Genomic DNA, 55653 nt, shown 5'->3' on the forward strand with positions numbered 1-55653 from the left:
CGCGCCGGCTGGTGCTGGAGCGGGCGGCCGCGCTCGGCTACCGGCCCAATCCCTTCGCCCAGAGCCTGATTACCAAGAAGACCCAGATTGTCGGCATGGTGGTCTCCGACCTGACCAACCCGTTCTATCCCGAAGTCATGACCGAGATGACGGCGATGCTGCAGGAGGCGGGCATGAATGTGATGCTCTCCGCCGCCAACCAGCCGGAGAAGATCGACGATGCGGTCGATCTGCTGCTGACCTATCAGCCGGACCTCGTCATCGTGCTGGCCGCCAACATGGCCTCGCACGCCCGCGAGAAATGCGAGGGCGCCGGCGCGCCATGCATCTTCTTCAACCGCCTCTCCGCCGATGGCCTCGGTTTCGGCGTGACCTGCGACAATGAGGCGGGCGGCCGGCGGGTGGCGGATCATCTCATCGACAGCTGCCACCGGCATCTCGCCTATGTCTCGGCCTTTCCCGGCGCCTCCACCAATGTGGAGCGCGGCAAGGGATTCTGCAGCCGGGTGGTGGAACGCGGCTTCGCCCCGCCCGTCGTGATCGAGGCCGGCCGGTTCAGCTACGAGGCCGGCTATGCCGCCGGGCTCGCGGCGGCGAAGGCGGAGCGCCCGCTCGACGGGGTGTTCTGCGCCAATGACATCGTCGCCATCGGCTTCATCGCCGGTGTGCAGGAAAGTGGCCGGTTTCGCGTGCCGGACGACATCTCGGTCGTCGGCTTCGACGACATCACCATGGCCGGCTGGCCCTCGCATCTGCTGACGACCGTGGCCCAGCCGCTGGATGGGATGATGGCGGCGACCGTCAGCCTTGCCCGCGAGCTCGCCGTCGACCGCGGGCAGGAGCCGCACATTCTGCGCCTGCCGCCCGGCGAGCTGATCGAGAGAAACACGACGCGAAAGCGTGAGGGAGGGACCCGATGACGGTGCAGCGACGCGCTCTTTTCGACCGCCTCACGAGCGTGCACCGCCCGGACTGCGCCCTCTTTGCCGACGGGCCGCTCCCGATGCCCGTCGCCGGGCCGGACGATCTTGCGCCGCTGCTCGGCTCGGATCAGGCGGCCCGTTATGCCGATGCGTGCCGTCCGGTGTTCGAGGATCTGCGCCGGGTCGTCGGCCAGCTGGCCGGGTTGATGATCCTGGCACAACTCACCGACTCGTCGGAGGTGGCCGGTCTTGGTGAACTCGCCAGCTGCCGGCGGCGCTTCGATGAGGCGGGCGAGCGCATCCGGCAGCTCGTCGCCCCCGACGCCCTTGAGCCGCACCGCGAGCAGCTCGTTGCCGCGCATGCTTTTTCCGGCCTTGCGCTGGGAACGTTCTCCGAGCTTCGCCCGCGCGGCGACAACGAGGCCGCCTTCGACACCATCTCCCGCCATGTGCGCCGCGCCTATGCGCATCTCAGCGCGGCGACCGCCGAAAAGGCCGGGCTCGCCATGGTGGACCTGTCCCATGCCTGTTGCTCCTGCGGGCGCTGAACCGCCAGCCGGAAGAAGACAAAAGAACCAAAGGAAGGAAACAAGCCATGTCCGACTATTCGATCTGGGTGTGCGAATATTCCTATGTAAAGAACTACCACAAGAGCGGTGTGCTCTACGGTGCGCACAACCAGGGTTTCGTGAAGCTTCCCTACTGCTACGTCGTCATCAAGGGGCGCGATCATGTGGCGATGGTCGATGTCGGCTATAACGACAAGGACTATGGCAAGGTTCTGGGCGATCGCTTCGGCGTGGAGAACTGGCGCAGCCCCGCGACGGTTCTGGCCGAAATCGGCGTGAAGCCGGAAGAGGTGGACACCTGCTTCATCACCCACGCGCATTTCGACCATTTCGGCAATGTCGAGGACTTCCCGAATGCTAAGTTCTACATTCAGGAGCGCGAGATCGCGAAATGGGTGTGGGCGATGTCGCTGCCCGATCGCCTGCGCTGGATGATGGTGGCGGTCGACCCCGGCGACATCGTGCGCGGCGCCGATCTTGCCCGGCAGAAGCGTCTGGTGACGGTCAACGGCGCTTTGAGCGATGTGCTGCCGGGCATCGATCTGCACGCGGCGGATGACAGCCACACCTGGGGTTCGATGTGGGTCACCGTGCGCAATGACGGACAGGCGCAGTCGCAGGACACATGGGTGCTTGCCGGCGACCTCGTCTATGTCTTCGAGAACATCCACGGCCCCGGTGCGGCCGTCGACGAGAAGGAAGTCTACACGCCGGTGGGCCTCGCGGTCGGCAGCCAGGCCAATCTGGTGCTCGCCACCGAGGCGATGATGAAGCAGGTCGGCTACGATTCCCACCGCGTCATCCCGGTGCATGAGGAGCGGCTGCGCGATACCTTCCCCTCGCGCATCACCCGGGAAGGGCTGCGGATCACCGAAATCTGCCTCGCCGATGGCGAAACCTCGAAGGTGTCGGCATGACGCGGCCGACACCTCTCGCAGCCCCTCTTGCGGCGCATGTCGTCGCCATCGTCGGCGCCGGCCTGGTCGGTTCCGGCTGGGCGCTGGTGTTCGCCCGCGCCGGCGTGCGGGTGCAGGTCTACGATCCCGTCGCCGAGGTTCGCGCGCGCATCCTGCCCTGGGCGCGGGAGAGCGCGGCCGCGCTGGCCGAGGCCGGCTTGATCGAGGATATCGAGGCGGTGATCGGCCGGCTGCACGTGTTCGACACGCTCGCGGAGGCGCTCGACGGCGCCACCTATGTGCAGGAATCGGTCTTCGAGCGCGTGGAGGTGAAGACCGACATCTGCCGCGCCATCGATGCCCTCATGGCGCCGGACACGATCGTCGGCTCGTCCTCATCGGGCATTCCCGCCTCGCGCTTCACCGAAGGCTGCGTCCATCGCGGACGCTTCCTGATCGCCCATCCGGTCAACCCGCCGCATCTCGCCCCGGTGGTCGAACTGGTGCCGGCGCCCTGGACCGACGCCGATGCGCTGGAAGGCGCCCGCGAACTGATGCAGGCGGCCGGGCAGGTGCCGGTGACGCTCACCCGCGAGATCGACGGGTTCATCCTGAACCGCCTTCAGGGGGCGCTGCTGAACGAGGCCTGGGCCCTCTATGACGAGGGCTATGCCAGCCTCGCCGATATCGACGCCACCATTTCGCACGGGCTCGGGCTGCGCTGGGCCTTTATGGGTCCGTTCGAGACGATCGACCTGAACGCCCCCGGCGGCATCGTCGACTACGCTGCCCGGCTCGGCGGCATGTACCACGCCATGGCGCAGAGCCGCACGCCGCGCGCCTGGCCGCAGGAGACCATCCGCCGCGCCGGCGAGGAGCGCCGCGCCGCGCTTCCGGAAGCCGAACTCGCCGCCCGCCGCGCCTGGCGCGACAAGGCGCTCACCGGCCTCGCCGCTTTCAAGAAGGCCAGTGGGCTCGCTCCCTAGCCCCCGGCGCCTCTTCCCGCTTTCGCGACACATGTAAACGTAAGGACCCGTACCATGGCCGTAACCTATCTGAAGCGCGGCAAGCCCGCCGATGAGCGCTCGCAGGACGACCGCAAGGTCCGTGAGACGGTCGAAACCATTCTGGCCGATATCGAGGCGCGCGGCGATGCGGCGGTGCGCGAATTGTCGGAGAAGTTCGATCGCTATTCGCCGCCGGCCTTCCGGCTGACCCTGAGCGAGATCGAGGCGCTGATGGCGCGGGTGTCTGCGCGGGACATGGACGACATTCGGTTCGCGCAGGAGCAGGTGCGCAATTTCGCCCAGGCCCAGCGCAACTCGATGACGGATATCGAGATCGAGACGCTGCCCGGCGTCATTCTCGGCCACAAGAACATTCCGGTGCAGTCGGTCGGCTGCTATGTGCCGGGCGGCAAATTCCCGATGGTCGCCTCGGCGCACATGTCGGTGCTGACTGCCGCGGTGGCCGGCGTGCCGCGCATCGCCGCCGCCACCCCGCCCTTCAAGGGCGAGCCGAACCCGGCGGTGATCGCCGCCATGCATCTGGGCGGCGCGCATGAGATCTATGTGATGGGCGGCATCCAGGCCGTCGGCGCGCTGGCGATCGGCACGCAGACCATCGCCCCGGTCGACATGCTGGTGGGCCCCGGCAATGCCTATGTCGCCGAAGCCAAGCGCCAACTCTATGGCCGCGTCGGCATCGACCTTTTCGCCGGCCCGACCGAGACCATGGTGATCGCCGACGATACGGTGGATGGCGAGATCTGCGCCACCGATCTGCTCGGGCAGGCCGAGCACGGCTATAATTCGCCGGCCATTCTGGTCACCAACAGCCGCCGGCTGGCCGAAGACACGCTGGCGGAGATCGACCGCCTGCTCGGGCTCCTGCCGACCACCGAGACCGCGACCAAGTCGTGGGCCGATTATGGCGAGGTGATCCTGTGCGACACCCATGAGGAGATGCTGGAGGTCGCCAACGACATCGCCTCCGAGCATGTCCAGGTCATGACCGATCGCGACGACTGGTATCTCGCCAACATGCACTCCTATGGCGCGCTGTTCCTCGGCCCGCGCACCAATGTCGCCAATGGCGACAAGGTGATCGGCACCAACCACACGCTGCCCACCCACAAGGCCGGGCGCTATACGGGCGGTCTCTGGGTCGGAAAGTTCCTGAAGACGCACAGCTACCAGAAGATCACCACCGACGAGGCGGCGGCGATGATCGGGGCCTATGGTTCGCGGCTGTGCCTGCTGGAAGGCTTCGTCGGTCACGCCGAGCAGTGCAATGTCCGTGTGCGCCGCTACGGGCGCAAGAACGTGCCCTATGGCGAGGCGGCGGAATGAGCGCTGCTCTGCCGTCGTTCCGGCTGGACGGACGCCGCGTGCTGGTGACGGGCGCGGGGCGAGGCATCGGCCTCGCCATCGCGCAGGCCTGTGCCGCCTCTGGCGCGGAGGTGACGCTCTGCGCCCGCTCGGCGGGCGAGATCGGCGCGGCGGCTGACGAATTGCGGGCGCAGGGCCTGAAGGCCGAGGCGTTGCCGGCCGATGTCACCGATGTGGAAGCGTTTGCCGCGCTCATCGCGGCACGCCCGGCGTTCGATGTCTTCGTCAATAATGCCGGCATGAACCGGCCCAAGCCGCTCGCCGACATCTCGGTGGAGGATTACGACGCCGTGCTGGGGCTGAACCTGCGCAGCGCGGTGTTCGCCGCCAAGGCTGTGACCGCCGGGATGATCGCGGCGGGGCGGGGCGGATCGGTGATCAACATGTCCTCGCAGATGGGGCATGTCGGGGCTGCCAACCGCACGATCTACTGCGCCTCGAAATGGGGCCTGGAAGGCTTCACCAAGGCGCTGGCGGTGGAACTGGCGCCCCATCGCATCCGCGTCAACACCATCTGCCCGACCTTTGTCGAGACCCCGATGACGGAGCCTTTCTTCCGCGATCCGGCCTTTCGAGCCGACGTGTTGCGGAAAATCCCGCTCGGACGCCCAGGGCGCGTCGACGAAGTGGCGGCGGCGGCGGTGTTCCTCGCTTCGGAGGCCGCGTCGCTGATGACCGGCAGCGCGCTGATGTTGGATGGTGGCTGGACGGCGCTGTGAGCGTGGCCGCGCTAAGGCGCTGGCCGTGGCGTCGATGACCCAGAAAGGACAGGTGGTGGCGTCGGCTTGCGCTCCGCCTTGCCTTCAGGGCTTTCGAGGCGCTGCCGGAGACGCTGCGCATGTGCGGCTGGCGCTCCTTCGCCGACACCAGCCCCATACTCGCCGGGCTGCGATAGGGCCATCGGCGAGAATGTGTGGATCCACAAGTCGGCGCGACCTTTCCGCTGCGCCAGCGGTACAAATCAATGTCGAGTCGCGGCGGAAGGATGCGCGCGGCGTGTCCTCGCTTGTGTGGCGGTACCGGATTGTGGAAAGCTCTGCGTTTGCGTGGGGACGTCGATAGCGGCGCGTCTTCATCGCGCCTAAGGAAGCGACCCGCCCCTCGGAACCCACCGGCGATGAAGATCATCTGCATCACGCAGCTTCGGAACGAGGAGCGCTTCCTCTCAGGCTTTCTCTGTCACATCGCGCCGCATGTGGACGGCATTGTCGCGCTTGACGAGGGCTCGACCGATGCCACGCCCGATCTTCTTCGCGCCGAGCCGAAGGTGGTTTCGGTTCTGCACGAGCGTCGTCCCGCGCCACCCCATGCGCATGAATCACAGAACCGGCACCGCCTGATTCTTGAAGCGGCGCGGCTGGGGGCAGATTGGGTGATCTGCGGCGATGCCGACGAGCGTTACGAAGAACGTTTCCTGCGCCGCCTGCGGCCGGTTCTCGAACGGCGCGAGGCGCGGGGGCAGCAGATTCTCGCCGTGAGTATCGTCAATCTCTGGAACAGCCGCAGCGAGTATCGGATCGACGGGACGTGCGGGCCACGCTGGACGCCCCGCCTGTTCAGGATTCCGCGCACCGTTACCCGGCGCCCCGATCGCATGCACCAGCCCTGGTTCCCGCCTGAGCTGGACGGCGCCCCGCGCGGGTTTGTTCCCGCCTTCCTCTATCATCTCAAGATGATCGAGCGGCGCGACCGCGAGGCCCGCCACGCCAAGTTCACGGCCGTCGATCCCGACGGCGAGCACCAGCCTGTCGGCTATAACCATCTCATCGACGAGAGTGGGCTGACGGTGCGCCGCGTACTCCCGTTCAAAAGCTATGTCGACCTGCCACGCGAGGCCTGGACACCCCCGCCCGAGCGCCCCGCGCTGACGGGATGCCTGGCCGATCCCGCTTTCGTCGAACGGTTCCGCATCGACACCGCCCGACGCGCGCCGGAGGACGCCGGCGCATGGCCGCATTTCTACGGCCTCGATTTCGAGACCCTCTTTGCCGAAAGGCGGGCCGCCACAAGATGAGCCATTCGCGTCCCGTGCCGGCCAGGCCGAAGAACCTTTTCGTCTTTCACCTCGAAAGCACATCGTGGCAGACCTTCAACGCCTTCCCCGAGGCGTTTCCGCATCTGCGCGCGCTGATGGCCGAGGCGCGTACCTATCGGCGCCATTATGCCTCCGCCACCTCGACACAGATGGTGATGGCGGCGTTTCTGCACGGCAATGACTTCGAGATGGACGGCGCGGCGGGGCTGTCGCGGCCGGTGGTCAACAATGCGAGCCTGTTCAATCAGCTTGCGGCGCGTGGCTATGAAACCTCGTTCCTCTGCGCGTCCGCCTATCCCCGACTGCCGATCCTGCATCTCCTGAACGCGTCGCTGCCCGAAGCGTGGAAGACCAACGACTTCGCCACACTGCTCCAAGCGTTCGAGCAGCGGACCGCGACAGGCCCGTTCGCGATCTATGTGTGGTGTCAGCTTCCCCATATCGAAGCGGACCTCGCCCTGGTCTCGCATGCACACCATCTCGACGAGCTGTTCGAAGGCAGCTGCGCCGCCACCGACACGCTGCTCGGCGCCATGCTCGAAATCCTGCGCCGCGCGGGCGCGCTGGAGCACACCACGACCCTCGTCTATGGCGACCATGGCGACGATCACGGCACGCACGGCTTCAAGAGCGGGCTGCTGCACGCGGTCGAGCCTTATCCCGCCCTCCTCCACACCCCGCTCGTTATTCGCGATGAGCATCTGCCCGTCGGCACCGACGGCCGCCTTGTCAGCACTGTCGACCTCGCTTCCACCTGCCTCGACCTTCTGGGGATCGAGGGCGACTGGCCTTTCCCGCATTCCGGCCGCAGCCTTCTTGCCGAAGGAGCGCGCACTATCGCCTTCGCGCAGAACCTTACCGCCAGCCAGGCCGACATGGACAGCTGCGACGTGAAGAAGGGCTTCGCGGCGTTGGACCATTCCCATGCGCTGCTGGTGAGTGCGCGCGGGCTGCAATTATTCAATCACCGGCTCGATCCGGGCGGGCACCACAACCTCTTGCACCATTTCGATCTCGATAGTGGCGGACGCCTGGTGCCGGTCGATCTGCCGAGGCCCCAGCATCAGCATTTTGGAACGCAGCGCCATCTGTGGCGGTCGGGGGCGCTGCAGGAAGACGTGGTGCGTTTGTGCGACGCGCTGAAAGCCCATGTCGCCGCCAAGAACGCCCATGCGCGGGAACGGCAGGCCGACGCCTCGATGCTTCTCGACCTCGCCGCCTTCGACAGGCTGGACCGCACGGGACGCGAAGCCTTCCTGGGCTGTGCGCCCCCGAGGCCTCCGGTGGGCAGGTTGCCGCCGGCTCGCCCTTCCTCCCCGGCCGCGCCGGCACGTGCGAGGAAGCGACCCCGCTGGAAAAAGTGGTTGCCACGCATGTTTCAACCCCGTCCGAAACGCTCAGGGGGCCGCTCATGAGAATCCAGGGTCTCCTTCAGGCGGCGGGCAGCGGCACGCGGCTCGGGCGCGGACCGAAAGCCTTTGTCACGCTGGCTGGGCGAACGCTGCTTGAGCGCGCGGTCGACCGCCTGCTGCCGGCCGTCGATTCCATCATCGTCGCGGTGGCGGCGGCGGATATGGAGCGTGCGCGCGCCCTCATCCGTGATGAGCGGGTGGCGTTTGTGGAAGGGGCGGCCACGCGCAGCGGCACCACGCGCCGCCTGATGGCGCAGGCGACGGCGCCCTGGCTCATCCTGCACGATGTGGTCCACCCCTTCGCCGCGCCGGAACTGCTGCGCGCGCTGCTGCAGCAGGCGCATCTCAGCGGGGCCGCTGCGCCGGGCCTCGTCAATGCCGAGTTCTTGTACACCCGCAGCGGCGAGCTGCTGCACCCGCCGGGCGCCGTGCTCATCGGCCAGAAGCCGGTGGCATTCCGCCGCGACGCCGCCTGTGCCGGCTATGAGACGCTGCCGGAGGATGGGCTCGACAGCGATCCCAGCTTTCTCGACATTCTCGCCCTCGGCGGGGTCAAGACCGCCTTCGTGCCCGGCAGCGCCGTCAATCTGAAGATCACCACGCCCGACGACCTGAGGCTGGCCGAGGCGCTGCTGGCCCTAACCGCCTGAGCGTTCGCAAACCCGCCGCCCGCGCCGGTGGTTGCCGGCTGTCCTCTCCTCGCGGAGAATACTGGCGCGCGGACCGTCGCTCGACCTTCGGCGCACCCGATTCCTTCCGGAGCCGTGCAGAACGAATGTCGCCTTCCCTGATGGAGCTCAGCGCGAGCGAGCTGTCCCGCCTCATCGCCACACGCGCCCTGGCGCCGTCCGAGCTGATGGAGGCGTATCTCGCCCGTCTTTCCGCCGCCAATCCCGCCGTCAATGCCATCGTCTCCGCGGTCGATCCCGACGAGTTGCGGGCGCAGGCGCGCGCGCTTGACAACGCGCCGCCGCGCGGCTGGCTGCATGGCCTGCCGCTGGCGGTGAAGGACCTTGTCGCGGTGCGCGGCGTGCGCACGACCTATGGCTCGCCGCTCTACCGCGATCATGTCCCGGAAGAGGACGATCTGGTGGCGACGCGGCTGCGCGCGGCCGGCGCCATCCTCGCCGGCAAGACCAACACGCCGGAATGGGGACAGGGCAGCCACAGCTTCAATCCGGTCTTCGGCGCCACGCGCAACCCCTATGACCTCACCCGCTCGGCGGGAGGATCGTCCGGCGGCGCGGCGGCGGCGCTGGCCGCCCGGCTGGTGCCCGTCGCCGACGGGTCGGACATGATGGGAAGCCTGCGCAACCCGGCGGCCTTCTGCAATGTCTATGGTTTCCGGCCGAGCTGGGGGCTCGTGCCCGCCGATGCCGCCGGGGACACCTTCCTCTCGACGCTGGCGACCGACGGCCCGATGGCGCGCACCATCGAGGATCTCGCCCGCCTCATGGAAACGCTGGCTGGTCCCAATCCGGGCGTGCCTTTCGGCCGCGACTGTCCCTCGCTGGCGGACCGTCTGGAGGTCGATCTGCGCGGCCGGCGCATCGGCTGGCTGGCCGATTGGGGCGGGGCCTATCGCTGCGAGCCGGGCATTCTCGACATCTGCGCCAGAGGGCTGAAGGTGTTCGAGGAATTGGGAGCAGAGGTCGAGGTGCTGGCGCCGCCTTTCCCCGCCGAGGAATTGTGGGACGCCTGGATCCGCCTGCGCGGCTTCCTCAATGCGGGCTCAAAGGGTGCGCTGCTCGCCGATCCGCACAGCCGCGACCAACTCAAGCCGGAAAGCCGCTGGGAGATCGCGTTCGGCCAGACGGTGACGGCGGCCCAGCTCTACGCGGCCAGCGTCACCCGCTCGCGCTGGTATGCGCAGGCGGCGCGGCTGTTCGAGACGTATGATTTCCTCGTCATGCCCTCGGCGCAGGTCTGGCCGTTCCCGGTGGAGTGGCGCTGGCCGGAGTCGATCGACGGGCATCCCATGGACACGTATCACCGCTGGATGGAGATCGTCGTGCCGGTCAGCCTCATCGGCCTGCCCGCTTTGGCGCTGCCCTGCGGCTTCGGTGCCGGCGGGTTGCCCATGGGGATGCAGCTGATCGGCCGCGACGGCGCCGACGCCGCCGTCCTCGCCGCCGGAGAGCAGTATCACCGCGCCACCAATTGGCCGGCGGTCGCGCCCTCCTGAACGCGCGCCCGCTGCCCGGGCGCGTCAGCCATGGCAGCCCAGCCGACCGGCACGCGCTCGACGAGCCGGGTCGCCAGTTCCAGCGCGAAGGCGAGAGTGTCCAGCCTTTACCCGCCTTTTCGCTCGGAGCCGTAACAGGCTGATGCCGCGCGCGAATTCGCGTCGGCTTCCAGTCGGGCGGCGACGGTTTCGGCGATGCGGATGGCGTAATTCGTCACATCCGGCAGGCCCATCAGCTCGCCCACCGTGCCGCGCGCCAGCGGTCCGACGACAAAGAGGTCCGGTGTCGGGGCGCCGTCGCGGCCGATGGCCCGCCCGTCCCCCGCCACCTCGATGCCGAGGCGCAGCTTGTCGGGCCGGGCGAGGCCGGCGCGCTCCAGCGCTGCCAGCACCGGATTGTCGGCGAAGACGCGCCCATGCGCCGGGCCGGTGGCGGTGAGCACGGCGTCGAACACCTCTTGCGTCACCGCTCCGGTGCGCCGGTCGCGAAAGCTCACTGCGATGGCCTCGCCGGAGCGTTCCACACTTTGCAGCGAGGCTGCGCGCAGGCGCAGCGTGCCTGCGGCGATCCTCTGGTCCAGCACCTCTTCCACCTGCGGGGCGATGCGGAAGCGGTGCACATCCCAGAACGGGCGCAGATGCCGCAGCAGGCGCGCCCGCTCGTGCAAGGGCAGCGCGTTCCAGATGGTGCTGCCCTGCAGCCGCACCTGGTCGAGCACGCAGTGCCAGCTCTTGCCCTCCGCCACGGCCTGCGCCACCGCCGCGCGGATGCGGCGAACGAGGACGCCGGCGGTGCGGGCCGGGTCGGTGGCGAAATCGCCATAGGGGTCGTGCAGCGCCGCCGGATGGCCGCGCGAGCGCAGGCCGCGCCGGGAGAGGGCGACGATTGCGCCGCGATGGCCGATCCGGTCGAGCGTTGCGACCAGATCGGCCATGGTCAGACCGGTGCCGACGATCAGCACCCGGTCGTCCGGCCGCACGGCGTCGAGCGCTCCGGCTTTCCACGGGTCGGGGAGAAAGCGCGGATGGCCGGCGAGCGCGCGGGCGAGGGCGGAAGGCGGGCTCGGCGGGGCGTGCGCGACGGCCAGCACCACGATCCCGGCCTCAAGAGTGGCGCCGTCCGAGGTGTGGATACGATAGACGTCCCCGCGCGCCTCCACCGCCTCGGCCGCCGCGGCCACATGCTGCACGCGCGGGCCGAGCGCCGCCAGCTGCGCCGCGACATAGGTGCCGAACACCGCACGGGCAGGGAAGTTTCGCCCCTCGCTGCGCCGCGCCGCCGGGTCGGCCTCCAGCGCGCCGGAGGCTTCCAGCCAGTCGTTGAAATGCGTCGGATGGTCCGGCAGCAGCGACATGCGCGTCGCCGGTACATTGATGCGATGGCTGGGATCGGCGGCGGAATAGGCGAGGCCGCGCCCGAGTTCCGCGCGCGGCTCGATGATGACGACCCGCGCCAGCTCCGGCCGCCGCCGCAGCAGGTGCCAGGCGACAGCCGCGCCGGAAAAGCCGCCGCCGATGATCGCCACCGGCACATGGATCGGCCGTTTCTGCGCGCTTTCGCTCATGAGGCGGTAGCGCGCGCGGCCGGGCGGTCGTCATTGGCGATGGTCTCGCCGAACGGCCCCGTGTTGACGCCGGCGGGGCCCTGCGCCACGCCACGGTTCAGCTTGAGGCGCGGCAGCACCAGCTCGGCCACCCGGTAGGCCTCGTCGAGATGCGGATAGCCGGAGAGGATGAAGCTGTCGATGCCGAGATCGGCATATTCCCGCATGCGCGCCGCCACCGTTTGACCCGCCCCGACCAACGCCGTGCCCGCCGCGCCGCTCACCCGACGCCGGCCCACAGATTCGGGCTCACCTCCAGCCTATCACGCCGCCCGCCCTGCAGCGTCTGCATGCGCGACTGGCCGGCGGAATCGCGCCGCGAGAGCACCTTCTGCGTCGCGGCGACGGCGGCGTCGTCGGCCTTGGGGTCGGCACTGCGACGTATCTTATGGATCAATGCGCCGCCTGCCGGCACTCCGTTTTCACGCGGATGGGCGATTTTGGATAAAAGGACAGGTGTCAGATGTGGTACATCAGGTCCGGGTGCCGCGTCCGGCCATAGCTGACCATCTCTTCCAGCGTCATCCGGTCGAGAATGTCGGACAGCGCGTCGCGCACCCGGGTCATGACGATGCGGACCTCGCAGGCTTCGCGGTTCTCGCAATCCTGGCAGGGCACATAGGCGCTCTGGCTGGCGCAGCCGATCGGCGCCAGCGGGCCGTCCAGCGTGCGGATGATGTGGCCGACGCGGATCTCCTTCGGCGCCCGGGCCAGCGAATAACCGCCGCCTGGCCCCTTCTTGCTGCGCACCAGCCCGGCATTCCTCAGGTCGAGCAGAATGGCGTCGAGGAACTTCTTCGGTATGTTCTCCGCCTGGGCGATCGCCGCCCCCATCGTCGTCGTCCCACTCTCCAGCGACGCCAGATGCACCATCGCCTTCAGGCCGTATTTCCCCTTGTTCGTCAGCATTCATCCACCCCGGCGCGCCCGTCGACAGGGTAGATAGCAGCCCGCCGCAGCGATGGGTACCAAGGATGGGCGAGGCGGGTCCGATGCCGGAGCCGACCCCGCCGCGGTTCAGTTGCCCGCCAGCTTCTTCTGCGCCGCGTCGTAATAGGAGCGGTCTATCCAGCTGGCGTAATCGACCTTGCCCTTCAACAGTCCGGCCTCGGCCATGAAGGCCTCTTCCGCCCGCAGCGCCCGCACCGCCTCGTCGGTAATGGCCGGGTCCTGCCAGAACTGGCCGTCGCTATAGGTCGCGCGCACCGCCTTCTCGCTGCTGCCGGTCTCGCGCACGAAAATGGCGATGGTCTCTTCGGGGTGCGCGTCGGCCCAGCGCGCAGTGGCGATGTCGACGGCGAGCAGCCGGGCGACGAGATCGGGATATTGGCGGGCGAAGCTGGCGTTGACGCTCAGCACATGCGGTACCGCCCATTCGCGCTTGCCGGAGAGGCCGGCGTCGAAGATCACCCTGGCGCCGCCGAGATCGACCAGCTTCTGCGCCGGCCCGGTGCTCTCGACAATGGCGTCGATATCCCCGCGCGCCAGCGCCGGCCCGGAGCTCTCAATGCCGATATTGAGCAACCGCACGTCCTTGATCGAGACGCCGGCTTCCTTCAGCGCCTTGGCGAAGGTGGAATGGCGCACCGTGCCGGTGAGCACCGCGACCTTCTTGCCCTTCAGCTCGGCAATATCCTTGATCGGCGAATCCGGGCGCACCACCACCAGAGTCTCGTTCGACGGCACCCAGCTCGACAGGCCGATCGCTTTCACATCCGCGCCGGCGGCACCGAGGCGCAGCGAGGGGTTGTTGCCGATATAGGTGAAGTCGATGGCGCCGGAGCCGAGCGCCACCGAAGCCGGGCCGCCGCCGTCGAAGGTCGCCAGCTCCACCCTTATGCCGTCCTTGGCGAATTCCTGCTCCAGCAGCTTGCGGTTGCGATAGAGGATGAATTTGAGATGCCCCGGCGCCGTCGAGCCGATGCGGATCACCTCCGGCTTGTCGGCGGCGCGGGCGGGGACGGCGCCCGCCAGCGGCGCGAGAGCGGCGAGGCCGAGCGCCTCGACGACACGTCGGCGCGTGAGGGGGAGATGACGGATCATGGCGAAACCTTTCGGGGAGAGAGCGAAAAAGGGAGCGGGCCGCGCTCAGGCGAAGCCCTTGTCCTCGCTCGCGCGCCAGCGCGTCGCCCGGGCCTCGAAGGCCACGAGGGCGTAGTTGAGCAGGAAGCCGATGACGGTGAGCGTCAGGATCCCCGCATACATGCGGTCGGTTTCCAGCATCAGCGAGGAATTCTGGATGAGGTAGCCAATGCCCGACTGGGCGGCGAGCATCTCCGCCGCGATCACCGAGAACAGCGAGCTTTTCACCCCCAGCCGCGCGCCGGCGACGATGGAGGGGATGGCGGAGGGCAGGATCACCTTTCGGAAGAGATTCCAGTCCGAGGTGCCCATGGAGCGCGCCGCTTTCAGGTGCAGCGGATCGACCGACTTCACCCCGACGATGGTGTTGACCAGCAGGAAGAACACGGCAGCATAGAAGGTGATGGCGATCTTCGAGGCTTCGCCGATGCCCAGCACCAGGATGAACACCGGCAGCAGCGCGAATTGCGAGGTGTTGCGCAACGCCTGCACCAGAAAGTCGCTCACCTTCTCGAACAATGCGTAACGTCCCATCAGCAGCCCGAGCGGGAGGGCGACGGCCACGGCTAGGCCGAAGCCGATGGCGGCGCGCTGCAGGCTGATGCCGATATGTTGCGCCAGCAGGCCGCTGCCGATCATCTCGCCCAGCGCCGCCAGCACCTGGCTGAGCGGGGGAAAGAAGATCGAGTTGATCCAGCCGAGGCGCGGCGCCAGCTCCCAGGCCAGGGCGAGCACGAGCAGCGCCGGCAGGCCGAGGCCGATGGCACTGATGGCGTGGCGCAGCGAGGACGGGGCGGGCAGGAAGGCCGGCCGGCTCCACCAGACGCGCGGGGGAATGTCGGTCGAATTGTCGGTGGCGAGCGTCATCGCGGGCTCCTCAGGCGTTGTAGGCGGCGGCGAGGGCCCAGTCGCGCTGCGCCTTGCTCACCTCCTCGCGCAGCGCGTCCCACACCCGGACGCGGTAGGCGTTGAAGGCGTCACTGTTGCGGATGTCGATGTCGCGCGGGCGCGGCAGGTCGACCGCGATGGTCTCCTTCACCTGCGCCGGGCGGGCGGTCATCACCACGATCCGGTCGGCGAGGAAGATCGCCTCGTCGATGGAATGGGTGACGAACACCACCGTGGTGCGGATCTGCTCCCAGATGCGCAGCAATTCGCTTTGCAGGATGTCGCGGGTCTGCGCGTCGAGCGCGGCGAAGGGCTCGTCCATCAGCAGCACCTGCGGATCGGTGGCGAGCGCCCGGGCGATGGCCACGCGCTGCTGCATGCCGCCGGAAAGCTGCGAGGGATAGCGGTCCTCGAAGCCCTTCAGCCCGAACAGATGCAGGAAATGCCGCGCCCGCTCCCGCCGCGCCGCGCGACCGACGCCGCGCACCTCCAGGGGGTATTCGATGTTCTGCAGCGCCGTGCGCCAGGGAAACAGCGCATATTGCTGGAACACATAGGCGGTCTCGGGATGCGGACGCGCCACCTTCCGCCCGTCAATCGCCGCCGTGCCGCCGCTCGGCTCGGTAAGCCCGGCGATGATGTCGAGCAGCACCGACTTGCCGCTGCCCGAGGGGCCGACGACGGTGACGAAGGCGCCCTGGGGGATGTCGAGATCGACGCCCGAAAGCACGGGAATCCGGTCGCTCGACCGGCCGTCCAGGGTCACGCTCTGGCCGGGCTTCAGCTGGAAGGTCTTGCGCACGTCGCGCAGCGCGATGCGCTGGGCGGCGGGGGCAGCCAAAGGTGCGAGGTCGGTGGCGGAGAGGCTCATGGCGCGGGGCTCCGGGGGCCGGTGGGCATCGCGGTGAGCGAGGCCTGGCGCAGGCGATGGGTGGGGTCGGCGTCGGCACCGCCTTCGCGGCCCTTCTTCCAGCCGAGCGCGCGGGCATAGCCGCCGAACAGGCCGGCCGCGACGACCGCGTCCTCGGTGATGCCGGTGACATGCTCGGGATCGGCGGCGACAAAGAGCGCGTCGACCGGGCAGTAGATCTCGCACAGGAAGCAGGTCTGGCAGTCCGCCTGCCGGGCGATGACCGGCACGCTGCCCGGCACAGCCTCGAACACATTGGCCGGGCAGGCCTTCACGCAGACATTGCAGGCGGTGCAGCGGCTCGCCGAGAGGATTTCGATCATGATGCGGCGGCCTCCTGCGGCGGGCGGTCGAAGCTCAGCACCGGCTGGTCGATGCCGGCGAGGGTGAGGCGGTGGGCGAGGGCGGGCGTGCCGGCCGGGGCGTCGAGGCGGCGGTGCATGCCGCGCGTCTCGCCGCGCGCGGCGGCGGCGCGGTAGGCCCAGCGGCTGGAGGCGAGGAGCGCCGCAGCCTCACGCAGGCGGAAGGCGGTGGCGCCTTCGCCCTGCCCATGGTCGCGCAGCGTCGCCCAGGCCGCGTCGAGGCGGGAGAGCGAGGCGTTGAGCGTCGGCGCGCGGCGGAAGAAATTGCGCTCCACCGGCAGCATCTCGGCGCGCACCAGCGCTACCGCCTCCGCCGGATCGAGCGCGCGGGCGTCGGCGGCCGGGCGCAGCCCGACTTGTCCTGCCGGTCGCACGGGCCGTTCCGCCGCGCGCGGGCCGAGGCGTTGCGCGAAGGCGGCCGCGCCCTTGCCGGACCACAGGCCGGTGGCGATGGCCCAGGAGGCGTTTGGCCCGCCGCCGCCCGTCGCCGCGCCGGCAATGTCCTGGCGCTCCAGCGTGTCGCCGGCGGCGAACAGGCCGGGAATGCCGACGCCGCAGGCGTCATCGGCACGCTTCAGCCCGCCCGTGCCGCGCACCGTGCCTTCCGCGCGCAGGGCAATGGGAAACAGCTGCGCGAACGGGTCGATGCCGGCACGCTCAAAAGGAAGGAAGCAGTTGGGCTGGCCCCGGCGCAGCGCGTCCGGCACCGCGCCGGTGGCGCGGTCGAGCCGGGCCTGCAGCGGTCCGCTGAGCGATTCCCGCGCCAGCACGGCGAAGCGCTCCCCCGGCGGGATCTCGATCGCCGAGCCGTCGGCGCGGTAGAAGCTGGCCCAGAAATAGGGCAGGCCCTTATTCACCGAGGAGTGCAGCGGCACGATGCCGTACTGGCTGGAAAACTCCATGCCGGAAAGCCTCGCGCCGAGTTCGGCGGCCATCAGCTGGCCGTCGCCGGTAAGGCCGGTGGCGCCGAGAATGCGCGAGCCGAAGGCGCAGCCGCCGGTGGCGAGCACGACGGCGCCGGCCCGTGCCTCCCAGTTCTGGCCGAGCTGGCGGGCGAAACCGGCCGCGCCGGCCACCACCTCGCCCGCTGTCAGCAATTCGAGCGCGGGATGATGGTCGCGGACCGTGACCCCGGCCCGCACCAGAAGCTGGCGCAGGAAGCGCATATAGTCGGGGCCGCGCAGATTGGCGATGTAGAGCGCGCCCTCATCGTCGCGCGGAAAGCGGTAGCCGCGTTCGGCAAGAACATGCAGGTGCTGGGTCGCGGTGTCGATCACCCGCCCCATCTGCCGCAGATCCGCCAGCCCTTCAGAGGATTTCACCCGCTCGGCGATCAGCTTGGCGCGCCGCTCCTTCGTGGTGGCGAACCAGGTGCCGGTATTGGATGGCGCGGTGGCGCCGCTGGTGCCGACATAGCCCTTGTCCACCAGAACGACGCTGCACCCGGCCTCGCGTGCGGCCAGTGCCGCCCAGCATGCCGCCGGCCCGCCGCCGATGACGAGCACGTCGGATGTGAGCTGGATGGGTTCGGCCATGATGGTCTCCGACGTGTGGGGCGAAGGCGACGGGCGCTGGCGCGCGGGTCACGAGGTCAATTAGAATATAAAAACGATAGATAATATAAAATATGAGGTCAAGCCCCTTCGGACAGGCCGGGAATCGTCGCCCAAGGCCTACCCAAGACGACCCCGCCGCCATAGGTCAGCGTCCGGTGCCGCGTCGCGCCGGCCGCAGCGGGAGAATGCGCCTTGAAGCCCTATGTCATCTGCCTGATGGAAACCTCGCTCGACGGGCGGCTGCACCCGAGCCGCTTCACCTCCAGCCCGCAGGGCGGGCGTGCCGATTGGGGACGGCTCTATGAGCAGATCCACGCCACGCTAAACGCCGATGCCTGGCTGGTCGGTCGGGTGACGATGGCGGAGATGGCCAAGGGTGTGCCGCATCCGCCGGCCGAGGCGGGGGCGGTTGCCCGCCCGCTGCATGTCGCCGCGCAGGCAAAGAGCTACGCCATCGCGCTCGATCCCGCCGGCAAGGTGCATTTTAGGGGAGCCGAGGTCGGCGGGGATCACGCCATCGCCTTGCTGGGGCGCGATGTGCCGGACAGCCATCTCGCCGAACTGGCGGCCGATGGCGTCTCCTATATCGTCGCGGAGGGTGACGAGATCGATCTGGCCGCGACGCTGGACATTCTGGTGCGCGCGTTCGGTATCAGACGCCTCGCGCTGGAAGGCGGGGCGCGCGCCAATGGCGCCTTCTTCGCCGCCGGGCTGGTCGACGAGTTCAGCGTGCTGATCGCCCCCGCGCTCGATGCCCGTCCCGGCAGCGAGGCGATTGTCGATGCCGGCCCGGACGGTCTCGCCGGCAAGGTGAGCCTGTCGCTCCTCGCCGCCGAGACGCTCGATCACGGCGTGGTGCATCTGCGCTACGCCGTGACGCCTGTTTAGCGCGCCCGCGACGGAGCCCGGGCGCGCGGGGGGTGCTCAGGCGCCGAAGCGCGGCTCGGGCACGCCGGTCACGCCGAGATCGTAGATCGCGAACAGGCTGCCGCGCAGCACGCCGTCGCCGGGAAAGCGCGGCAGCGGCGGTTTGGCCATGGAGGTGACGTAGAGCACGTCCAGCTTCGGCCCGCCGAACATGACGCTGGTGACCTTCTTCACCGGCATGTCGATGATGCGGTCGACGCTGCCGTCCGGCGCGTAACGCACCAGCCGCCCGTCATAGACCAGCGCGTTCCACAGGAAGCCCTCGGCGTCGACGGTGGAGCCGTCGGCCGCACCGCCCCTGGAGGTGTCGACCCTGGCGAAGGTCCGCCGGTTGGAGGCGGTGCCGGTGGCGATGTCGTAATCATAGGCCCAGATCTCGCCGGTCCAGGTGTCGGCGAAATAGAAGGTCGTGTCGTCCGGGCTGAAGCAGGGCCCGTTGGAACAGATGATGCCGCGATCGACCGTGGTCAGCGTGAAATCCGGGTCCAGCCGGTAGAGCGCGCCGTGCGGGCCTTCCTCCATCGTGTCCATGGAGCCGGCGAAGAAGCGCCCGCGCCGGTCCACCTTGCCGTCATTGATCCGGGTGGTGGGCTTGTCGCTCTCGGGATCGACGATCAGATCGCAGTCGCCGGAGCGGAAATCGAGCGCGTGGAAGCCGGTCTGCAGCGAGACGATGGCGCCCTGGCCGTCCTTGCGCAGCGCCATGGAGCCGATTTTCGCCGGCACGTCCCAGGCCCGCACCTCGCGCCCGTCGGCCGTGGTGCGAAACACCCGGCCGTCGAAGCTGTCGATGAAATAGAGACGTTCCTGCTCGGCGTCCCACAGCGGACCCTCGCCCAGCGTCGTCTTCACGTCGATGAGAACCTCGATCCGCATCGCTTTCTCCCATTGTCGTTGGCGTGGGGTCAGAAATTCACCTGGTCGCCGCCCTTGAGCTGCAGCAGGGCGCGGGCTTCGTCCGGGGTCGCGACCTCAAGCCCCAGGCCCTCGATCACCTTTCGCGCCATCCGCACCTGATCGGCGCTTGACGTGGCGAGCTTGCCCTTGCCGGCCCACAGCGAATCCTCCAGCCCGACGCGGATATTGCCGCCCATCGCCGCCGACTGGGTGGCGATGCGCAGCTGGCTCGCTCCCGCGCCCAGCACCGACCAGCGGTAATCCGCGCCGAACAGCCGGTCGGCGGTGCGCTTCATGTGCATCACGTCTTCCGGATGCGTGCCGATGCCGCCGAGAAGGCCGAACACCGACTGGACGAAGAACGGCGCCTTGACGAGCCCGCGATCGGCGAAATGGGCGAGGTTGTAGAGATGGGCGATGTCGTAGCACTCGAACTCGAAGCGCGTGCCATTGCCGTAGCAGGTGTCGAGTATGTACTCGATGTCCTTGAAGGAGTTACGGAAAACGAGGTCTTTCGTGGCTTCGAGATGCGGCTTTTCCCAGTCGAACTTGAAGCTGTCGTACTTCTGCACGAGGTGGTAGAGGCCGAAATTGATCGAGCCCATATTCAGCGAGGCAACCTCCGGCTGGAAGGTCGCGGCGGGCAGCACCCGCTCTTCCACCTTCATGTAGGGGCTGCCGCCGGAGGTGATATTGATCACCGCATTGGTGCCCTGTTTCACCTGGGGCAGGAAGCGGGCGAAGGCTTCCGGCGTCTGGTCCGGGCGGCCGTTTTCCGGGTTGCGCGCGTGCAGGTGCAGGATGGCGGCGCCGGCTTCCGCCGCGCCGATGGCGTCGGCGGTGATCTGTTCCGGCGTGATCGGCAGATAGGGCGACATGGTCGGCGTGTGGATCGCCCCGGTGCAGGCGCAGGTGATGATGACCTTGCCGGTGGGAACGGGGCGGGCGGTGGAGGCGGTGGACATGGGATCAGTTCCTGAGGTGAGGGGTCAGCGGCCGATGTCGCGGTCGGCCCGCCGCTTCTGCGCGATCAGCGCCATCAGCCGGCGGTCGCGCCAGCGCTGCCGGGCGGGAAGCTGCGCGGCGGGCACGGCGGCGCGGCGTTCGGCCTCGACCCCGCCGGCCGCCACCTCGGCCCAGTCCACCCGCTCGCGCATGCCCTGGAACAGGCCGGCATACATGGGCTGGTAGCGGGCGATGTAGTCGGCGATGCCGCCCGGCGCGTTGAGGTCGATGGTCTCGAACGGGCCGATGAAACTCCAGCGCAGGGCGAGCCCGTCGGCGATGCCGCGATCGACATCGGCGGCGCTGGCATAACCGCCGGCGACGAGGCGGAACGCCTCCTCCATCAGCGCGCCCTGCATGCGGTTCATGATGAAACCGTCGATCTCCTTCTCCATCCGCAGCGGCACCTGGCCGGCGGCGGCGAGAAAGGCGACGGCGCGTTCCAGCACCGCCGGATCGGTCCAGCGCGAGGGTACCACCTCCACCGCCGGCACCAGATAGGGCGGGTTGATCGGGTGGGCGACGACGCCGCGTGCCCGGCCGGGCACCGCCTCGAAAATGGCGGAGGGCAGCAGCGCCGAGCTCGACGAGGCCAGCACCGCATCCGCCGGCGCCAGCCGGTCGATCTCGGCAAAGCTGGCGCGCTTGACCTCGATCGTCTCCGGCCCGCATTCCTGCACCCAGCGAACGCCGTCGAGCGCCTCGGCGAGGCTGGCGCAGGGCGTGAGGGCGCCGACGATGTCGTCCACGCTCCGCCCGTTCAGCAGGTCGTTGCGTGCGAGGTCTTCACCCACGGAGCGGACATAGGCGAGCGCCGCTGCGGCGGCATCCGGCGCCGGGTCCCACAGCCGCACCTCATGCCCGGCACGGGCGAAGGTGATGGCGAAGGCGCGCCCGATCAGCCCGGCCCCGACAATGGCGACGCGCGAGGGGGTACCCATCACAGCGTCTCCACATTGCCGTCGACATTGAACGACATGGCCGAGAGGTTGCGGCCGGCATCCGAAAGCAGGAAGGCGACCGAGGAGGCCACATCTTCCATCGTCACCATGCGGCGCAGCGAGATCTTGTCGAGATAGCGCGCCTCCATGTCCTCATAGCTCACACCCACCTGCGCGGCGCGGTCGCGGATCACCCCTTCCATGCGCGGGCCGGCGACGATGCCGGGCAGGATGGCGTTGACGCGGATATTGTGCGGCCCCAGCTCCTTGGCCAGCGACTGGGTAAGGCCGATCACCCCCCATTTCGCCGCCGCGTAAGGCGTGCGGTAGGCATAGCCGTGGCGGCCCGCCGCCGAGGACATGTTGATCACCGCGCCGCCGCCCGCCCGCTTGATGTGCGGCACCGCCTGCCGGGCGCAGAGGAACTGGCCGGTAAGGCCGATATCGAGGCAGCGCCGCCACTCGGCGGGGGCGATGTCCTCCACCGCGCCGGTCGGGCCGGCGATACCGGCATTGTTGATCAGCGCGTCGAGCCCGCCCAGCGCGCCGAGGGCCGCGGCGAAGAACGCCTCCACCTGCCCCTCATCCGACACGTCGGCCTTCATCACCATGGTGCCCGGCAGTTCGGACGCGGCGGCGGCCAGCGCGTCGTCGGCCACGTCGCACAAAGCGAGGCGGCAGCCCTGCGCGTGCAGCAGCCGGGCGATGGCGAGGCCGATGCCGCCGGCGCCGGCGGTAACGACGACGCGCTGCCCTTCGAGGCCGCCGGCAAAAGATGTGGGGGACATGGGTCAGTTCCTCTTTTCGCGAAGGGCGATGACGGCGGCGAGCACGACGCCGCCGAACAGAATGGCGCGGAAGGCATAGGGAAGCGTCGTGCCGGCGAGCAGCGTCTGCAGCGCGGTCAGCAGCAGCGCGCCGCCGACCATGCCGAGGAAATGCCCGCGCCCGCCGGTGATGAGGGCGCCGCCCACCACCACGATGGCGATGGAGGGCAGCAGATAGTCGTCGCCCATGCCCAGACTCGCCTGGCCGGAAAAGCCGGTGAGCAGGATGCCGACCAGCGCCGCGCACAGCGCCGAGAGCACATAGACGCCGATCACCACCCGCCCGGTGCGCACACCGGCCAGCCGCGCCGCCTCCATCGAATTGCCGATGGCATAGACCCGCCGGCCGAAGGCGGTGCGGCCGAGCAGCAGCGTGCCGCCGACGACGAACAGCGCCAGAAGCACGAGCACGGGGGTGATGCCGGCGATCTTGCCGGTCATCAGCCAGCGCAAAGCGGGCGAGGCGAAGCCCGCCGGCGTGCCGCCGGAATAGAGCAGAGCGAGACCTTGCAGGATGCCGTTCGCCGCCAGCGTCACCACGATGGGCGACAGGCCGAGCGCCACCACGCCAAGCCCGTTGAGCAGGCCGATCAGCGCCGCGACGGCGAAGACCACGGGCAGGGCGTAGAGCAGGGCGGCGTCCGAGCCCTGCACCAGCCCGGCCAGCAATATGCCGGAAAGGCCGATGGTCCAGGGCACGGAAAGGTCGAGCCCGCCGGTGAGGATCACCGCGCCCTGGCCCAGCGCGAGGATGACGAGGAAGGTGGAAAGCACCAGAAGCGCGTTCCAGAACCCCCAATTGGCCAGCGTGTTGCCAAGCACGACCTGCGTCGCGATCAGCACCAGCACGAGGCAGACATAGGCCGGCAGGGCGAAGCGCAGCTCGCGGCCATGGCGCTGCAGGAAGCTCGGTGCCGCGCTGCGTACCGGCATCGCCGCGCCGGTGACGAAGGCAAGGCGCCGGTCGCCGGCGGGGCGCTGGCTCACATGTGTCCCGGCCCGGCGAGCCGTGAGGCTGCCCCGCAGCCGCCGCAGCTGGTCGCTGAGCACGGAATCGCGGCTCAGCGAGCCGATCAGCACCGCGGCGAGCAGCACGCCGCCTTCGGCGATGGTGGCGAAATAGGCGGAAACGTTCAGCACGAGCAGGATGTTGACCACCACCATCAGCACCAGCGCGCCGAAAATGGTGCCGACCAGCCCGCCCTTGCCGCCGCCGAGCCTTGTGCCGCCGATCACCACCGCCGCGAACATGGACAGCAGCAGCGAATTACCGACCAGCGGGTCGCCCGAGCCGGTCTGGGCGCTGACGAACACGCCGGACAGGCCGTAGAACCCGCCCGCCAGCACATAGGTGGCAAAGCGCACCAGGGTGACGCGGATGCCGGTGGCCATGGCCGAGGCGGGATCGCTGCCAATGGCGTAGAGCGCGACGCCGAAGCCGGTCTTGCGCAGCCAACTCCAGAACAGGGCGGCGAGGCCGAGCAGCACCAGCGCCATCGGCACCAGCCCTTCCACCGCGTCGCCCATGTAGAAGCTGCCGAGCGCGGGGGCGATGAAGCCGCCGGGCTGGTCCATCACCAGGAGCGTCGCGCCCTGGACGATGAACATGGTCGAGAGCGTCACCACGATCGGCTGCAGGCGGACCACGGCGACGAAGAAGCCGTTGACGGCGCCGACCATCATGCCGATGCCGATGCCGGCCAGCGTCCATAGCAGCACGGAGGCCTCGGCGGCGGCCGGGTCCATGGAACGCGCCAGCACCGCATTGACCAGCGAGATGACCGCGCCGGCCGAGAGGTCGAAGCCGCCGGAAAGCACCACCAGCGTCTGCCCCATCGCCGCCAGCGCCAGCGGCGTCGCGCCGGAAATCTGGAACGACACGTCGAAATAGGCGAGCGGCCCGGGGCTGAGCGCATCGACCAGCAGGAACAGGCCGAGAAACACCGCGAGCGCCACCAGCGGCGCGCGGTTGCGGCCGAGCCAGCGGCGCGGGGCGGACGGCGCATCGGCCGATGCGCGCGGCCGGGCGCGCGGGGTGGCGGTGGCGGGAGTGGCGAGGTCGAGGCTCATGCGGCGGCTCCGTCGGTGAGACGGGTGGCGCCATGGCCGAGCACGGCACGCATGACCGTCCGCTCGTCCAGCGCGTCCAGTTCCAGCCGCGCCGTGACGCGGCCCTCATAGAGAACGATGGCGCGGTCGCTGAGATGGACGAGCTCGGGGATTTCGGTGGAGTGGAACAGCACGGCCCCGCCGGCATCGGCGAAGGCGCGGATCAGTTCGTAAAGCTGGTGCTTGGTGCCGACATCGATGCCGCGCGTGGGGTCGAACAGCAGCAGGATGCGGCTCTGCGCCACCAGCCATTTGGCGACGGCGATCTTCTGCTGGTTGCCGCCGGAAAAGGCGCCGGCGGCCTTGAAGGCGGCAACCGCCGCGACATCCACCGCCGCGAAGACGCGGTCGGTGGCGGCGCGTTCCGAGGCGCGGTCGATGAGACCGTGGCGGCAGAAGCTGTCGATCACCGGCAGGCTGGCATTGGTGGTGCCGTCGAGATTGAGAAACAGCCCTTCCGTCTTGCGATCTTCCGGCACGAAGCCGATGCGCAGCGAGGGGTGCAGCGCGTCCGCCGGGCTGGAGAGATGCACCGGCCGCCCATCGACCCGGAGTTCGCCGCGCCGGATCGGCAGCGCGCCGAAACAGGCGGAAAACAGCTCCTTCTGCCCCATGCCCTGCAGGCCGGCGACGCCGAGAATCTCGCCCGGCCGCAGCACCAGGTCGACATCGCTGAGCTTGGCGCCGGCGGTGAGGCCGCGCGTCTCCAGCACCGGGGCAGGGCGGTCGGCCACCGGCACGGCGCGGCGCGGCGGAAAGGTCTGGTCGAGCGAGCGGCCGATGATCATTTCCACCACTTGCGCGTCGGTGAAGTCGGCCACCGCGCCGCTGGCCACCCGCCGGCCGTTGCGCAGCACGGTCATGTCGTCGCAGAAGGCACGCACTTCCGGCATGCGGTGGGAGATGAACAGAACGGTGATGCCGCGTGCCTTCGCGTCGGCGATCAGCGCGCCGAGCCATTCCACATCGCTTCCTGCCAGCGCCGAAGTCGGCTCGTCCAGCAGCAGCAGGCGCGGCTGGCGGTAGAGGGCGCGGGCGATCTCGATCTTCTGGCGCAGGGCCAGGTCGAGCCGACCGACCTCGGCGTGGAGATCCACGGCGAGGCCGAGCCGGGCAAAATGCGCGGCGACGTCCTCGGCCACCTGCTTGCGTCGCAGCGTGCCGAGAAAACTCATCGGTGCGGCGGGGATCAGCATATTGTCGAGCACGCTGAGGTCGCGCACCAGGGTCAGTTCCTGGAAGGCGGTGCGGATGCCGGCATGGTGGGCGTCGCGCGGGGACCGCAGCCGCACCTCCCGCCCGTCAATGGCAATGGTGCCCTCATCCGGCTCGATGAGGCCGGAGAGCAGCTTCATCGTGGTGGATTTGCCCGCGCCGTTCTCGCCGAGCAGGGCGTGCACCGTACCGGCGCGGACCGTGAAGCTGACATCGCTGACCGCCCGGGTCGCGCCGAACGCCTTCGACACGCCGGCGAGCGCGACGGCGGGCGGGGTCTCTTGAGGGGACATGGCCATCTCTCCGTTGGCGCGCGAGAGGGGGCGCCGGCAGCCGCCGGCGCCGCGAGCGGCCCGCAAGGGAGCGCGCCGGGAGGGCGCGCTCCGCCGGGGGCGGGTCTCAGTTCTCGGGCTGGCCGACGAGGGCGGCGTTCAGGCCGACTTCCGGCGTCTTCTCGGAGAAGATCGAGGCAAACCAGCCGGGATTGGGGATGATGGACGGCTTGAACACGTTGCAGCCGGCCTTCATCTCGTCCCAGCTGCCGGTCTCGCAGAGCTTGACCGTCTCATTGGTGACGATGGGCAGCGGCAGGGTGACGTTGTGCGGCACGTCCTTGCCGTCGAGCAGTTCCGCCGCCAGCTTCAGCGCATAGGCGCCGGAATAGGGGGGCGACGCATAGGAGATGCGCGGCGCGCCGAGCGGCTTGTAGGCGCCGTCGGCACCTTCCACCTCGGTGCCGGCCTTCAGCATCTGGATGCGCCCGCCATTGGAGCCTTCGCCCGCGCAGGGCTTGAGCTGCTCGGCCGTGCGGCCGGCTTCCAGCTGCATCGCATTGGCGGTGTAGCAGCCGACCTGCATCCACAGCCCGTCAATGTCGTTCCAGTTGCGGGTGGCGAGCAGCTTGGAAAGCTCGGTGCGCGCCACTGCCTGGCTCCACATGCCGACCGCCTCGCCGACGATCTTGATGCCGGGATGCTTGGCGAAGACTTCCTTCGCCGCATTGGTGCGCCCGCTATCCACCGAGGTGCCGGGCACGCCGGTAACGAGGACGATATTGCCCTTGCCGCCCAGCTTCTCCACCAGCCATTCCGCCGTGCGCCGGCCGGCTTCCGCCTGGTCGATGGTGACGTTGTAGGCGCAGGGCTCGGTGATCACGGAGTCATAGGCGACGATCTTCACGCCCTTGGCGCAGGCGCTCTTCACCACCTGGTTCAGCGCGGTGGGCGAGATCGGATAGACCACGATCGCCTTGGCGCCGGCCTGCACCATGGCGTTGATCTGCTGGATCTGGCGCTGGGCATTGGGCCCGGCGACCTGGACTTCCAGATCGATCTTGTCGCGCAGCGTCTTCGAGGCGGCCATGGCTTTGACCATGTTGGCGGCCTCGGCCTGCCAGTCATTGCCGATATAGCTCATGGACAGGAAAACCTTCTGCTTTTCCTGTGCCATGGCGGGGGTCACGGCACCGGCGAGCGCGCACAGCGCCGCCAGCCCGATACGGGCTGTCATCCTCATTCGTCGTCCTCCCAAGCGCGGCACATCTGTCGTGTGCCGTCGGTTTTGATATTAGATCAAAAATCAAAACCGTCTTCAAGTCCCTCGCGCGCTGGGCTATGCTGAGGCCATCCGCAGCCGGGAGTCGCTGATGTCCGATCTACGCGAACAGGTCGTTCCGCTTCACAAGCAGACGTTGCAGGAAGGCGTGTTCCGCCGGCTGTGCGAACTCATCCTCGAAGGGGGGATCGCGCCGGGCCAGTCGATCACCGTGGCGCATCTGGCCGAGGCGTTCGGCGTCAGCCCGATGCCGGTGCGCGAGGCGCTGACCAAGCTCACCGGCGCGGGGGTGCTCACCGTGGTCTCGGGGCGCACCATCGGCATCCCGAAGCTGACATCAGCGCGGTTGGAAGATTTGCGGCGGGTGCGGCTGGAAGTGGAGACCACCGCGGTGCGCTGGGCCACCGAGCGGCAGGACGGCACGCTGATCGCGGCGTTGACGCGGGCGTTCCAACGTCTGGAGGAAGCCGAGAAGAACGCGGACGCCAAGCACTATATCGGCGCCAATTACGACTTCCACTTCCACATCTATCGTCACGCGGGATCGCCGATCCTGCTGACCATCATCGAAAATCTCTGGCTGCAGATCAGCCCTTATTTTCATCTGCTGCGCGGTTCGGGCAATTTCCGCATCTCGAACCATCAGCACCGGGCGATCTTCGACGCCGTGAGCGCCCGCGATCCCGAAAGGGCGGCGCGGGCGCTGGCCGCCGATATTGACGGCGCCTATGAGGTGCTCGCCGCGCTCATCGGTTCGGGCGCGGGAGAGGGCAAGATCAAGAGCAAGGCCCCCGCCCGCGTGCTGTCCTCCGCCCCTTGAGCGGGCGTCGCTGGCGGGGCTTTAGTGGCCGAGCGACCAGCGCCGCTCGATCGGGGCCGGCTTGTTCTTGCGCGTGCCGCAGAGCGAGCAGCCGCAGCCGGCGAGATGTTCGCGCTTCACCACCTTCGGCTCGGAGGCGGTGCCTTCGGAGCGGGCCAGCGCCTTGCGCAGCGTGCCGTTCATCGTGCTGAGCCGGGGCATCGCCATGGCGCGCGGCGCCGTGCCGCTGCATTCCGGGCAGCAGGCCGGCTGGTCCGCCTCGCTCATCGCGCTCCAGCCCTCGAACGGCCCGCAATCGTCGCAGGCATAGGAATAGAGGGGCATCGTTGAATCCTCCATGAAAGGGAACGGATGGCCCGTGGGCCATCCGGGAGAGCTAAGGGCCGTGGCCCGTGCGCGATCAGGGGTTCAGCCAGCCCTGCAGCAGCGACACGCCGGGCACCCAGCCGGTGACGATGCCGATGAGCACGGTGAAGGCGCCGGTGAAGCGCAGGATCGGTTGCTTCATGGTGAGCAGCAGGAAGTAGCAGAACCACAGCAGCGCCCAGCCGACCCAGTTCCAGCCCATCCAGAGGCTGATGGAACTGTCCGCCCCGCGCAGCGACTGGATCGCCACCGGCACGACGGTGATGGCGACGAACAGGCTGAACCAGCCGAGCCCGCGCCCGTCCACCTTGGTGACGCGGTTATAGGCCACCCAGAAATAGGTGGCGGTGAACAGCAGGGTGAGCGCCGCCCCCTTGATGGAGCCGGCATCCGCTTCCGGGTTGAACGCCCAGAACAGCGAGATGGCGAGCGTCACCACACCGGAGACGACGTTCACCACGATGATTTCGCGGTCCTCGATCTTTCCCAGCAGCCACAGGCCATTGAGCACGAGGACGGCGCCGACATAGAGCAGGCCAAGTCCGAGCAGCATGATGGATCTCCTCGGCCCCGGCCGGCAGGCCGACCGGGGCGCTCTGTGCCGGAGGGGTCAGCTGGCGCGGGCGACATCGACGCCCGACACCTGCTTTGTGGGCCCGGTGGAGTTGGGGTTGATGTCGAATTCGAAGATCTTGGTGGGGATCGCCACCGTGGCGCAGACATTGGGAATGTCGACGATGCCGGCGATGCGCCCTTCCACCGGCGCGGTGCCGAGGATGGAGTAGGCCTGTTCGCCGGAATAGCCGAACTTCTTGAGATATTCGATGGCGTTGAGGCAGGCGCGGCGATAGGCGACATGCGCGTCGAGATAATATTGCTCGCCCGTGTGCTCATCCACCGAGATGCCCTCGAAGATGAGGTAGTCATCGAAATGCGGGTCGATCGGGCTCGGCTTGAAGATCGGGTTCACCACACCGTATTTCGCCATGCCGCCCTTGATCAGGCCGACGCCGATGTCGATCCAGCCCGCCATTTCGATGGCGCCGCAGAAGGTGATCTCGCCATCGCCCTGGGAGAAGTGGATGTCGCCCATGGAAAGGCCGCCGCCCTTCACATAGACCGGGAAGTAGCAGCGCGAGCCGCGCGACAGGTTCTTGATGTCGCAATTGCCGCCATGCTCGCGCGGCGGCACCGTGCGCCAGCCTTCCGCCGCCGCCTTGTCGCGCGCCGCGCCGGTCATCTGGCCCATCAGCGCGGTGTCGGAGAAGGGCAGGCAGGCCAGCGGCGGCACCCGGTTGGGATCGGTGGCGACCAGCGCCGCCTCGCGCCGGTTGGCTTCCGCCAGCAGCTTGTGGTCGGGCAGGCAGCCGATCAGGCCGGGATGGACGAGGCCGGGATAGCGCACCTTCGGGATGTGGCGCGAGGTGGTGTAGATGCCGTGGAAATCCCAGCAGGATTTCACCGCGTCGGGATAGTGCTCGGTCAGGAAGCCGCCGCCATTGTTCTTGTCGAACAGGCCGTTGAAGCCCCATTCCGAGCCCTCGATCGGCCCGATATCGAGAATGTCGACCACCATCAGGTCGCCGGGCTCGGCGCCCTCGACGCCGAACGGGCCGCTGAGATAGTGCACCTTGGTCAGGTTCACGTCGCGCACGTCATTGGCGCTGTCATTGTTGCCGATCTGGCCGCCGGTCCAGTCGTAGCACTCGACGCGGAATTCATCGCCCGGCTTGAACGTCTCGACCATCGGCAGGTCGGGGTGCCAGCGGTTGTGGGTCTTGATCGCCTGGTCTTCCGGCGCCTTGTTGAGATCGATCTTGAAGACGGTCTTGGCCATGAGCTTCCTCCTGTGAGGGTGCCGCGGCGTTGGCGCCGTTCCTGAAGGCGGGCGGCTGGAAAGCCACGCGCCCGCACCCTGCCGCAGCAGGCTAGGAAGCCGATGTAAGCGCTCTTCCCGCGCTGGCGGGGGCGAATGTAAATTTTTGTAATCGTCCTGCGGCATGGCTGCGCAGCGCGGGGGCGAGCGGTTAGGATCGGGGCCAAGGCGACGATCTGTCGTCTCGATGCGCGAATGCACGGGGCGGGACGATGAACGAGGCGGTGCGCATGCCGCGCATCCTGATGGTCGATGACGACCGGCGGATGTGCGGTTTCGTGACCAAGTTTCTGACGCGCGAGGGCTTCGCGGCGGAGTTCGCGCTCGACGGCGCCACCATGCGCGACGCGCTCGCCGTCACGCCCTATGATCTCGTCATTCTCGACCTCACCTTTCCGCGCGGCGAGGATGGGCTGACGCTGGCGCGCGGCCTGCGGGCGGGCTGGGACATGCCGCTGCTCATGCTCTCGGCCAAATGCGAGACGGTGGACAAGATCGTCTGCCTGGAAATCGGCGCCGACGACTACCTTACAAAGCCGTTCGAGCCGCGCGAGCTTCTCGCGCGCATCCGCGCCCTGCTGCGCCGCGCCCGTGGGCTCGCTCGGGCCACCGCCGCCCCGCCGCCGGAGCGGGCGAACCGCATCGGTTTCGGCGCCTTTCGGCTCGATCTCGACCGGCGCGAACTCACCGGCCCGGATGGCGGGCGGGTCGATCTCACCGCGCATGAGTTCCGCCTGCTGGCGGCGCTGGCGGAACGTCCCGGCCGGGTGATGAGCCGCGACCAGATGCTCGATCTGGTGGCGAGCCGGCAATGGGCGCCGTTCGACCGCAGCATCGACGTGATGATCGGCAAGCTGCGGCGCAAGCTGGACGATGGCAGCGGCCGGCAGCTCATCCAGACCGTGCGCGGCGAGGGCTATGTGTTCACGCCGCCGGCAGCACCAGCGTGACGCGGGTGCCGCAGCCCGCCGCGCTCTCGATGAGAAGATTGCCGCCGGACTGCCGGGCGAAGCCATAGACGGTGGCGAGGCCGAGCCCGCTGCCGCTTTCCGCCGGCTTGGTGGAAAAGAACGGGTTGAGCGCCTTTTCCAGCACCTCCGGCGTCATGCCGCAACCCTCATCCTCCACCGTCACCACGGCATAGGCGCCGGCCGGCATGTCCTCCAGCCGTCCGGGCGCGCCGGCGCCGAGATCGGCGCGCGCCACGCCGAGCCGGATGCGGCCGGTGCCGCCCAGCGCGTCGCGGGCATTGATAAGCAGGTTGAGCAGGCTCGCCTCGAACGGGCGCGGGTCCACCTTGGCGGGGCAGGGGGCCGCCGGCCGGCTGAGTTCCAGCGCGATGCGGGGGCCGAGCGCCGGGCGGGCGATGGCGGCAGCGTGCTCGACCGCCTGCGCGAGGTCGATGGTGCGCGGCAGCAGGGGCTGGGCGCGGCCGACGGCGAGCAACTGCCGGTTGGCGGCGGTGCCCTCCTCGACGGCGGCAAGCGCGTCGGCCACCAATTCGCGCATCAAGGCGCCGTCGGCCTCCCCGCCGCGCGCCAGCTCGTCCCGCAGCAGCTTGAGATTGCCGCCGACCACGGCGAGGAGATTGTTGAAATCATGGGCGATGCCCGCCGACAGCCGGCCGATGGCCTCCAGCCGGCGGGCCCGGCGCAGCAATTCCTCCGCCTGTTCGCGCTCGCGGGCGAGGCGGTGGCGGTCGAAGCAGCGCGCGAGGATCGCCAGCAGCTCGGCCGGTTCGAACGGCTTGCAGACATAGTCGTAAATGCCCGCCTGCAACGCCCGGATGGCGGTCGGCACTGAGGCATAGGCGGTGACCATCACCGCCAGCAGTTCCGGCCGCGCGCCGATCAGCGCGGTGGCGAGCGCCACCCCGTCCTCATGGCCGAGGCGGATATCCACCAGCGCCACCGCCGGCCCGCATGCCAGCGGCCCCGCCAGCGCGGCATGGGCGCCGGCGCCGTCATGCGCGACGGTGATGTCATAGCCTTCCATCTCAAGCAGCAAAGCGAGGCTGGCGGCGAAGTCGGGGTCGTCATCGACGATCAGCACGCGCGACGGCGCGTCGGGGGTGGCGTCAAGCGACATGGCGGCTCTCTCCGGAGGCGGCGGGCAGGCGCAGTTCGACACGGGTTCCGGCGCCCGGCACCGAGTCGACGCGCACCTGCCCGCCATGGCGTTCGGTGATGCGCTGCACCAGCGCGAGGCCGAGCCCGAGACCGAACGGCTTGGTACTGAACAAGGGCTCGAACAGCCGCGCCCGCACCTCCGCGCTCATGCCGGCGCCATTATCCGCGACCGTGATCACCACCTCATCGCCCTCGCGCGCGGTGGCGAGGCGCACCTGGCCCGGCGGCGCGCCGGCGGGGCGCTCCTGCACCGCCTGCATGGCGTTCTGCACGAGATTGACCAGCACCTGCCGCAGCCGCTCGCCATCGGCCTCGATCATCTCGCCGCAGCGAAGCTCCAGTTCCAGCGGCACGGGGCCGAGCGCGCCGAGGTCGCCCATCTGCTCGGCGATCCACGGGTCGAGGGCCAGCGGCACCATGGCGACGTTCGGGCGGCGGGAGAATTCCAAGAGGTCGTCGATGATGCGCACGCAGCGGCGCACATTGCGCTGGATGCGGTCGAGCTCGCCGCGCTCGCGCTCGCCGGTGAGGTTGCCCGCCCGTTGCAGCACGGCGACCGAGGTGGCGAGCGTGCCGAGCGGGTTGCGCAGCTCATGGCTCACCGTGGCGGTCAACTGGCCGAGCGCGGCGAGGCGCTCGCTGCGGGTCAGTTCCTCGCGGGTCTCGTAGAGCTTCTCCAGCGAGCCGACCAGGTTGCGCTCGGCAAGCTCCCGGCTCTCATTGGCGAGCACGATCCACCAGGCGCTGATCGCCAGCAGCGGCAGCAGCGCAAGGAAGATGCGCAGCAGCAGCGCCCCATTGTCGAGATGCGGCACGTCCTCGCCGGGGTCGATCAGGCGATAGGTGAGCAGGAACAGCGCTCCCGTCACCACCGACAGCGCCACCAGCACGCCCGCCACTTTCAGCAGCCGCTGCGGCATATGCGGGGCGATGCGGCGGGTGAAGCCGTCGCCGAGATAGCGCGAGCGCGAGCTTTCCAAATCCTGATGCGATTTCTTGCAGGCGTCGTGGCAATGCGCGTCGAGGCTGCAGCACAGCGAGCAGATCGGCCGCTCGTAGAAGCTGCAATAGGCCATGTCGTCCCGCTCATAGCCATGGTCGCAGATCTCGCAGCGCAGCACCGTCGCGCCCTCGGGACCGAGCCCCGGATGCACCGGCGGGCGGGCGAGGTAATAGCGCCCGCGCGTGGCGAAGCCGATCAGCGTCGCGCTGGCGAAGGCGATAAGGAAGGAAAAGGGCGCGGCATAGGCCTGCATCAGCGGCCCCAGCACGCCGGTGAAGGCGGTGAGCGAGACCAGCGAGCCCAGCGCCATGCCGCCGCAGCCGACGGGGTTGAAATCGTGCAGATGCGCGCGCTTGAACTCGATGAAGCTGGGGCTGACCTTGAGCGGCTTCAGCACCAGGAGATCGGCGACGATCGCCCCGACCCAGGCCATGGCGATGTTGGAATAGACGGCGAGCACCACCTCCAGCGTGTCGAAGATGCCGAGCAGCATCAAGAGCAGCGAGATGAGGATGTTGAACACCAGCCAGACCACCCGGCCGGGATGGTAATGAGTCACCCGCGAGAAGAAGTTCGACCAGGCGAGCGAGCCGGCATAGGCATTGGTGACGTTGATCTTGATCTGCGAGATCAGCACGAAGAAAGTGGCGCAGAAAAGCACCAGAGCGGAGTTTTCGAACACGTAGCCATAGGCCACGATATACATGTGGATCGGCTCCAGCGCCGCCGGGCGCGGCAGTCCGCTGCCGAGCACCAGCACCGCGAGCAGCCCGCCGGCGAGGATTTTCAGCCCGCCAATGACGATCCAGCCCGGCCCGGCGGCGATGACCGCGCTCCACCAGCGCAGCCGGTTCGCCGCCGTCTTCTCAGGCAGAAAACGCAGATAATCCGCCTGTTCGCCGATCTGCACCACCAGCGAGCACATCAGGCTGACCGCCGCGCCGAAGGCGAGCACGTCGAAGCCGCGCGAGCCGGTCTCCAGCCCGGCGAAATCCACCCATTCGGCGATGTCGTCCGGCGCCTTCAGCGCGATCATCACGAAGGGCAGGATCATCATCGCCAGCCACAGCGGCTGCGTCACCATTTGCAGCCGCGAGATCATGGTGATGCCCATGAGGGTGAGCGGGATGATGACCAGCGAGGAGACGATATAGCCGAGCACCAGCGGCACATCGGCATAGATCTTCAGCGCCTGCGCCATGATCGCGCCTTCCAGCGCGAAGAAGATGAAGGTGAAGCTCGCATAGATCAGCGAGGTGATGGTCGAGCCGATATAGCCGAAGCCCGCGCCACGGGTCAGCAGATCGAGATCGATGCCGTATTTGCTGGAATAATAGCCGATCGGCAGGCTGGTGACGAAGATGAACAGCGACACCGCGAGAATGGCCAGCCCGGCATTCACGAAGCCATAGCTCAGCGTGATCGAGGCGCCGATGGTCTCCAGCGCCAGGAACGAAATGCCGCCGAGCGCTGTGTTGGCGATGACGAAGGGCGACCAGCGCCGGAACGAGCGCGCGGTGTAGCGCAGCGAATAGTCTTCAAGCGTCTCGTTGGCGATCCAGGAATGGTAGGAGCGCAGGGCGGGCAGTTCAGGCGTTTCCACGGGCTTCGCACCTTGTTTTGGCGAAGGCTAGAGGATCGCCCGGGGAGGGGCCAGACTTTCGTTTAAGGCGCGGCGGGCCGACGCGCCTTCTGGAGCGTTTTCGAGCGAAGTGGATACCGGTTCGCGTGAGGAAAACGCGACAAAACAAAGAATTAGATCAATTCACTGTTTCCGTGAAACGGTGAATTGATCTAGAGGCCGAGCAGCCGCTCGGCATTGCCGTGGCAGACCTTGGCGCGCACCTCCTCGGCGATCGGCGCGGCGTCGATGAAGGCGGCGGCGATGTCGGGATCCTCATAGGGATAGTCGACCGAGAACATCACATTGTCCTCGCCCAGAGCCTGCAAGGTCGCGGCCAGCGCGGTCGGGTCGCAGACGCCCGACGTGGTGACCTTGATGCTCCGCCGGATGATCGCCGAGGGCAGCGCCTCCGGCGGCAGCGTCTCGCCGAGGTCGAATTGCCGCCGGCTGTCGAGACGCCAGAGCAGGAAGGGCAGCGTCTCGCCCATATGGCCGAGAATGATCCGCACGCCGGGGAAGCGGGTGAGCGTGCCGCCGAGGACCAGCCGCAGCGCATGGGCGGCGGTTTCCGCCGTCCAGGCCCAGATCGGGCCGCCGATTTCCGGCCGGTGCGCGAACATGGCGGGCTGGTCGGCCATGGCGCCGGGATGGAGATAGACCGGCACGCCGAGTTCCTCGACGCGCTCCCAGAAGGGGAGGTAGCGGTCCTCGTCGAGATAATGCCCGTTGGTCTGGCCATTGATCAGCGCACCGCAAAAGCCGAGTTCGCGCACCGCCCGCTCCAGCTCCGCCGCCGCCGCCTCGGCGTCCTGCAAGGCGAGATGGGCGAAGCCGGCATAGCGGTCGGGCCGCCTGCTCACCTCGCGGGCGAGGAAATCATTGGCGTTGCGGGCCAGCCGTATCGCCTCCAGGGTGTCGCGCACGCCCTGCACCCCCGGCGTGGTGACGGAAAGCACCATCCGCGCGATCCCGGTGCGATCCATCATGTCGAGCCGCAACGCGCCGAAATCGGCCAGACGCCGCTCGACATCGGCAAACAGCGCGTCGCTCTGCGTCGGGCGCGCCACATAGGCGGCGAGTTCGGGCGTGGTGAAATGTTCTTCAAGCGCGATCTTGCGCATGGGTCGGCTCCTGCGATCACGGCGTGGGAACGGGGCACGCCTCGGCCGGCGAGGTGGCGATCTTGAGCTGTTGCATCATGAAGTCGGCATTGTTCCTGGAATCGGCCAGCAGCGCGCCCGACCAATAGGCCGTCCCGCAGGTCGCTGCCTGGCAGTCGCCGCCGGCGGTCTGCCATTCCCCGCTGCGCACGACGTCGCAGGCACAGATCGCCTTGTCCGGATTGGCGGGGTCGACGGTGCAGATCTTGTTGAGGCATTGCGACCAGGGCGTGCCGCTCGGGCAGCGCAGTCCCTTCTTGCCCTGCTGGAACTGGGTGAGGGCGAATTGCGAATAGACGGTGCGCACCCCGTTCGCGTCCGTGCTCGGCCGCACCGTGTCGCAGGGAACGGTGGCGAGGTTCGGACCCTCCTGCATCTCGCAGACGCAGATCGACACGTCCGGGTTGCCCGGTTGGGGAATGCAGGGCGCCGAGGTGCAGAGGGCGAAAGCCTGGTTGCAAAGATAGTTCGTTGCGCCCGCCGGCGCCGCAAAACCGAGAACCGCACCGACGGCCAGTATATTGAGTGCAAGGCCAAGCATCGCCAATCGCATGGACATTCCTCCCATCCCTCATGTCGAACGCGAGCCTACCCGCCTTTGATCTCCTCGTCGCGACGGTTCGCATCAAGGGAAGCGCGGCGCCGGGCTCCGGCTCGCGAGAAGTGGGTCTTGTCTCTCTTCCATATGTCGGCTATAGTCGACATATGGACACTGATAACGCCCTTGCCGCCTTCGCCGCGCTCGCCCAGCCCACCCGGCTGGATGTGTTCCGCCTGCTCGTCGCCCATGAGCCGGAAGGCATGCCGGCGGGCGAGGTGGCGCGCCGGCTCGACGTGCCGCACAACACGCTCTCCACCCATCTCGGCATTCTCGTCCGGGCGGGGCTGATCGAGGCCGAGCGGCAGAGCCGGCTCATCCTCTATCGCGCCCGCCTCGACGCGGTGCGCGAGCTCGCTTCCTTCATCCTGAAGGATTGCTGCGGCGGCAAGCCCGACATCTGCGCCCCGCTGATCGCCGATCTCCAGCCCTGCTGTCCCGCCGCGGGACAGAGCACAGACACACTTGCCGCCAAGGAGGCGCGCCATGTCTGACCAAAAGCCGTCTGACCAAAAGCCGTCTGACCAAAAGCCGTCCGGCCGTGAGGCCGGCCACATCTATAACGTCCTGTTTCTGTGCACCGGCAATTCCGCCCGCTCCATTCTGGCGGAATCGATCCTCGCCAAGGACGGACACGGGCGCTTCCGCGCCTTCTCCGCCGGCAGCCAGCCCAAGGGCGTGGTCAATCCGCTGGCGCTGGCGACGCTGCGCAGCCTCGACTACCCCACGGACGGCCTGCGCTCCAAGAACTGGGGCGAGTTCGCCGCGCCCGACGCGCCGGTCATGGATTTTGTCTTCACCGTCTGCGACGGCGCGGCGGGCGAGACCTGCCCGGTCTGGCCGGGCCAGCCGATGACCGCCCATTGGGGCATCGAGGACCCCGCCGCCGTCGAGGGCAGCGAGATCGAGAAGGAAGCCGCCTTCGCCCGTACCTTCCGCTATCTCAAGAACCGCATCGCCGCCTTCGCCGCCCTGCCGATCCGCAGTCTGGACACGATGACGCTCGGGGCGAAGCTGCATGAGATCGGCCGCAGCGAGGGGGCGACCCAGCCCCGGCGCGATGTGGCGTGAGGAGAAGGCCATGAGCGACATCACCATCTACCACAACCCCGCCTGCGGCACCTCGCGCAACGTGCTGGGGCTGATCCGCAATGCCGGCCTTGAGCCTGTGGTGATCGAATATCTCAAGACCCCGCCGAGCCGCGACGAGCTGGTGGCGCTGATCGCCCGCATGGGGATCAGCGTGCGCGATCTGCTGCGCGAGAAGGGCACGCCCTATGCCGAGCTTGGGCTCGGCGATCCTACGCTGAGCGACGAGGCGCTGCTCGACGCGATGATGGCGCACCCGATCCTCATCAATCGCCCCATCGTCGTCACCCCGCGCGGCGTCAAGCTGTGCCGTCCCTCCGAGGCGGTGCTCGATCTGCTCGACGCCCCGCAGCGCGGCGAATTCCGCAAGGAAGACGGCGAACTCGTCATCGACATCAACGGCCACCGCGCCGCCTAGAGCACTTCCCCGATTCATTGAATCGGGGAAGTGCTCTAGGCTATTGAATCCACGCGTTTTCTTGACGCGAACCGGTATCCACTTCGCTGGAAAACGCTCTGAACGAGAACCGGAACCCCATGTCCCAGACCCAGACCCTGGCGCTCACGCTCCGACCCGCCGCGCGGCTGTCCTTTCTCGACCGCTACCTCACCGTGTGGATCTTCGCGGCGATGGCGCTCGGCGTCGTCCTCGGCACGGTGTTCACCGGCCTGCCGGAGGCGCTGAACACGCTCTCGGTCGGTTCCACCAACATCCCGATCGCCATCGGGCTGATCCTGATGATGTACCCGCCGCTGGCCAAGGTGCGCTACGAGGAGCTGCATCTCGTCTTTGCCGACAAGCGGGTGCTGGCGCTGTCGCTGGTGCAGAACTGGCTGATCGGCCCGGCGCTGATGTTCGCGCTGGCGGTGATCTTCCTGCGCGACTACCCGGAATACATGACCGGGCTGATCCTCATCGGGCTGGCGCGCTGCATCGCCATGGTGCTGGTGTGGAACCAGCTCGCCTGCGGCGACAACCAGTATGTCGCCGGGCTGGTGGCGTTCAACTCGATCTTCCAGATCCTGTTCTTCTCCACCTATGCCTGGCTGTTCCTCGCCGTGCTGCCGCCTTTGTTCGGGCTGGAGGGCAGCGTTGTCGATGTCAGCTTCTGGACCATCACCGAGGCGGTGCTGATCTATCTCGGCATTCCTTTCCTCGCCGGCTTCCTCACCCGCCGCCTGCTGATCGCCCGCAAGGGACCGGACTGGTACGCCAATGTGTTCCTGCCGAAGATCAGCCCGATCACGCTGGGCGCGCTCCTGTTCACCATCGTCGCCATGTTCAGCCTCAAGGGCGGCGATCTCGTGCGCCTGCCGATGGACGCGGTGATCATCGCCATTCCGCTGACGATCTATTTCGTCGTCCAGTTCCTCATCAGCTTCGCCATGGGCAAGCTGATCGAGGCGGATTATCCGCGCACCACGGCGATCGCCTTCACCGCCGCCGGCAATAATTTCGAGCTCGCCATCGCGGTCGCCATCGCCGCCTTCGGTCTGGCCTCGCCGGTGGCCTTCGCCGCCGTCATCGGCCCGCTGGTCGAGGTGCCGGTGCTGATCCTCTTGGTGCATGTCGCGCTGCGGCTCGGCAAAAAGTGGTTTCCACGCACAGCGCCCGGCGCCTGAGGGCGCCGGCTTATATTTCGATACGTATCGAAATAGTGCTTGACCGCCGCTGGCGCCGTCGCCTAACGTATTTCCATGAATCTCGAACAAGCCGCACGCCAGCTCGAATCCCTGGGCAATCCGACCCGGCTGCAGATCTATCGCACGCTGGTGCGGGCGGGGCATGCCGGCCTGCCGGTCGGCGGCCTGCAGGAGCGGATCGGCATCGCCGCCTCGACGCTGTCGCATCATCTCAAGCGCCTCGTCGAGACGGGGCTGGTGACGCAGGAGCGGCAGGCGACGACCCTCATCTGCCGGGCGCATTACCCGGCGATGGATGCGCTGATCGGCTATCTCGCCGATGAATGCTGCGCCGATGCGGCCTGTGCGGCCCTGGCCGAACCGTCGGCGGCGTCGTGAGCGGTAATGCCCTCGCCCCGCCGCTCAGCGAGCATCGCCCGCCCGGCGCGCGCAGCCTGTTCGTCACCGGCCTCGGCATCGGCCAGGTCTGTTCCTGGGGTTCGCTCTATTACAGCTTCCCGCTGATCGCCGAGGCGATGGGCCATGAACTCGGCTGGTCGAAAAGCGCGCTCTATGGCGCGGCGACGCTGGGGCTCGCCTTCGCGGGACTGGCCGCCTATCCCGTCGGCGCCGCCATCGACCGCGGCCATGGCCGCGCGATCATGACCATCGGCTCGGTGCTGGCCGGGCTGCTGCTGGTGCTGTGGTCGCAAGTGGAGAGCCTCGCTCTGTTCTATGTCGCGGTGGCCGGCATCGGCGCGCTGCAGGCGGCGACGCTGTACGATCCCGCCTTCGCCGTCATCGCCCGCCGCTCCGGCCCCGCCCATGCGCGGGCGGGGATCACCGCGCTGACCCTGTGGGGCGGCTTCGCCTCCACCGTGTTCATCCCGCTGGTGCAGCTTCTGCTCGACACGGTCGGCTGGCGCGACGCGCTGCTGGTACTGGCGGCCATCAACATCCTCGTCTGCGCCGGCTGCTACTGGTCGGTGATCGACCCGGATGCTGACGCGCCGGAGCGTCCCGCCGCCAGCGGCCGGCCGGCGCTCAGCGGGCGGGCGGCGGTGGCCTGGGCGGCGCGCCAGCCGGTGTTCTGGGCGCTGGCAGTGGCTTTCACCGCCTATTCCGCCGCCTTCTCGGCCTTCACCTTCCATCTCTACCCGCTGCTGGTGGAGAAGGGGTTCGAGGTCTCCGCCGTGGTCGCGGCCATGACATTGATCGGGCCGGCGCAGGTGGCGGGGCGTATCGCCATCTGGGTGTTCGCGCCGCGCGCGCCGGTGCGGGTGATCGGCTCGCTCACCGTGGCGGTGTTTCCGCTGGCGCTGGTGGCGCTCGACATGCTGCCGCCGAGCTTCCTGCTCGTCGCCCTTGTCGCTTTGTTCTATGGCGCAGCCAACGGCATCACCACCATCGTGCGCGGGCTCTCCGTGCCGGAGATGCTGACGCGGGAGGCCTATGGCGCGGTGAACGGGGCGATGTCGGCGCCGAGCACCGTCTCGCGCGCTGTGGCGCCGCTCGCCGGAGCCCTGATCTGGTCGGCCTCGGGCTCCTATGATGCGGTGCTGGCCTGCATCATCCTCATGACGGTCATCGTGGCCGTCGGCTTCTGGCTCGCCGCCTTCCTGTCGCGCCGCGCACGGTTCGAGGTTTCCTGATGACAACTGACGATTTCACCGAGGCGCTGGACCTCGCCCATTTCGACCGGCCGGACACGGACAAGCTGGCGCCGGCCGCGCCGATGACGCATCCCCCGCGCATCCTGCTGCTCTACGGTTCGCTGCGCGCGCGTTCCTATAGCCGGCTCCTGGTCGAGGAAGCCGCGCGCCTGCTCACCGCCATGGGCGCGGAAACCCGCATCTTCGATCCGCGCGGCCTGCCGCTGCCGGACGCGGAGCCGGCCGACCATCCCAAGGTGCAGGAACTGCGCAGCCTGTCGGAATGGTCGGAGGGCCAAGTCTGGTGCAGCCCGGAGCGGCACGGCACCATTACCGGCGTGTTCAAGTGCCAGATCGACTGGCTGCCGCTGGAATATCGCGGCATCCGCCCGACCCAGGGGCGCACGCTGGCGGTGATGCAGGTCTCCGGCGGCTCGCAATCCTTCAATGCGGTGAACACGCTGCGCGTGCTCGGCCGCTGGATGCGGATGGTCACCATCCCCAACCAGTCCTCGGTCGCCAAGGCGTTCGAGGAATTCGACGAGGCCGGGCGGATGAAGCCGTCTTCCTATTACGACCGCGTGGTCGACGTGATGGAAGAACTGATGAAGTTCACCCTGCTCACCCGCGAGCGCCGGGACTATTTCACCAGCCGCTACAGCGAGAGGCGCGAGGCGGCGGTGAAGGCGGCCATGGCCGCCGAGGCTGATCTCGCCAGCATCGCCATGACGGGAACCACCCCGTCGCGCTGAACGGCCGCCCCCGCGCCTCTTCCGCACCATCCTCCCCGTGGGTCGCCGCCGGCGACGCACGGCGCAGGGCCGCGCCCATTCCATATGCGCGGCTCGCGGGGCCTGTGGGCCGTCCGCCGCGCCGACGGGCTTGCGCAACTGGTATAATGAGATACTGTTGCTACCATCGAGCGGCCAATGATCGCCGATGCCTGGGAATCCATCAAGAGCCCCACCAATGGGGCCAATGGGAGGAAATGATGCGCCTGAAAACCCTTTCGCGCGCCTGCGCCACCGCCTGCGCGGCCCTTGCCTTCGCCGCCGCCGGCGCGCTGCCGGCCTCCGCCACGCCGGACAAGCCGGTGATCGCGCTGGCCAATGCCTATTTCGGCAATAGCTGGCGGCACCAGATGGTCGACGCCTTCAAGGAAGCGGCCGAGAAGGCCAAGGCCGAGGGCAAGATCGCCGACTACATCATCCTGAATGGCGACGGCACCGTCGCCCAGCAGAACAGCCAGATCGCCGAACTGATCCTCAAGAAGGTCGACGCCATCGCCGTGGACGCCGCCTCCGAGACGGCGGTGAACGGCATCATCGAGAAGGCGTGCAAGGCCGGCATCAAGGTGGTGTCGTTCGATTCCGTCGCCTCCGCCCCGTGCAACTGGCAGCTCAATTTCGATTTCAAGGGCTACAAGCGCGACCAGGCCGAATGGGTGCTGAAGAAGATCGGCGGCAAGGGCAATGTCATCGTCGTGCGCGGCGTGAAGGGCTCGGCGCCGGATGCCGACATGTACGGCGCGCAGGAAGCCGTGCTGAAAAACTATCCGGATGTGAAGGTGGTCGCCACCGTCTATGGCCAGGCCACCGCCTCGGTCGCCCAGTCGGCCGTCGCCAATGCGCTGCCCAGCCTGCCGCAGGTCGACGCCGTGCTGGCGCAGGGCGGCTCGGACGACACCGGCATCGCCCAGGCTTTCGACCAGTATGGCGGCGCCTATGCCAAGCAGATGCCGGTCATCGAGGGCGGCGGCTCGTCCAACTTCATCCAGTGGTGGGCGAAGCAGAAACAGGCCAACGGCTATTCCACCATCTCGATGAACACCACGCCCGGCATTGGCGGCGCCGCCTTCTGGCTCGCATATGAGCTGGTCAAGGGCGCCAACCCGCCCAAGCTGATGATCATGCCGGTCGCCACCGTGACCGATGAGAACCTCAAGGACTATGCGGGGTTGCCCGCAGGCGTCATCGTCAGCCCGTCCTATTCCCAGCAATGGGTCCAGGACAATCTGCTCAAGGCCAAGGCGGGCAACTGACCCGCCGATCGCCCGTCCCTGAAGCCGACCACGGACACGCATGATGACGGCAGCTTTTTCTGCCGCGCAGGACGCACCGGCACGCGCGGCCGGTGCGTCGGCGCCGCCTCGTCACACCTCCCCTGCGGCCGGGCCGCACGCGTTCGGCGCGGCCGGCGGCGACGCGCCGGTCGTGCGCCTGTCCGGCATCTCCAAGGCATTTGGCCCGACCCGAGCCAATGACGCGGTGGATCTCGTCGTCGGCGCCGGCGAGGTGCTTGGCCTTGTCGGCGGCAATGGCGCCGGCAAGTCGACGCTGATGCGGATCCTGTGCGGAGTCACCCGCGCCGATGCCGGTAGCATCACCCTGCGCGGCATCGACATCGCGACCGATCTCTACGACACCGCGCTGGCGCAGGCCGGCGGCATCCGCATCGTGCATCAGGAGTTGTCGCTGTGCGACAATCTCTCGGTGGCGGAGAACTTCTTCCTCGAAGCGCCGGAGGCGGCGCGGGCGCTGCCGGGCTGGCGCCGCATCTTTCGCGCCCGCGCCCGCGCCGCGCTGGACGAGGTGTTTCCCGATCACGGCATTTCGGTCGACGCCCGCGTCGCCCATCTGCAGATCGGCCAGCGGCAGATGGTGGAGATCGCCCGCGCCGTCGCCACGCCGCAGGTGCGCCTCGTCATCCTCGACGAGCCGACCTCCTCGCTGGGCCTGGAACGCAGCCGGCAGCTGCGCGCCTATATCAAGGCCCGCACCGCGCAGGGGCTGGCCTTCATCTTTATCAGCCACAAGCTGCAGGAGGTGGTCGACATCGCCCACCGCGTTCTGGTGCTGCGCAATGGCCGCTCCGTCTGGTGCGGGCCGGCGGTGGAGGCGAGCGTCGAGGCGCTGGTCCGGGCGATGGGCGGGGCGAGCGAGAGCGAGATGCGCTCCCGCCGCGCGGGCCGCCCCGTCATCGGGGCAGAAGCGCCCGAACAGGTGCGCCTGTCCGGCCCGCTCGTCGCGGCACTGGGACGCGACGTGGTGCTGCGGGCCGGCGAGGTCGTCGGTCTCGCCGGGCTGGAAGGCTCCGGCCAGCGTGACCTGCTGCACCGTCTTCACCGAAGGCCGGGCGCCGGTATCGTCCGCAAGGGCAATGCCAGCTTCGTCTCCGGCGACCGGCAGAAAGAGGGCGTGTTCCCGCTGTGGAGCGTGCTCTCCAACATCGCGCTCGGCCGGCTGGAAGGCCGGGCCCCGCTCGGGCTGGTGCAGGAGGCCCGGGAGCGCGACGCCGCCCGAGGCGCGGCCGAAAAGCTGAAGCTCGATCCCGCCCGGTTCGATTCCCCGATCCTCGACCTCTCCGGCGGCAACCAGCAAAAGGCGCTGGTCGCCCGGGCGCTGGTGGGCGAGGCCGACACGATCCTGTTCGACGATCCCACGCGCGGCGTCGATGTCGGGGCGAAGGAGGATTTCTACGCGCTGATCGGCACGGTGGCGCGGGCGGGACGGCTCGTCATCTGGCATTCGACGGAAGATATCGAGTTCCTCGAATGCGATCGCGTTCTGGTCTTCGCCGGCGGCCGCATCGTGCGCGAGCTGGTGGGCGCGGAGATCACCGAGCAGGCGATCGTCGACGCCTCCTTTGCCGGCAGCGGAACGAGCGAGCGCGATGCAACCGCCGGCGCGCGCGGCCTCGCCGACCGGCTGGTCGATCTCGCCCCCTTCGCCAGCCTGGCCGCCGTCTTCGCGCTGATGGCCTGGGTGAACCCGCTTACCGTCTCGCTGTTCGGCCTCGAATTGCTGCTCGGCCCGGCGCTGGCGCTGGTGCTGGTGGCGCTGGCGCAGATGTTCGTCGTCGGCGGCAGTGAGATCGACCTCGGCGTCGGCGCCTTCGCCGGGCTGGTCAATGTGCTGAGCGCCACGCTGCTGCTCGACACACCCTGGCTCGGTGCGCTCGCGCTCGTCGCCTGCGTCCTTGCCTATGGGCTGATCGGGGCGACGATCCAGCTGCGGCGCATTCCCGCCATCGTGGTCACGCTCGGCGCCTCCTTCATCTGGATCGGCATCGGCTACACGCTGCAGCCGACGCCGGGCGGCGCGTCGCCGGAATGGCTGTCGGCCGGCTTCGCCTGGACGCTGTTCGACGTGCCGGCCAGCCTCGTCCTCATCGGCGTGGCGGCGCTCGTCGCCCTCGCCATCGACCGCTCGCCGCTCGGCGTGGTGCTGCGCGGCTTCGGCAATAATGCGCCGGCCATGACGCTGGGCGGCTGGTCGCCGCTGCGCTACGCCGTCCTGCGCTACATGCTGGCGAGCCTGTTCGCGCTGGCGGCGGGGCTCTCGCTCACCGCCATCAACACCGCCAGCGACATCAATGCCGGCGGGCCGTTCACCCTCATCAGCGTCGCCGCCGTCGTCATGGGCGGCTGCGCGCTGATCGGCGGGCTGGTCTCGCCGCTCGGCGTGGTGGCGGGCGCGCTCACCCTTGCCCTTGTCGGCGCGCTGCTTGGCGCGCTCGGCGTCTCCACCGACTATAATGCCGCCGTGCAGGGCTGCCTGCTCCTGTCCATGCTGGCGCTGCGCGCGTTTGCCGATCGCCGGGAGGCCCGCCGATGACCGCCCTGATCGAAAGGCTGGAGCGCAACCGCTGGATCTGGTCCGCGCTCGGCGTGCTGCTGCTCTGGGCGGTGCTGTCGGTCACCACCGGGCGCTTCAGCCTGCATTCGCTCTCCGGCGTGGCGGTTTCGGCGAGCTTCCTCACCCTCGTCGCTCTGGGGCAGATGCTGGTCGTCACCACCGGGCGCGGCAATATCGACCTGTCGATCGCCAGCGTGCTGACGCTGAGCGCCTATGCCAGCATCGTGGTGGCCGCCGGTTCCGATGCCCGCCTGCCGCTGGCGCTGGCGGCGGTGCTCGGCATCGGGCTGGTGACGGGGCTCGCCAATGCGCTGCTGGTCGTGGTGCTGCGCATCCCCGCCATCATCGCCACGCTGGCGACCGGCTATATCCTCGCCACCGCAACGCTGATCGCCAATCGCTGGGCGGCGGGCTTCTCGATGAGCCCCTTCCTGAAGACGCTGGCCGCCGGCCGGGTCGAGGGCGTGCCGCTGATGCTGGTCATTGCGCTCGTCGCGGTGGCGCTCGCCGGCCTGCTGCTGGGCCGCACCGTCTATGGGCGCCGGCTCTCCGCCGTCGGGCAGAACGAGCGGGCGGCGGCGCTGGCCGGCATCCGCACCGGTCGCGTCGTCACCGGCGCCTTCCTCGCCTCCGCCCTGCTGGCGGCGCTGACCGGCATGCTGCTCGGCGCCTATGTCGGCGGCGCGTTCCTGGAGATGGGCCAGCCCTATCTGCTGCAGTCGCTCGGCGCGGTGGTGCTCGGCGGCTCGCTGATCTTCGGCGGCTCCTCCACCGCGCTCGGCACGCTGTGCGGCAGCTTCCTGCTTATCCTCATCGTCACCACCATGCAGATCGCCGGCCTGCCGGCGGGCACGCAGGACATCGTGCAGGGGATCGTCGTCATCGCCGTGCTGGCGCTGGCGGGCGGGCGCGCGGTGCGCCGCCGCCGCGCTGCCCCCAAAACGGAGGCCGTGGCGCCATGACCGCCGCCGTCTCTCCCGAGGCCCTTCGGCTGGCGCTGTTCGGCACGCCCGAGCCCGAACCGGAGCTGCGCCGGCTCAAAGCCGGCCCGCTGAGCGCGGAGCTGCTCGCGGGCAATCTGCGCAACATCCGCTTCCACGGCGTCGAGGTGCTGCGGGCGATTTCCTTCGTGGTGCGCGACAAGGACTGGGGCACCTATGCGCCGGTGCTGCATGATCTTGCCGTCGAGGAGGGGGAGGGACGCTTTGCGGTCGGCTACCGGGCCGAATGCACCGGGGCCGGCGGCGAGAGGCTGGTCTATCGGGGCCGCATCGAAGGCCGCCCGACCGGCCTCGTCTTCGCGGGCGAGGCGGTGCCGGAGGGCGATTTCCTCACCAATCGCTGCGGCTTCACCGTTCTTCACCCTATCGTCGGCCTCGCCGGCACCGAGGTCGAGGTGGAGCACGTCGACGGCCGCCGGGTGGCCGCCCGCCTGCCGGACCTGATCGACCCGGCGCAGCCCTTCAAGGACATGCGGGCGATCACCCACATTGTCGCGCCGGGGGTGCGGGCGACCTGCCGCATGGAAGGCGACGCCTTCGAGATGGAGGACCAGCGCAACTGGTCGGACGCCTCCTACAAGACCTATGTGCGCCCGCTGGCGCTGCCCTGGCCCTATAAGCTGCCGGCCGGCGCGCCGGTGCGCCAGCGCGTGACGCTCGATATCGCGGCGGAAGGCGCCGTCGCGCCGACCCCGCAGAACGACGCGCCGGTGACGCTCGCGCTCGGCGCGACGCGGGGGCGGCTGCCCCTCTTCGGGCTGGCGATCGCGCCGGAAGAAGCCGCCGCGACGCTCGACGCCGCCGATGAGCTGGCTCACATCGCGCCGCAGACCCTGCTGTTTCATGTCGACCCCACGGCCGGGCACGGGCCGGCGGAACTCGCGGCATTCGCCAAGCTCGCGGCGGCGCCGGGCGGGGAGTGCGTGCTGGAATATGTCGTCCCTTGCGCGCGTCCGCTCGACGAGGAGTTTTCCGACCTCGCCCGGCAGGTGGCGGCGGCGGGGCTGCGGCTGGACGCGCTTGCGGTCAGCCCCGCGGTCGACCGGCGTTCCACTCCGCCCGGCAGCGTCTGGCCGCCCTGTTCGCCGCTGGAGGAGGTCTATGAAGCCGCCCGCCGCGCCTTCCCCGCGCTGCGGCTCGGCGGCGGCATGTTCAGCTATTTCACCGAGCTGAACCGCAAGCGCCCGCCGGTGGCGCGGCTGGATTATGTCACCCATTGCATCTGTCCCATCGTGCACGATGCCGACGACCGCGCGGTGATGCAGTCGCTGGAGGCACTGCCCTTCATCCTGCGCTCGGCGCGGGCGTTCATCGGCGCGGACATGCCCTACCGCATCGGGCCTTCCACCATCGGCATGCGGCACAATCCCTATGGCGCGCGGGTGATGCCCAATCCCGAGCGCCGGCGGATGCCGATGGCGGAGCGCGATCCCCGGCAGGACGGGCTGTTTGCCGCCGCCTATCTGGTCGGCATGGCCGCGCGCCTCGCGGAAGCGGGGGTGGAGAGCTTCACCGGCGCGGCCCTCACCGGCCCGTTCGGCCTGCTGGTCGAGGGCGCGCCGGGCCGCCGCCGTCCGGTGTTCCACGCGGCCCGCTGGCTGGCGGCGCTCGGCGGTGCGCCGGCGATTCGCGTGACCACGGCCGATCCTGCGCGTGTGCTGGCATTGGCCGGCGCCACGCCCGCCGGCGACCGTGTGCTGCTGGCCGCAAATCTGACGCCGCAGGAACAGACAGTGACGCTGCCTTTCCCCGGCCGCGCCCAATGGCTCGACGCGGCGGCGGTGCTCGGCGGCGCCGGCCCGCGCCCGGTCGACGCCGGGGTCGGGTCGCTCCTTCTCCCGGCCTATGCGGTGCTGCGTCTGGAAGGGTGAAGGCTTACCCCGGCCGGGTGTACAGCGCGCTGGAACGGTCGAGATGCTTGACCATCAGCGCCTCCGCCCCGTCGGCGTCGTGCCGGGCGATGTGGTCGATGATCGCCTCATGCTCGACCAGGGTCACATTCTCGCGGCCGGACCAGGTGAGCATTTCCGTATAGTACTGGCGCAGCCAGGACAGCATGGCCTCGCTCACCGCCTCGAAGATCGGGTTGCCGGAAATCGCCGCGATCTGGGTGTGGAAGCGCATGTCATAGGCGATGAACTGCTTGGGCTCGCTCACCGCCTTGGCCTGCTGGTCGAGAATGCCGCGCAACGCGGCGATGTCCGCCGCCTCGGCGCGTTGGGCGGCTTCGCGCGCCATGCCGCGCTCGAAGAAGCGGCGGGCCTGCTTGAGATGCTCCAGGCTGTCCGGCGAGGCGGAAAGCAGGATCTGCGCGGTGAGGTCCACCTGCTGGAACAGCGAGCGCGCGGAAAGCTGCTGCACCCGCGCCCGCTCGCCATGGGTGATGGCGATGAGGCCGATATTGGCCAGCGCCTGCATCGCCTCGCGGATGGCGGGGCGGCCGACGCCGAAGCGCTCCATCAGGTCGCGCTCGGAGGGCAGGGCGTCGCCGGGCCCGAGTTCCCCCGAGGTGATGAGCGTCTTCAGGCGGTCGAACACCTCATGAGACAGTTTTCGTCGCACTATGGTGTCGGAGATGTCGGCCATTCACGCGCTCCTGCAGGGTCGGACCCGTCTCGCGCCGGGTCGGCATGTTGAGCATACCAGTGGCGTCCTCCGCGGGCCAGCAAGCGTTGCGCCCGCTCTCCGGGCTCACTGCATCGCCTTGGCGCTGTAGGGAAGCCAGGTGGCGATGCCGGGCACGGCGATGATGAGCAGCACGACCACGATGAGCGCCAGGATGAACGGCGCCGCCGCCTTGCTGCCGCGCAGCAGGTCGGTCTTGGCGATGCCGCAGGTGACGAACAGGCACGCGCCCACCGGCGGCGTGATCAGCCCGATGGCGAGCCCGATGACGGTGACGACGCCGAACTGCACCGGATCGATGTCGAGCCGCTTCACCAGCGGCCACAGCACCGGGACGAGGATGATGATGTTGGCGGCGAGGTCCAGCAGCATGCCGGCGACGAGATAGACGCACAGGATCAGCAGCAGCACCAGCTGCGGGTTGTTGGTCAGTTCCAGGATCAACTGCGCGGCCGCCTGCGGAATCTGCTCGCGGGTGACGATCAGCCCGTACACCGAGGCGGCGGCGATCATCAGCATGACGATGCCGGTCGTGACGGCGCTGTCGAGAATGATGCCGGGCAGGTCGCGCCAGGCGATGGTGCGGTAGACATAGCGCCCCACCACCATGCCATAGACCACGGCGACCACCGACGCCTCGGTCGGGGTGGCGATGCCGTAGCGGATGGAGCCGATGATGACGACCGGCATCAGCAGGCCCCACACGCTGGCGCGGGTGGCGCGGGCGATGGTGGCGAGGGTCGGGCGCGGGCCGCGCTGATAGCCCTGCCGCACCGCGATCAGCCACGCCGTGACCATCAGCGCCACCGTCATCAGAATGCCCGGGACGATGCCGGCGATGAACAGGTCGCCGACCGACACGCCGGTGACCACGGCGAATACGATCATCGGGATGGAGGGCGGAATGACCACGGAAATCGTCGAGGCCGCCGCCGTCACGGCGGCGGTGAAGGGCGCGCCATAGCCTTTCTTCAGCATGGGCGGAATGAGCGCGCCGCCGGTGGAGGAGGCTTCCGCCACTGCCGAACCCGTCATGCCGCCCATCAGCATGCCGGCGCCGATATTGGCGTGCGCCAGCCCGCCGCGCATCCAGCCGACCAGCGCGTCGGCGAAATCGATGATGTCGCGGGCGATGCCGCTGCGCGCCATCAGGTGCCCGGCGAGCAGGAAGAACGGCACCGCCAGCAGCACGAAGCTGTCCATGGCGGCGGTCATTTTCTGCACCACCAGCGCCAGCGGCAGGCCGCCATAGAGCAGCGCCATCACCGAGGCGACGGCGAGGGCGAAGGAGACCGGCATGTTGAGGATGAGCAGGACGGCGAAGGCGACGAAGAGGACCGTGGCCATGGGTTTTACTCCTGCGGGAAAGCTGGCGCGGGCGCCCGGGCGCCATAGATCCAGCCGATCAGGATGTCGCCGATGATGAGGACGCACATGGCGGCGTAGCCGGCATAGACCGCGCTCATCGGCAGTTCGAGCACGGCGGAGGGCTGGTTGCTGGTGAGCCTGAGGAAGCCGATGCAGGCATGGAGCGTGACGCCGCAATAGACGAGGACGATCAGCTCCACGAGCCGCCCGCAGGCGCGCTCCAGCCCGGGAAGGCGCAGATAGGTCACGGCGTCGAGCGCGATATGCGCCCGCTTGGTCCAGGCGAACCAGGCCGCGAGATAGCCGACCCAGACGAAGAGGTAGCGCGCCAGCTCCTCCGACCAGATGAGCGGGTCGTTGAAGGCATAGCGCCAGACCACCTGGCCGAGGCAGACGATCACCATCGCGCTGAGCAAGGCGCAGAGCAGGGCGCGCGCCAGCCATTCCACGCCGGTCCAGAACTTCAAGAGCATGTCACACCTCTCCCGTGGAGGCAGACGCCTCCGGGCTGCGATGCCGATGGCCGGGGCGGGCCGCTCCGCAAGGGGGCGGCCGGCGCAGGGCTCAGTTCGCGGCGGCCTTGATCTTGGCCACGACGGCCGGATCGATGTTCTTGAAGGCCGAGGCGGTGTTGGCGGTGGCTTCCTGGAACGGGGTGATGTCCACCTGCTCGACGATCATGCCCTTGGCGGCCAGCAGCTTCAGCTGTTCGGCTTCCAGCCGGGCGGAGGTCTGGCGCTGATAGGCGGTCGCCTCGACGAGGGATTCCTCCAGGATCGTCCGCTGCGCCGGGGTCAGACGGTCCCAGGCCTGCTGGCTGAACAGCACCAGATGCGGGCCATAGACGTGGCGCGTCAGCGTCATGTACTTCTGCACCTCCCACAGCGAATTGCTGTAGACGATGGTGACCGGGTTCTCCTGCGCGTCGATCACCCCCTGGCTGAGGCTGGTGAACACCTCGCCCCACACCATCGGAATGGGGGAGGCGCCCAGCTCCTTGAAGGCGGCGATGTGCACCGGGTTCTGCATGGTGCGCAGCTTCATGCCCTTGAGGTCGGCGGGGGACTTCACTTCCTTCTTGCTGGTCAGGCTGCGCCAGCCATTCTCCCACCAGGCGAGGCCGACAATGCCGCGGTCCTTGAACTTGGCGAGCAGCTCCTGCCCGACCTCGCCGTCCAGCACCTTGTAGGCATGGTCGGAGCTCTTGAACAGGAAGGGCAGGTCCACCGTGCCGAGCGCGGGCACGAAGGCGACGAGCGGGCCGGTGGAGACCACCGCCATGTCGACCGTGCCGAGCTGCAGCCCCTCGACCATTTCCCGTTCCTCGCCGAGCTGGCGGTCGGGATAGATTTCGATCTTCAGGTCGCCCTTGCTCTTGGCGGCGACGATTTCGGCGAGTTTTTCCAGCGCGATATGGGTGGGATGCGCGGTCTGCGTCCCATGCCCGGCCTTGATCACGGTGGTGGCGAAGGCGGAGCTGGCGAAGGGCACGGCGGCGAGGCTGAGCGCGGCGGCGGCCGCGAGGGCGATGATCCGGTTCATGGCGTTCCTGTCCCTGTTGGATTTGATGCGTCCGGGGCCGTCGAGGGCCCCGGACGAGCCGGACGGTTGGGCCGGCGGGCTGCCTCAGGCGGCCTTGGGCGGGTTGCAGATTTCCTCGACCGAGCGCTGCACGGCCTTGGGGTCGAAGATGCGCTCCAGCCAGCCTTCGCGGAAAATCTGCGGCCGGGCCTGATCGATGGCATAGAGCGCGCCATCGGAGAACTTGCCCTCGGGGAAAATCTCGAAGGCAATCGCCAGCTCGATGGTGAGATGGCCGAGCAGGAAGTCGGTCGCCGCCTGGCGCGGCACGCCGCGGCGCACGGCCTCATCCGTCGCCTCGCGCAGAGCGAGGCAGAGCGTGGCGCCGATGGTCTCGGCCAGCGCCGGCTCCATGATGGCGATCTGCTCCACCGTGCAGCGATGCGCCCGCATGACCGGCTTGTAGATGGTGCGGGCGATCTGCTCGCACTGGGCATAATGCTCCTCCGGCCCCTGCATCAGCGCGCAGACGATGTGCTGCTTGGCGTGCACGCCGCCGAAGAAGTCGTTCTTCGCCTCTTCCGTCACCTCGTCGTTGAAGATCGGCGGGTGGCAGGGATGGGTGACGAAATAGGTGACGTCGTCGCGCTGGGGCAGTTCGCCGGCATGCGGGGCGGCGGCGTCCAGCATGATGATCGCGGTGCCGGGCTTCACCTTCTCGATGAAGGTGTGGGCGATCTTGCCGATCAGCCGGTCCGGCACGGCCATGAGCACGGCGTCGGCATCGGCCAGCGCGTTGTCGCCGTCGATGCAGTCGAGCCCGGTCTTCTCCTTCAGCCGGGCACGGCCGGCCTCGGTCGGCTCGACATGCATCACCTCATAGGGCGAGCCCTGGAGATTGGTGGCGAGCCGGACGCCCATCTTTCCGCCGGCGCCGAGCAAGGCGATCTTTTTCATCTGAGGTCTCTCCCCTGGTCAATGGTTGGCGACGCCGCCCCGTGCGGCGCTGAAGAAGTCCGGCCGGCCCATCTGGCCGCCCTTGAACGTGATTTCGAGCCCGTCATGGGCGCCTTCGGCATAAGCGCGGCAGAGCGGCGAGCCCGGCGCGAGCGGCGCCAGCGCGGTCACCGCATAGATGCCGAGCGCCATGCCGGCATGACCCGACGTGTCGCCGCCGGAAATGACGGCGCGCGTCAGCCCCGCCCGGTCGACCACCGCATCCAGCACGCGCCCGAGCCCGTCGCCGATGCGGGCATTGACCTGCGCCGGGGCAATACCCGCCGCCTCGATCGCGTGGCCAAGCGCCGGCACGGCCGGATCGTCCGGCCCGCAGGCGGTGAAGATGAGCGGGTCGCGGCCGGTCTCCAGCACTTTGAGCGCCGCCGCCGTGCCGCGCGCGATTTCGCGCTCCCACGCCTGCGAATCCACGGCGCGGGTTGCGTCGAGCCTTATGCCCTCGAAGCCGTTATCCAGCGCGTGGCCGATCTGCGCCGCCGTGATCGGCGAGCAGGAGCCGGAAACGACAGCGATGTGCTCAGCCCTTGCCGGCGGCGGCGTCGGCGCTTCCGCCTCCAGCAGCCCGGCGTCGCGCCAATAGGCGACGAGGGCATATTCCAGCCCCTGCGAGCCGAGGGCGAACAGGCGCTCGCCGCGCTGTTCCCACACCAGCCGCCCGGCCTGCGCCAGCGTCTCCTCGTCGAGCACGTCGAGCGCCAGGATGCGGGCGCCGGCCGCGCGCTCGGCTGCGAGCTGCGCCTCGGCCCTTCCGGTCTTCATGGCGACGAAATCGACCAGGCCGACGGGCAGGGCGGTCTGCCGCGCCAGATGCCGGCGCACATCCGCCTCGTTCATCGGCGTCACCGGATGGCGCGCCATGACAGGGTGGCGGTCGAGCCGGTAGCCGGTGCCGTCAATGGCGGCGAAGAGGTTGCCGAAGGCCTGGTAGCGGGCAATGGCCGGTGCGCCGACAATGAGCGGATGCCAGGCGCCGCCGAGGAGGCGCTCGCCGATTTCCGCCGCGCGGCCGATGGAGCCGATCTCGGGCGAGGAATCGAAAGTGGAGCAGACCTTGTAATGGCTGATCGGCGCCTTGAGCGCGGCCAGCTGTTCAAAGATCGGCGGCAGCTCTTCGTCCATCCATTCCGGCGGCTGCGAGCGGGCGACGCCGGCAATGCCGATGCCGCGCCGGTCCTGGAAGCGGGCCAGCTGCGCCGGCGTCGGCGGGCCGAGAAACAGCACGGTCGGCAGGCCGGCGAAGCTCAGCACCTCCATCACCGCCGACGCACCAGTATAGTCGTCGCCATAGAAGGCGACGAGCGGGCCGGCCGGCAGCGCGGGAGAGGGGGCGGCCGCCGCGCTCATGCCGCATAGGTCTCCAGCGCGCGGGCGAGCGCGGCATGGTCGCGGGCATAATCGGCCAGCGGCACGTCGCTCATCGCCGCTTCCCACGCCTCGCGCAGCGACGCGACGCCCGCCGCCGGGCCGTCGGGATGGGCCATGATGCCGCCGCCGGCGGCGAAGATCAGGTCCGCCGAACCCAGCGCGGCATAGGTGCCGGGCGCCTGCTTGGCGGATTGGCCGGAGGAGAACACCGGCATGGCGATGCAGGGCTTGTCCTCGAACAGGGGGGTGAGGCACTCGCGGGCGGAGGCGATCACGCTGTCATCGGCCTCCGAGAACTTGTTGGCGAGGCCGTTGACATGCATGTGGTCGGCCCCCGCCAGCCGCCAGATCTTCTGCCAGGCGACATAGGACCAGCCGAGCATCGGCGCGCGCGAGAGATAGCCCCAGCCATTGCGGTGGGCGTGCAGCGGCAGTTGCGTGAAGCGGCCCAGCTCGATCATGCCGACAAGGCCGACCGAGTTGAGGCTGGCCATGACGCAGGTGCCGCCCAGTTCCTGCACGAGATCGTGGCGGCGGCGCATCTGGTCGATTTCGCCGGTGAGGTTGAAGGCGAACATCACCTTCTTGCCGGTGCGGTCGGCATGGTCGTTGATGACGCGCATCACCGCGCGCACGCGGTCCTCGAAGCGGCAATGCGGGCCGTCGGACTGCAATTCGTCGTCCTTGATGAAGTCGATGCCCGCTTCCGCCAGCAGCTTCACGAGGTCCGCCGTCTCGGTCGGCCCGAAGCCGACGCTCGGCTTGACGATGGTGCCGATGATCGGCCGGCCCTCGACCCCAGCGAGGCGGCGCGTGCCTTCAATGCCGAATTTCGGCCCGCCATAGGCCTGCGCGAAGTCCTGCGGCAGGCGGATGTCGAGAAGGCGCAGGC

At 68.7% G+C, this 55653-nt stretch carries 52 protein-coding genes and 1 pseudogene (2 of these 53 running past the window's edge); 24 read left to right on the plus strand and 29 right to left on the minus strand.

What is annotated here, in order from left to right:
• The 10 genes from J2S75_RS07890 to J2S75_RS07935 form a co-directional block, all read left to right on the plus strand.
• On the plus strand, nucleotides 1-920 hold the 3' portion of the coding sequence (locus J2S75_RS07890; protein ID WP_307019277.1) for a LacI family DNA-binding transcriptional regulator. It extends 124 nt beyond the left edge of the window; the window shows 920 of its 1044 coding nt (coding positions 125-1044); the start codon falls outside the window, past its left edge; it ends in the stop codon at nucleotides 918-920.
• Nucleotides 917-1471, plus strand: a complete 555-nt coding sequence (locus J2S75_RS07895; protein ID WP_307019278.1) for a hypothetical protein — start codon at nucleotides 917-919, stop codon at nucleotides 1469-1471. The genes J2S75_RS07890 and J2S75_RS07895 overlap by 4 nt, the downstream gene beginning before the upstream one ends.
• 47 nt (nucleotides 1472-1518) lie before the next feature.
• Nucleotides 1519-2409 (plus strand): N-acyl homoserine lactonase family protein, encoded by an 891-nt coding sequence (locus J2S75_RS07900; protein ID WP_307019279.1) that lies wholly within the window; start codon nucleotides 1519-1521, stop codon nucleotides 2407-2409.
• The gene (locus tag J2S75_RS07905; RefSeq protein WP_307019280.1) at nucleotides 2406-3374 is read left to right on the plus strand and encodes a 3-hydroxyacyl-CoA dehydrogenase; all 969 of its coding nucleotides are present in this window, start codon (nucleotides 2406-2408) and stop codon (nucleotides 3372-3374) included. Before J2S75_RS07900 ends, J2S75_RS07905 begins: the two co-directional genes overlap by 4 nt.
• Nucleotides 3375-3428: 54 nt before the next feature.
• Nucleotides 3429-4739 (plus strand): histidinol dehydrogenase, encoded by a 1311-nt coding sequence (hisD, locus tag J2S75_RS07910; protein WP_307019281.1) that lies wholly within the window; start codon nucleotides 3429-3431, stop codon nucleotides 4737-4739.
• The gene (locus tag J2S75_RS07915) at nucleotides 4736-5497 is read left to right on the plus strand and encodes an SDR family NAD(P)-dependent oxidoreductase (RefSeq protein WP_307019282.1); all 762 of its coding nucleotides are present in this window, start codon (nucleotides 4736-4738) and stop codon (nucleotides 5495-5497) included. Before hisD ends, J2S75_RS07915 begins: the two co-directional genes overlap by 4 nt.
• A gap of 398 nt (nucleotides 5498-5895) precedes the next feature.
• The gene (locus J2S75_RS07920; protein ID WP_307019283.1) at nucleotides 5896-6792 is read left to right on the plus strand and encodes a glycosyltransferase family protein; all 897 of its coding nucleotides are present in this window, start codon (nucleotides 5896-5898) and stop codon (nucleotides 6790-6792) included.
• Nucleotides 6789-8228, plus strand: coding sequence for a sulfatase-like hydrolase/transferase (locus tag J2S75_RS07925; RefSeq protein WP_307019284.1), 1440 nt, complete (start codon nucleotides 6789-6791; stop codon nucleotides 8226-8228). The genes J2S75_RS07920 and J2S75_RS07925 overlap by 4 nt, the downstream gene beginning before the upstream one ends.
• Nucleotides 8225-8875, plus strand: coding sequence for an IspD/TarI family cytidylyltransferase (locus J2S75_RS07930; RefSeq protein ID WP_307019285.1), 651 nt, complete (start codon nucleotides 8225-8227; stop codon nucleotides 8873-8875). The genes J2S75_RS07925 and J2S75_RS07930 overlap by 4 nt, the downstream gene beginning before the upstream one ends.
• A gap of 125 nt (nucleotides 8876-9000) precedes the next feature.
• The gene (locus J2S75_RS07935; protein WP_307019286.1) at nucleotides 9001-10410 is read left to right on the plus strand and encodes an amidase; all 1410 of its coding nucleotides are present in this window, start codon (nucleotides 9001-9003) and stop codon (nucleotides 10408-10410) included.
• Nucleotides 10411-10517: 107 nt separating this feature from the next.
• On the opposite strand, the gene J2S75_RS07940 is transcribed toward J2S75_RS07935, so the two are convergent.
• The 8 genes and pseudogenes from J2S75_RS07940 to J2S75_RS07975 form a co-directional block, all read right to left on the minus strand.
• A complete protein-coding gene (locus tag J2S75_RS07940) occupies nucleotides 10518-11975 on the minus strand; it encodes an FAD/NAD(P)-binding protein (RefSeq protein WP_307019287.1) in 1458 nt (485 codons plus the stop codon).
• A pseudogene (locus J2S75_RS07945) lies at nucleotides 11972-12372 on the minus strand (alkanesulfonate monooxygenase); the annotation flags it as partial. The pseudogene J2S75_RS07945 and the gene J2S75_RS07940, both read right to left, overlap by 4 nt.
• Nucleotides 12373-12473: 101 nt before the next feature.
• Nucleotides 12474-12923 carry an RrF2 family transcriptional regulator gene (locus J2S75_RS07950; RefSeq protein ID WP_307019288.1) on the minus strand — a complete coding sequence of 150 codons (450 nt, stop codon included), beginning with the start codon at nucleotides 12921-12923 and terminating at the stop codon, nucleotides 12474-12476.
• Nucleotides 12924-13031: 108 nt separating this feature from the next.
• Nucleotides 13032-14057, minus strand: a complete 1026-nt coding sequence (locus tag J2S75_RS07955; RefSeq protein WP_307019289.1) for an aliphatic sulfonate ABC transporter substrate-binding protein — start codon at nucleotides 14055-14057, stop codon at nucleotides 13032-13034.
• Between the two features lie 45 nt (nucleotides 14058-14102).
• Nucleotides 14103-14963, minus strand: a complete 861-nt coding sequence (locus tag J2S75_RS07960) for an ABC transporter permease (protein WP_307019290.1) — start codon at nucleotides 14961-14963, stop codon at nucleotides 14103-14105.
• Nucleotides 14964-14973: 10 nt separating this feature from the next.
• Entirely contained in the window at nucleotides 14974-15855 is an 882-nt protein-coding gene (locus J2S75_RS07965; protein ID WP_307019291.1) for an ABC transporter ATP-binding protein, read from the minus strand.
• Nucleotides 15852-16217, minus strand: a complete 366-nt coding sequence (locus J2S75_RS07970) for a 4Fe-4S dicluster domain-containing protein (protein WP_307019292.1) — start codon at nucleotides 16215-16217, stop codon at nucleotides 15852-15854. The genes J2S75_RS07965 and J2S75_RS07970 overlap by 4 nt, the downstream gene beginning before the upstream one ends.
• A complete protein-coding gene (locus tag J2S75_RS07975; protein WP_307019293.1) occupies nucleotides 16214-17791 on the minus strand; it encodes an FAD-dependent oxidoreductase in 1578 nt (525 codons plus the stop codon). The genes J2S75_RS07970 and J2S75_RS07975 overlap by 4 nt, the downstream gene beginning before the upstream one ends.
• A gap of 213 nt (nucleotides 17792-18004) precedes the next feature.
• Here J2S75_RS07975 and J2S75_RS07980 point away from each other — a divergent pair, with 213 nt between their 5' ends.
• A complete protein-coding gene (locus tag J2S75_RS07980; RefSeq protein WP_307019294.1) occupies nucleotides 18005-18700 on the plus strand; it encodes a dihydrofolate reductase family protein in 696 nt (231 codons plus the stop codon).
• 36 nt (nucleotides 18701-18736) lie between these two features.
• On the opposite strand, the gene J2S75_RS07985 is transcribed toward J2S75_RS07980, so the two are convergent.
• From J2S75_RS07985 to J2S75_RS08015, 7 genes are all read right to left on the minus strand, one after another.
• Nucleotides 18737-19615, minus strand: coding sequence for an SMP-30/gluconolactonase/LRE family protein (locus J2S75_RS07985; RefSeq protein WP_307019295.1), 879 nt, complete (start codon nucleotides 19613-19615; stop codon nucleotides 18737-18739).
• A gap of 29 nt (nucleotides 19616-19644) precedes the next feature.
• On the minus strand, nucleotides 19645-20601 hold the full coding sequence (kce, locus tag J2S75_RS07990; protein WP_307019297.1) for a 3,5-dioxohexanoate:acetyl-CoA acetone transferase: 957 nt from the start codon (nucleotides 20599-20601) through the stop codon (nucleotides 19645-19647).
• Between the two features lie 24 nt (nucleotides 20602-20625).
• Nucleotides 20626-21582, minus strand: coding sequence for a 3-hydroxyacyl-CoA dehydrogenase (locus J2S75_RS07995; RefSeq protein ID WP_307019298.1), 957 nt, complete (start codon nucleotides 21580-21582; stop codon nucleotides 20626-20628).
• On the minus strand, nucleotides 21582-22370 hold the full coding sequence (locus J2S75_RS08000) for an SDR family oxidoreductase (RefSeq protein WP_307019299.1): 789 nt from the start codon (nucleotides 22368-22370) through the stop codon (nucleotides 21582-21584). The genes J2S75_RS07995 and J2S75_RS08000 overlap by 1 nt, the downstream gene beginning before the upstream one ends.
• A gap of 3 nt (nucleotides 22371-22373) precedes the next feature.
• Nucleotides 22374-24479 carry an ABC transporter permease gene (locus J2S75_RS08005; RefSeq protein ID WP_307019300.1) on the minus strand — a complete coding sequence of 702 codons (2106 nt, stop codon included), beginning with the start codon at nucleotides 24477-24479 and terminating at the stop codon, nucleotides 22374-22376.
• Complete coding sequence (locus J2S75_RS08010; protein ID WP_307019301.1) at nucleotides 24476-26026, minus strand: sugar ABC transporter ATP-binding protein; 1551 nt, start codon at nucleotides 26024-26026, stop codon at nucleotides 24476-24478. The genes J2S75_RS08005 and J2S75_RS08010 overlap by 4 nt, the downstream gene beginning before the upstream one ends.
• A 106-nt stretch (nucleotides 26027-26132) precedes the next feature.
• A complete protein-coding gene (locus J2S75_RS08015; protein ID WP_370874108.1) occupies nucleotides 26133-27182 on the minus strand; it encodes a sugar ABC transporter substrate-binding protein in 1050 nt (349 codons plus the stop codon).
• Nucleotides 27183-27378: 196 nt separating this feature from the next.
• Here J2S75_RS08015 and J2S75_RS08020 point away from each other — a divergent pair, with 196 nt between their 5' ends.
• Nucleotides 27379-28107 (plus strand): GntR family transcriptional regulator, encoded by a 729-nt coding sequence (locus tag J2S75_RS08020; RefSeq protein ID WP_307019303.1) that lies wholly within the window; start codon nucleotides 27379-27381, stop codon nucleotides 28105-28107.
• 21 nt (nucleotides 28108-28128) lie between these two features.
• Here the strand turns inward: J2S75_RS08020 and J2S75_RS08025 are convergent, their stop codons facing one another.
• From J2S75_RS08025 to fmdA, 3 genes are all read right to left on the minus strand, one after another.
• The gene (locus J2S75_RS08025) at nucleotides 28129-28431 is read right to left on the minus strand and encodes an FmdB family zinc ribbon protein (protein WP_244378437.1); all 303 of its coding nucleotides are present in this window, start codon (nucleotides 28429-28431) and stop codon (nucleotides 28129-28131) included.
• Nucleotides 28432-28507: 76 nt separating this feature from the next.
• Nucleotides 28508-29026: an AmiS/UreI family transporter gene (locus J2S75_RS08030; RefSeq protein ID WP_244378436.1), complete on the minus strand. Its 519-nt coding sequence runs from the start codon at nucleotides 29024-29026 to the stop codon at nucleotides 28508-28510.
• Nucleotides 29027-29083: 57 nt separating this feature from the next.
• On the minus strand, nucleotides 29084-30310 hold the full coding sequence (gene fmdA / locus J2S75_RS08035; RefSeq protein WP_244378434.1) for a formamidase: 1227 nt from the start codon (nucleotides 30308-30310) through the stop codon (nucleotides 29084-29086).
• 251 nt (nucleotides 30311-30561) lie between these two features.
• On the opposite strand from fmdA, the gene J2S75_RS08040 reads away from it, so the two are divergent.
• A complete protein-coding gene (locus J2S75_RS08040) occupies nucleotides 30562-31299 on the plus strand; it encodes a winged helix-turn-helix domain-containing protein (RefSeq protein ID WP_307019304.1) in 738 nt (245 codons plus the stop codon).
• Here the strand turns inward: J2S75_RS08040 and J2S75_RS08045 are convergent.
• The 4 genes from J2S75_RS08045 to J2S75_RS08060 all read right to left on the minus strand — a co-directional run bounded on the left by J2S75_RS08045 (nucleotide 31274) and on the right by J2S75_RS08060 (nucleotide 36818).
• Nucleotides 31274-32437 (minus strand): sensor histidine kinase, encoded by a 1164-nt coding sequence (locus J2S75_RS08045; protein WP_307019305.1) that lies wholly within the window; start codon nucleotides 32435-32437, stop codon nucleotides 31274-31276. The two genes, J2S75_RS08040 and J2S75_RS08045, sit on opposite strands and share 26 nt — an antisense overlap.
• Complete coding sequence (locus J2S75_RS08050) at nucleotides 32427-35084, minus strand: ATP-binding protein (protein ID WP_307019306.1); 2658 nt, start codon at nucleotides 35082-35084, stop codon at nucleotides 32427-32429. Before J2S75_RS08050 ends, J2S75_RS08045 begins: the two co-directional genes overlap by 11 nt.
• 191 nt (nucleotides 35085-35275) lie before the next feature.
• Complete coding sequence (locus J2S75_RS08055; RefSeq protein ID WP_307019307.1) at nucleotides 35276-36226, minus strand: amidohydrolase family protein; 951 nt, start codon at nucleotides 36224-36226, stop codon at nucleotides 35276-35278.
• Between the two features lie 16 nt (nucleotides 36227-36242).
• Complete coding sequence (locus J2S75_RS08060; protein ID WP_307019309.1) at nucleotides 36243-36818, minus strand: hypothetical protein; 576 nt, start codon at nucleotides 36816-36818, stop codon at nucleotides 36243-36245.
• Nucleotides 36819-36970: 152 nt separating this feature from the next.
• On the opposite strand from J2S75_RS08060, the gene J2S75_RS08065 reads away from it, so the two are divergent.
• The 11 genes from J2S75_RS08065 (at nucleotide 36971) to apnL (ending at nucleotide 48736) form a co-directional block, all read left to right on the plus strand.
• Nucleotides 36971-37357: an ArsR/SmtB family transcription factor gene (locus tag J2S75_RS08065; RefSeq protein WP_307019310.1), complete on the plus strand. Its 387-nt coding sequence runs from the start codon at nucleotides 36971-36973 to the stop codon at nucleotides 37355-37357.
• Nucleotides 37350-37934: an arsenate reductase ArsC gene (locus J2S75_RS08070; RefSeq protein ID WP_307019312.1), complete on the plus strand. Its 585-nt coding sequence runs from the start codon at nucleotides 37350-37352 to the stop codon at nucleotides 37932-37934. The genes J2S75_RS08065 and J2S75_RS08070 overlap by 8 nt, the downstream gene beginning before the upstream one ends.
• Nucleotides 37935-37944: 10 nt before the next feature.
• Entirely contained in the window at nucleotides 37945-38370 is a 426-nt protein-coding gene (gene arsC / locus J2S75_RS08075; RefSeq protein ID WP_307019313.1) for an arsenate reductase (glutaredoxin), read from the plus strand.
• Between the two features lie 119 nt (nucleotides 38371-38489).
• Nucleotides 38490-39575 carry an ACR3 family arsenite efflux transporter gene (gene arsB / locus J2S75_RS08080; RefSeq protein WP_307019314.1) on the plus strand — a complete coding sequence of 362 codons (1086 nt, stop codon included), beginning with the start codon at nucleotides 38490-38492 and terminating at the stop codon, nucleotides 39573-39575.
• Between the two features lie 75 nt (nucleotides 39576-39650).
• Nucleotides 39651-39974, plus strand: a complete 324-nt coding sequence (locus J2S75_RS08085) for an ArsR/SmtB family transcription factor (protein ID WP_307019315.1) — start codon at nucleotides 39651-39653, stop codon at nucleotides 39972-39974.
• On the plus strand, nucleotides 39971-41227 hold the full coding sequence (locus J2S75_RS08090) for an MFS transporter (RefSeq protein ID WP_307019316.1): 1257 nt from the start codon (nucleotides 39971-39973) through the stop codon (nucleotides 41225-41227). The genes J2S75_RS08085 and J2S75_RS08090 overlap by 4 nt, the downstream gene beginning before the upstream one ends.
• The gene (gene arsH / locus J2S75_RS08095) at nucleotides 41227-41979 is read left to right on the plus strand and encodes an arsenical resistance protein ArsH (RefSeq protein WP_307019317.1); all 753 of its coding nucleotides are present in this window, start codon (nucleotides 41227-41229) and stop codon (nucleotides 41977-41979) included. The genes J2S75_RS08090 and arsH overlap by 1 nt, the downstream gene beginning before the upstream one ends.
• Before the next feature lie 239 nt (nucleotides 41980-42218).
• Nucleotides 42219-43268, plus strand: a complete 1050-nt coding sequence (locus J2S75_RS08100) for an ABC transporter substrate-binding protein (RefSeq protein WP_307019318.1) — start codon at nucleotides 42219-42221, stop codon at nucleotides 43266-43268.
• Nucleotides 43269-43308: 40 nt separating this feature from the next.
• Complete coding sequence (locus J2S75_RS08105; protein ID WP_307019319.1) at nucleotides 43309-45843, plus strand: ATP-binding cassette domain-containing protein; 2535 nt, start codon at nucleotides 43309-43311, stop codon at nucleotides 45841-45843.
• Entirely contained in the window at nucleotides 45840-46826 is a 987-nt protein-coding gene (locus tag J2S75_RS08110; RefSeq protein WP_307019320.1) for an ABC transporter permease, read from the plus strand. The genes J2S75_RS08105 and J2S75_RS08110 overlap by 4 nt, the downstream gene beginning before the upstream one ends.
• The gene (gene apnL, locus J2S75_RS08115) at nucleotides 46823-48736 is read left to right on the plus strand and encodes a D-apionate lactonase (RefSeq protein WP_307019321.1); all 1914 of its coding nucleotides are present in this window, start codon (nucleotides 46823-46825) and stop codon (nucleotides 48734-48736) included. The genes J2S75_RS08110 and apnL overlap by 4 nt, the downstream gene beginning before the upstream one ends.
• Before the next feature lie 4 nt (nucleotides 48737-48740).
• Here apnL and J2S75_RS08120 read toward each other — a convergent pair whose 3' ends face one another.
• The 7 genes from J2S75_RS08120 to J2S75_RS08150 form a co-directional block, all read right to left on the minus strand.
• Entirely contained in the window at nucleotides 48741-49451 is a 711-nt protein-coding gene (locus J2S75_RS08120; RefSeq protein WP_307019322.1) for a transcriptional regulator NanR, read from the minus strand.
• A 105-nt stretch (nucleotides 49452-49556) separates the two neighbouring features.
• Nucleotides 49557-50837 (minus strand): TRAP transporter large permease, encoded by a 1281-nt coding sequence (locus J2S75_RS08125; protein WP_307019323.1) that lies wholly within the window; start codon nucleotides 50835-50837, stop codon nucleotides 49557-49559.
• Between the two features lie 5 nt (nucleotides 50838-50842).
• Entirely contained in the window at nucleotides 50843-51331 is a 489-nt protein-coding gene (locus J2S75_RS08130; protein ID WP_307019324.1) for a TRAP transporter small permease, read from the minus strand.
• Nucleotides 51332-51422: 91 nt separating this feature from the next.
• Nucleotides 51423-52400, minus strand: coding sequence for a TRAP transporter substrate-binding protein (locus J2S75_RS08135; RefSeq protein ID WP_307019325.1), 978 nt, complete (start codon nucleotides 52398-52400; stop codon nucleotides 51423-51425).
• A gap of 84 nt (nucleotides 52401-52484) precedes the next feature.
• On the minus strand, nucleotides 52485-53336 hold the full coding sequence (locus tag J2S75_RS08140) for a phosphogluconate dehydrogenase C-terminal domain-containing protein (protein ID WP_307019326.1): 852 nt from the start codon (nucleotides 53334-53336) through the stop codon (nucleotides 52485-52487).
• Between the two features lie 18 nt (nucleotides 53337-53354).
• Entirely contained in the window at nucleotides 53355-54740 is a 1386-nt protein-coding gene (locus J2S75_RS08145; protein ID WP_307019327.1) for a four-carbon acid sugar kinase family protein, read from the minus strand.
• On the minus strand, nucleotides 54737-55653 hold the 3' portion of the coding sequence (locus J2S75_RS08150; protein WP_307019328.1) for a ribulose-bisphosphate carboxylase large subunit family protein. It continues 343 nt past the right edge of the window; the window shows 917 of its 1260 coding nt (coding positions 344-1260); the start codon falls outside the window, past its right edge; the stop codon is at nucleotides 54737-54739. The genes J2S75_RS08145 and J2S75_RS08150 overlap by 4 nt, the downstream gene beginning before the upstream one ends.

This window comes from Ancylobacter polymorphus, from assembly GCF_030813495.1.
GTDB classification, from domain to species: Bacteria; Pseudomonadota; Alphaproteobacteria; order Rhizobiales; family Xanthobacteraceae; genus Ancylobacter; species Ancylobacter polymorphus.

What these genes read in the sequence shown, in the direction of transcription:
- arsH (WP_307019317.1), top strand. Translation starts at nt 41,227, where the DNA reads ATGACAACTGACGATTTCACCGAGGCGCTGGACCTCGCCCATTTCGAC.
- J2S75_RS08045 (WP_307019305.1), bottom strand. Translation starts at nt 32,437, where the DNA reads ATGTCGCTTGACGCCACCCCCGACGCGCCGTCGCGCGTGCTGATCGTC.
- J2S75_RS08000 (WP_307019299.1), bottom strand. Translation starts at nt 22,370, where the DNA reads ATGTCCCCCACATCTTTTGCCGGCGGCCTCGAAGGGCAGCGCGTCGTC.
- J2S75_RS07985 (WP_307019295.1), bottom strand. Translation starts at nt 19,615, where the DNA reads ATGCGGATCGAGGTTCTCATCGACGTGAAGACGACGCTGGGCGAGGGT.
- J2S75_RS08125 (WP_307019323.1), bottom strand. Translation starts at nt 50,837, where the DNA reads ATGGCCACGGTCCTCTTCGTCGCCTTCGCCGTCCTGCTCATCCTCAAC.
- J2S75_RS07900 (WP_307019279.1), top strand. Translation starts at nt 1,519, where the DNA reads ATGTCCGACTATTCGATCTGGGTGTGCGAATATTCCTATGTAAAGAAC.
- J2S75_RS07905 (WP_307019280.1), top strand. Translation starts at nt 2,406, where the DNA reads ATGACGCGGCCGACACCTCTCGCAGCCCCTCTTGCGGCGCATGTCGTC.
- arsC (WP_307019313.1), top strand. Translation starts at nt 37,945, where the DNA reads ATGAGCGACATCACCATCTACCACAACCCCGCCTGCGGCACCTCGCGC.
- J2S75_RS08130 (WP_307019324.1), bottom strand. Translation starts at nt 51,331, where the DNA reads ATGCTCTTGAAGTTCTGGACCGGCGTGGAATGGCTGGCGCGCGCCCTG.
- J2S75_RS07920 (WP_307019283.1), top strand. Translation starts at nt 5,896, where the DNA reads ATGAAGATCATCTGCATCACGCAGCTTCGGAACGAGGAGCGCTTCCTC.
- J2S75_RS08020 (WP_307019303.1), top strand. Translation starts at nt 27,379, where the DNA reads ATGTCCGATCTACGCGAACAGGTCGTTCCGCTTCACAAGCAGACGTTG.
- J2S75_RS07930 (WP_307019285.1), top strand. Translation starts at nt 8,225, where the DNA reads ATGAGAATCCAGGGTCTCCTTCAGGCGGCGGGCAGCGGCACGCGGCTC.
- J2S75_RS07975 (WP_307019293.1), bottom strand. Translation starts at nt 17,791, where the DNA reads ATGGCCGAACCCATCCAGCTCACATCCGACGTGCTCGTCATCGGCGGC.
- J2S75_RS07895 (WP_307019278.1), top strand. Translation starts at nt 917, where the DNA reads ATGACGGTGCAGCGACGCGCTCTTTTCGACCGCCTCACGAGCGTGCAC.
- J2S75_RS08145 (WP_307019327.1), bottom strand. Translation starts at nt 54,740, where the DNA reads ATGAGCGCGGCGGCCGCCCCCTCTCCCGCGCTGCCGGCCGGCCCGCTC.
- J2S75_RS07970 (WP_307019292.1), bottom strand. Translation starts at nt 16,217, where the DNA reads ATGATCGAAATCCTCTCGGCGAGCCGCTGCACCGCCTGCAATGTCTGC.
- fmdA (WP_244378434.1), bottom strand. Translation starts at nt 30,310, where the DNA reads ATGGCCAAGACCGTCTTCAAGATCGATCTCAACAAGGCGCCGGAAGAC.
- J2S75_RS08005 (WP_307019300.1), bottom strand. Translation starts at nt 24,479, where the DNA reads ATGAGCCTCGACCTCGCCACTCCCGCCACCGCCACCCCGCGCGCCCGG.
- kce (WP_307019297.1), bottom strand. Translation starts at nt 20,601, where the DNA reads ATGTCCACCGCCTCCACCGCCCGCCCCGTTCCCACCGGCAAGGTCATC.
- J2S75_RS08140 (WP_307019326.1), bottom strand. Translation starts at nt 53,336, where the DNA reads ATGAAAAAGATCGCCTTGCTCGGCGCCGGCGGAAAGATGGGCGTCCGG.
- J2S75_RS07950 (WP_307019288.1), bottom strand. Translation starts at nt 12,923, where the DNA reads ATGCTGACGAACAAGGGGAAATACGGCCTGAAGGCGATGGTGCATCTG.
- J2S75_RS08065 (WP_307019310.1), top strand. Translation starts at nt 36,971, where the DNA reads ATGGACACTGATAACGCCCTTGCCGCCTTCGCCGCGCTCGCCCAGCCC.
- J2S75_RS08110 (WP_307019320.1), top strand. Translation starts at nt 45,840, where the DNA reads ATGACCGCCCTGATCGAAAGGCTGGAGCGCAACCGCTGGATCTGGTCC.
- J2S75_RS07995 (WP_307019298.1), bottom strand. Translation starts at nt 21,582, where the DNA reads ATGGGTACCCCCTCGCGCGTCGCCATTGTCGGGGCCGGGCTGATCGGG.
- J2S75_RS08030 (WP_244378436.1), bottom strand. Translation starts at nt 29,026, where the DNA reads ATGCTGCTCGGACTTGGCCTGCTCTATGTCGGCGCCGTCCTCGTGCTC.
- J2S75_RS08105 (WP_307019319.1), top strand. Translation starts at nt 43,309, where the DNA reads ATGATGACGGCAGCTTTTTCTGCCGCGCAGGACGCACCGGCACGCGCG.
- J2S75_RS08040 (WP_307019304.1), top strand. Translation starts at nt 30,562, where the DNA reads ATGAACGAGGCGGTGCGCATGCCGCGCATCCTGATGGTCGATGACGAC.
- J2S75_RS08015 (WP_370874108.1), bottom strand. Translation starts at nt 27,182, where the DNA reads ATGGCACAGGAAAAGCAGAAGGTTTTCCTGTCCATGAGCTATATCGGC.
- J2S75_RS08010 (WP_307019301.1), bottom strand. Translation starts at nt 26,026, where the DNA reads ATGTCCCCTCAAGAGACCCCGCCCGCCGTCGCGCTCGCCGGCGTGTCG.
- J2S75_RS08070 (WP_307019312.1), top strand. Translation starts at nt 37,350, where the DNA reads ATGTCTGACCAAAAGCCGTCTGACCAAAAGCCGTCTGACCAAAAGCCG.
- J2S75_RS08100 (WP_307019318.1), top strand. Translation starts at nt 42,219, where the DNA reads ATGCGCCTGAAAACCCTTTCGCGCGCCTGCGCCACCGCCTGCGCGGCC.
- apnL (WP_307019321.1), top strand. Translation starts at nt 46,823, where the DNA reads ATGACCGCCGCCGTCTCTCCCGAGGCCCTTCGGCTGGCGCTGTTCGGC.
- arsB (WP_307019314.1), top strand. Translation starts at nt 38,490, where the DNA reads ATGTCCCAGACCCAGACCCTGGCGCTCACGCTCCGACCCGCCGCGCGG.
- J2S75_RS08025 (WP_244378437.1), bottom strand. Translation starts at nt 28,431, where the DNA reads ATGCCCCTCTATTCCTATGCCTGCGACGATTGCGGGCCGTTCGAGGGC.
- J2S75_RS07965 (WP_307019291.1), bottom strand. Translation starts at nt 15,855, where the DNA reads ATGAGCCTCTCCGCCACCGACCTCGCACCTTTGGCTGCCCCCGCCGCC.
- J2S75_RS07935 (WP_307019286.1), top strand. Translation starts at nt 9,001, where the DNA reads ATGTCGCCTTCCCTGATGGAGCTCAGCGCGAGCGAGCTGTCCCGCCTC.
- J2S75_RS08055 (WP_307019307.1), bottom strand. Translation starts at nt 36,226, where the DNA reads ATGCGCAAGATCGCGCTTGAAGAACATTTCACCACGCCCGAACTCGCC.
- J2S75_RS08135 (WP_307019325.1), bottom strand. Translation starts at nt 52,400, where the DNA reads ATGAACCGGATCATCGCCCTCGCGGCCGCCGCCGCGCTCAGCCTCGCC.
- J2S75_RS08060 (WP_307019309.1), bottom strand. Translation starts at nt 36,818, where the DNA reads ATGCGATTGGCGATGCTTGGCCTTGCACTCAATATACTGGCCGTCGGT.
- J2S75_RS07940 (WP_307019287.1), bottom strand. Translation starts at nt 11,975, where the DNA reads ATGAGCGAAAGCGCGCAGAAACGGCCGATCCATGTGCCGGTGGCGATC.
- J2S75_RS07915 (WP_307019282.1), top strand. Translation starts at nt 4,736, where the DNA reads ATGAGCGCTGCTCTGCCGTCGTTCCGGCTGGACGGACGCCGCGTGCTG.
- J2S75_RS08085 (WP_307019315.1), top strand. Translation starts at nt 39,651, where the DNA reads ATGAATCTCGAACAAGCCGCACGCCAGCTCGAATCCCTGGGCAATCCG.
- J2S75_RS08120 (WP_307019322.1), bottom strand. Translation starts at nt 49,451, where the DNA reads ATGGCCGACATCTCCGACACCATAGTGCGACGAAAACTGTCTCATGAG.
- hisD (WP_307019281.1), top strand. Translation starts at nt 3,429, where the DNA reads ATGGCCGTAACCTATCTGAAGCGCGGCAAGCCCGCCGATGAGCGCTCG.
- J2S75_RS07960 (WP_307019290.1), bottom strand. Translation starts at nt 14,963, where the DNA reads ATGACGCTCGCCACCGACAATTCGACCGACATTCCCCCGCGCGTCTGG.
- J2S75_RS07925 (WP_307019284.1), top strand. Translation starts at nt 6,789, where the DNA reads ATGAGCCATTCGCGTCCCGTGCCGGCCAGGCCGAAGAACCTTTTCGTC.
- J2S75_RS07955 (WP_307019289.1), bottom strand. Translation starts at nt 14,057, where the DNA reads ATGATCCGTCATCTCCCCCTCACGCGCCGACGTGTCGTCGAGGCGCTC.